Source organism: Exiguobacterium sp. s89, assembly GCF_018617735.1.
Taxonomy (GTDB): domain Bacteria; phylum Bacillota; class Bacilli; order Exiguobacteriales; family Exiguobacteriaceae; genus Exiguobacterium; species Exiguobacterium marinum.
In genome coordinates, this window is the sequence record NZ_JACSKS010000005.1 from 57536 (window position 1) to 113528 (window position 55993).

The 55993-nt window shown below is 46.2% G+C and carries 66 protein-coding genes, 2 tRNA genes and 1 pseudogene (2 of these 69 cut by a window edge); 18 read left to right on the forward strand and 51 right to left on the reverse strand.

Going from position 1 to position 55993, the window contains the following annotated elements; all coding sequences use genetic code 11:
• The 5 genes in view from KNO96_RS12335 to KNO96_RS12355 are tightly spaced (at most 13 nt apart) and all read right to left on the reverse strand, a layout consistent with a single transcriptional unit that may run on beyond the window.
• A protein-coding gene (locus KNO96_RS12335; RefSeq protein ID WP_214704087.1) for a hypothetical protein crosses the window boundary here: on the reverse strand, window positions 1-344 show its 5' portion. 139 nt of this gene lie to the left of the window's left edge; the window shows 344 of its 483 coding nt (coding positions 1-344); its start codon is at window positions 342-344; its stop codon lies off the left edge, out of view.
• A complete protein-coding gene (locus KNO96_RS12340) occupies window positions 319-804 on the reverse strand; it encodes a hypothetical protein (RefSeq protein ID WP_214704089.1) in 486 nt (161 codons plus the stop codon). The genes KNO96_RS12335 and KNO96_RS12340 overlap by 26 nt, the downstream gene beginning before the upstream one ends.
• Window positions 801-1304 carry a hypothetical protein gene (locus tag KNO96_RS12345; RefSeq protein WP_214704090.1) on the reverse strand — a complete coding sequence of 168 codons (504 nt, stop codon included), beginning with the start codon at window positions 1302-1304 and terminating at the stop codon, window positions 801-803. Before KNO96_RS12345 ends, KNO96_RS12340 begins: the two co-directional genes overlap by 4 nt.
• Window positions 1305-1313: 9 nt before the next feature.
• A complete protein-coding gene (locus KNO96_RS12350) occupies window positions 1314-1772 on the reverse strand; it encodes a hypothetical protein (RefSeq protein ID WP_214704092.1) in 459 nt (152 codons plus the stop codon).
• 13 nt (window positions 1773-1785) lie between these two features.
• Window positions 1786-2235, reverse strand: a complete 450-nt coding sequence (locus tag KNO96_RS12355; protein ID WP_214704094.1) for a hypothetical protein — start codon at window positions 2233-2235, stop codon at window positions 1786-1788.
• 162 nt (window positions 2236-2397) lie between these two features.
• Here KNO96_RS12355 and KNO96_RS12360 point away from each other — a divergent pair, with 162 nt between their 5' ends.
• The gene (locus KNO96_RS12360; RefSeq protein ID WP_214704096.1) at window positions 2398-3603 is read left to right on the forward strand and encodes an MFS transporter; all 1206 of its coding nucleotides are present in this window, start codon (window positions 2398-2400) and stop codon (window positions 3601-3603) included.
• Between the two features lie 19 nt (window positions 3604-3622).
• Complete coding sequence (locus tag KNO96_RS12365) at window positions 3623-4054, forward strand: MarR family winged helix-turn-helix transcriptional regulator (protein WP_214704097.1); 432 nt, start codon at window positions 3623-3625, stop codon at window positions 4052-4054.
• A 50-nt stretch (window positions 4055-4104) separates the two neighbouring features.
• Here KNO96_RS12365 and KNO96_RS12370 read toward each other — a convergent pair whose 3' ends face one another.
• The 10 genes and pseudogenes from KNO96_RS12370 to KNO96_RS12410 form a co-directional block, all read right to left on the reverse strand.
• The gene (locus KNO96_RS12370; RefSeq protein ID WP_251125199.1) at window positions 4105-4998 is read right to left on the reverse strand and encodes a carbohydrate ABC transporter permease; all 894 of its coding nucleotides are present in this window, start codon (window positions 4996-4998) and stop codon (window positions 4105-4107) included.
• A gap of 12 nt (window positions 4999-5010) precedes the next feature.
• On the reverse strand, window positions 5011-5898 hold the full coding sequence (locus tag KNO96_RS12375; RefSeq protein ID WP_026824413.1) for a carbohydrate ABC transporter permease: 888 nt from the start codon (window positions 5896-5898) through the stop codon (window positions 5011-5013).
• A gap of 43 nt (window positions 5899-5941) precedes the next feature.
• Window positions 5942-7183, reverse strand: coding sequence for a sugar ABC transporter substrate-binding protein (locus tag KNO96_RS12380; protein WP_214704098.1), 1242 nt, complete (start codon window positions 7181-7183; stop codon window positions 5942-5944).
• A 146-nt stretch (window positions 7184-7329) separates the two neighbouring features.
• Window positions 7330-8304: a LacI family DNA-binding transcriptional regulator gene (locus KNO96_RS12385; protein ID WP_214704099.1), complete on the reverse strand. Its 975-nt coding sequence runs from the start codon at window positions 8302-8304 to the stop codon at window positions 7330-7332.
• A 17-nt stretch (window positions 8305-8321) separates the two neighbouring features.
• Window positions 8322-9854 carry an alpha-glucosidase gene (locus KNO96_RS12390; RefSeq protein ID WP_214704100.1) on the reverse strand — a complete coding sequence of 511 codons (1533 nt, stop codon included), beginning with the start codon at window positions 9852-9854 and terminating at the stop codon, window positions 8322-8324.
• 35 nt (window positions 9855-9889) lie between these two features.
• The gene (locus KNO96_RS14485; protein WP_214704101.1) at window positions 9890-13108 is read right to left on the reverse strand and encodes a GH36-type glycosyl hydrolase domain-containing protein; all 3219 of its coding nucleotides are present in this window, start codon (window positions 13106-13108) and stop codon (window positions 9890-9892) included.
• The gene (locus tag KNO96_RS12400) at window positions 13105-15258 is read right to left on the reverse strand and encodes a glycoside hydrolase family 3 N-terminal domain-containing protein (RefSeq protein WP_251125198.1); all 2154 of its coding nucleotides are present in this window, start codon (window positions 15256-15258) and stop codon (window positions 13105-13107) included. The genes KNO96_RS14485 and KNO96_RS12400 overlap by 4 nt, the downstream gene beginning before the upstream one ends.
• A gap of 193 nt (window positions 15259-15451) precedes the next feature.
• Window positions 15452-15562, reverse strand: a complete 111-nt coding sequence (locus KNO96_RS14490) for a hypothetical protein (protein WP_483297751.1) — start codon at window positions 15560-15562, stop codon at window positions 15452-15454.
• 67 nt (window positions 15563-15629) lie between these two features.
• Window positions 15630-15896, reverse strand: a pseudogene (locus KNO96_RS12405) (heme-binding protein); the annotation flags it as partial.
• 49 nt (window positions 15897-15945) lie between these two features.
• On the reverse strand, window positions 15946-16986 hold the full coding sequence (locus KNO96_RS12410) for a flavin monoamine oxidase family protein (RefSeq protein WP_214704106.1): 1041 nt from the start codon (window positions 16984-16986) through the stop codon (window positions 15946-15948).
• An 82-nt stretch (window positions 16987-17068) separates the two neighbouring features.
• Between KNO96_RS12410 and KNO96_RS12415 the strand changes: the two genes are divergently transcribed.
• Window positions 17069-17353 (forward strand): hypothetical protein, encoded by a 285-nt coding sequence (locus KNO96_RS12415; protein WP_026824420.1) that lies wholly within the window; start codon window positions 17069-17071, stop codon window positions 17351-17353.
• Here KNO96_RS12415 and KNO96_RS12420 read toward each other — a convergent pair.
• Together KNO96_RS12420 and KNO96_RS12425 are read right to left on the reverse strand one after the other, a co-directional pair.
• The gene (locus tag KNO96_RS12420) at window positions 17350-18093 is read right to left on the reverse strand and encodes a nucleotidyltransferase domain-containing protein (protein WP_214704109.1); all 744 of its coding nucleotides are present in this window, start codon (window positions 18091-18093) and stop codon (window positions 17350-17352) included. The genes KNO96_RS12415 and KNO96_RS12420 overlap by 4 nt on opposite strands.
• Window positions 18090-18626, reverse strand: coding sequence for a DUF3841 domain-containing protein (locus KNO96_RS12425; RefSeq protein ID WP_214704110.1), 537 nt, complete (start codon window positions 18624-18626; stop codon window positions 18090-18092). The genes KNO96_RS12420 and KNO96_RS12425 overlap by 4 nt, the downstream gene beginning before the upstream one ends.
• Before the next feature lie 127 nt (window positions 18627-18753).
• Between KNO96_RS12425 and KNO96_RS12430 the strand changes: the two genes are divergently transcribed.
• Window positions 18754-18978: a hypothetical protein gene (locus KNO96_RS12430; RefSeq protein ID WP_214704111.1), complete on the forward strand. Its 225-nt coding sequence runs from the start codon at window positions 18754-18756 to the stop codon at window positions 18976-18978.
• Window positions 18979-19003: 25 nt separating this feature from the next.
• Here KNO96_RS12430 and KNO96_RS12435 read toward each other — a convergent pair whose 3' ends face one another.
• A complete protein-coding gene (locus tag KNO96_RS12435) occupies window positions 19004-19639 on the reverse strand; it encodes a DUF3841 domain-containing protein (protein WP_051545914.1) in 636 nt (211 codons plus the stop codon).
• Window positions 19640-19725: 86 nt separating this feature from the next.
• Window positions 19726-20091 (reverse strand): Lrp/AsnC family transcriptional regulator, encoded by a 366-nt coding sequence (locus KNO96_RS12440; RefSeq protein WP_251125197.1) that lies wholly within the window; start codon window positions 20089-20091, stop codon window positions 19726-19728.
• 202 nt (window positions 20092-20293) lie between these two features.
• Between KNO96_RS12440 and KNO96_RS12445 the strand changes: the two genes are divergently transcribed.
• A complete protein-coding gene (locus KNO96_RS12445; protein WP_214704112.1) occupies window positions 20294-20875 on the forward strand; it encodes a cysteine hydrolase family protein in 582 nt (193 codons plus the stop codon).
• Window positions 20876-21041: 166 nt separating this feature from the next.
• Here the strand turns inward: KNO96_RS12445 and KNO96_RS12450 are convergent, their stop codons facing one another.
• The 4 genes from KNO96_RS12450 to KNO96_RS12465 are packed head-to-tail and all read right to left on the reverse strand — an operon-like array spanning window position 21042 to window position 22427.
• Entirely contained in the window at window positions 21042-21509 is a 468-nt protein-coding gene (locus KNO96_RS12450; protein ID WP_214704113.1) for a hypothetical protein, read from the reverse strand.
• 13 nt (window positions 21510-21522) lie between these two features.
• Window positions 21523-21720 carry a hypothetical protein gene (locus tag KNO96_RS12455; protein WP_214704114.1) on the reverse strand — a complete coding sequence of 66 codons (198 nt, stop codon included), beginning with the start codon at window positions 21718-21720 and terminating at the stop codon, window positions 21523-21525.
• On the reverse strand, window positions 21717-22037 hold the full coding sequence (locus KNO96_RS12460) for a nucleotide pyrophosphohydrolase (protein ID WP_214704116.1): 321 nt from the start codon (window positions 22035-22037) through the stop codon (window positions 21717-21719). Before KNO96_RS12460 ends, KNO96_RS12455 begins: the two co-directional genes overlap by 4 nt.
• A gap of 15 nt (window positions 22038-22052) precedes the next feature.
• A complete protein-coding gene (locus tag KNO96_RS12465; protein ID WP_214704117.1) occupies window positions 22053-22427 on the reverse strand; it encodes a hypothetical protein in 375 nt (124 codons plus the stop codon).
• Between the two features lie 136 nt (window positions 22428-22563).
• Here KNO96_RS12465 and KNO96_RS14495 point away from each other — a divergent pair, with 136 nt between their 5' ends.
• The 3 genes from KNO96_RS14495 to KNO96_RS12480 all read left to right on the forward strand — a co-directional run bounded on the left by KNO96_RS14495 (window position 22564) and on the right by KNO96_RS12480 (window position 25227).
• A complete protein-coding gene (locus tag KNO96_RS14495) occupies window positions 22564-23544 on the forward strand; it encodes a LytTR family transcriptional regulator DNA-binding domain-containing protein (RefSeq protein ID WP_214704119.1) in 981 nt (326 codons plus the stop codon).
• A gap of 130 nt (window positions 23545-23674) precedes the next feature.
• Window positions 23675-24523 (forward strand): ABC transporter ATP-binding protein, encoded by an 849-nt coding sequence (locus KNO96_RS12475; RefSeq protein ID WP_214704122.1) that lies wholly within the window; start codon window positions 23675-23677, stop codon window positions 24521-24523.
• A complete protein-coding gene (locus tag KNO96_RS12480) occupies window positions 24520-25227 on the forward strand; it encodes an ABC transporter permease (RefSeq protein WP_211781819.1) in 708 nt (235 codons plus the stop codon). The genes KNO96_RS12475 and KNO96_RS12480 overlap by 4 nt, the downstream gene beginning before the upstream one ends.
• A gap of 78 nt (window positions 25228-25305) precedes the next feature.
• Here the strand turns inward: KNO96_RS12480 and KNO96_RS12485 are convergent, their stop codons facing one another.
• The 3 genes from KNO96_RS12485 to KNO96_RS12495 form a co-directional block, all read right to left on the reverse strand.
• Window positions 25306-25728: a hypothetical protein gene (locus tag KNO96_RS12485; protein WP_214704123.1), complete on the reverse strand. Its 423-nt coding sequence runs from the start codon at window positions 25726-25728 to the stop codon at window positions 25306-25308.
• A 111-nt stretch (window positions 25729-25839) separates the two neighbouring features.
• Window positions 25840-26739, reverse strand: coding sequence for a Piwi domain-containing protein (locus KNO96_RS12490; protein WP_214704124.1), 900 nt, complete (start codon window positions 26737-26739; stop codon window positions 25840-25842).
• Window positions 26699-27949, reverse strand: coding sequence for a hypothetical protein (locus KNO96_RS12495; protein WP_214704126.1), 1251 nt, complete (start codon window positions 27947-27949; stop codon window positions 26699-26701). Before KNO96_RS12495 ends, KNO96_RS12490 begins: the two co-directional genes overlap by 41 nt.
• 287 nt (window positions 27950-28236) lie before the next feature.
• Here KNO96_RS12495 and KNO96_RS14360 point away from each other — a divergent pair, with 287 nt between their 5' ends.
• A complete protein-coding gene (locus tag KNO96_RS14360) occupies window positions 28237-28425 on the forward strand; it encodes a hypothetical protein (RefSeq protein ID WP_251125196.1) in 189 nt (62 codons plus the stop codon).
• 7 nt (window positions 28426-28432) lie between these two features.
• Entirely contained in the window at window positions 28433-28879 is a 447-nt protein-coding gene (locus KNO96_RS14365; RefSeq protein WP_251126712.1) for a hypothetical protein, read from the forward strand.
• Window positions 28880-29728: 849 nt separating this feature from the next.
• Here KNO96_RS14365 and KNO96_RS12505 read toward each other — a convergent pair.
• The 6 genes from KNO96_RS12505 to groES form a co-directional block, all read right to left on the reverse strand.
• A complete protein-coding gene (locus tag KNO96_RS12505) occupies window positions 29729-32875 on the reverse strand; it encodes an AAA family ATPase (RefSeq protein WP_214704128.1) in 3147 nt (1048 codons plus the stop codon).
• Window positions 32868-33452 carry an ABC-three component system middle component 1 gene (locus KNO96_RS12510; RefSeq protein WP_214704129.1) on the reverse strand — a complete coding sequence of 195 codons (585 nt, stop codon included), beginning with the start codon at window positions 33450-33452 and terminating at the stop codon, window positions 32868-32870. The genes KNO96_RS12505 and KNO96_RS12510 overlap by 8 nt, the downstream gene beginning before the upstream one ends.
• Before the next feature lie 14 nt (window positions 33453-33466).
• Entirely contained in the window at window positions 33467-34801 is a 1335-nt protein-coding gene (locus tag KNO96_RS12515; protein WP_214704130.1) for an ABC-three component system protein, read from the reverse strand.
• Complete coding sequence (locus KNO96_RS12520) at window positions 34780-35871, reverse strand: ComEC/Rec2 family competence protein (protein ID WP_214704131.1); 1092 nt, start codon at window positions 35869-35871, stop codon at window positions 34780-34782. Before KNO96_RS12520 ends, KNO96_RS12515 begins: the two co-directional genes overlap by 22 nt.
• A 271-nt stretch (window positions 35872-36142) precedes the next feature.
• Window positions 36143-37783, reverse strand: coding sequence for a chaperonin GroEL (gene groL / locus KNO96_RS12525; protein ID WP_214704132.1), 1641 nt, complete (start codon window positions 37781-37783; stop codon window positions 36143-36145).
• Between the two features lie 39 nt (window positions 37784-37822).
• Window positions 37823-38107, reverse strand: a complete 285-nt coding sequence (gene groES / locus KNO96_RS12530; RefSeq protein WP_015880602.1) for a co-chaperone GroES — start codon at window positions 38105-38107, stop codon at window positions 37823-37825.
• A gap of 213 nt (window positions 38108-38320) precedes the next feature.
• Between groES and KNO96_RS12535 the strand changes: the two genes are divergently transcribed.
• Window positions 38321-39016 carry a CPBP family intramembrane glutamic endopeptidase gene (locus KNO96_RS12535; protein WP_026824438.1) on the forward strand — a complete coding sequence of 232 codons (696 nt, stop codon included), beginning with the start codon at window positions 38321-38323 and terminating at the stop codon, window positions 39014-39016.
• 16 nt (window positions 39017-39032) lie between these two features.
• Window positions 39033-39242, forward strand: a complete 210-nt coding sequence (locus KNO96_RS12540; RefSeq protein ID WP_015880600.1) for a YdiK family protein — start codon at window positions 39033-39035, stop codon at window positions 39240-39242.
• Window positions 39243-39256: 14 nt separating this feature from the next.
• On the opposite strand, the gene KNO96_RS12545 is transcribed toward KNO96_RS12540, so the two are convergent.
• Both KNO96_RS12545 and KNO96_RS12550 read right to left on the reverse strand, forming a co-directional pair.
• Window positions 39257-39658 carry a hypothetical protein gene (locus KNO96_RS12545; RefSeq protein ID WP_078146180.1) on the reverse strand — a complete coding sequence of 134 codons (402 nt, stop codon included), beginning with the start codon at window positions 39656-39658 and terminating at the stop codon, window positions 39257-39259.
• 11 nt (window positions 39659-39669) lie between these two features.
• Window positions 39670-41295, reverse strand: coding sequence for an ABC transporter substrate-binding protein (locus KNO96_RS12550; RefSeq protein WP_214704135.1), 1626 nt, complete (start codon window positions 41293-41295; stop codon window positions 39670-39672).
• Window positions 41296-41396: 101 nt separating this feature from the next.
• Here KNO96_RS12550 and KNO96_RS12555 point away from each other — a divergent pair, with 101 nt between their 5' ends.
• A complete protein-coding gene (locus KNO96_RS12555) occupies window positions 41397-42632 on the forward strand; it encodes an MDR family MFS transporter (RefSeq protein ID WP_214704136.1) in 1236 nt (411 codons plus the stop codon).
• 36 nt (window positions 42633-42668) lie between these two features.
• Here the strand turns inward: KNO96_RS12555 and KNO96_RS12560 are convergent, their stop codons facing one another.
• Both KNO96_RS12560 and KNO96_RS12565 read right to left on the reverse strand, forming a co-directional pair.
• Entirely contained in the window at window positions 42669-43067 is a 399-nt protein-coding gene (locus KNO96_RS12560) for a hypothetical protein (RefSeq protein WP_214704138.1), read from the reverse strand.
• Complete coding sequence (locus KNO96_RS12565) at window positions 43064-43222, reverse strand: hypothetical protein (protein WP_015880595.1); 159 nt, start codon at window positions 43220-43222, stop codon at window positions 43064-43066. Before KNO96_RS12565 ends, KNO96_RS12560 begins: the two co-directional genes overlap by 4 nt.
• A 104-nt stretch (window positions 43223-43326) precedes the next feature.
• Here KNO96_RS12565 and KNO96_RS12570 point away from each other — a divergent pair, with 104 nt between their 5' ends.
• Window positions 43327-43662, forward strand: coding sequence for a TM2 domain-containing protein (locus tag KNO96_RS12570; protein ID WP_214704140.1), 336 nt, complete (start codon window positions 43327-43329; stop codon window positions 43660-43662).
• A 39-nt stretch (window positions 43663-43701) separates the two neighbouring features.
• On the opposite strand, the gene KNO96_RS12575 is transcribed toward KNO96_RS12570, so the two are convergent.
• Both KNO96_RS12575 and KNO96_RS12580 read right to left on the reverse strand, forming a co-directional pair.
• Entirely contained in the window at window positions 43702-44280 is a 579-nt protein-coding gene (locus KNO96_RS12575) for an NADPH-dependent F420 reductase (protein ID WP_214704143.1), read from the reverse strand.
• A gap of 3 nt (window positions 44281-44283) precedes the next feature.
• Entirely contained in the window at window positions 44284-44757 is a 474-nt protein-coding gene (locus KNO96_RS12580) for a hypothetical protein (RefSeq protein ID WP_214701212.1), read from the reverse strand.
• Between the two features lie 158 nt (window positions 44758-44915).
• Between KNO96_RS12580 and KNO96_RS12585 the strand changes: the two genes are divergently transcribed.
• Window positions 44916-45098: a PspC domain-containing protein gene (locus tag KNO96_RS12585; protein WP_074032578.1), complete on the forward strand. Its 183-nt coding sequence runs from the start codon at window positions 44916-44918 to the stop codon at window positions 45096-45098.
• Window positions 45099-45132: 34 nt separating this feature from the next.
• Here the strand turns inward: KNO96_RS12585 and KNO96_RS12590 are convergent, their stop codons facing one another.
• The 5 genes from KNO96_RS12590 to KNO96_RS12610 all read right to left on the reverse strand — a co-directional run bounded on the left by KNO96_RS12590 (window position 45133) and on the right by KNO96_RS12610 (window position 48764).
• A complete protein-coding gene (locus KNO96_RS12590) occupies window positions 45133-46479 on the reverse strand; it encodes an FAD-dependent oxidoreductase (protein ID WP_214704145.1) in 1347 nt (448 codons plus the stop codon).
• Between the two features lie 189 nt (window positions 46480-46668).
• On the reverse strand, window positions 46669-46962 hold the full coding sequence (locus tag KNO96_RS12595; RefSeq protein WP_026824452.1) for a YesK family protein: 294 nt from the start codon (window positions 46960-46962) through the stop codon (window positions 46669-46671).
• 126 nt (window positions 46963-47088) lie between these two features.
• Complete coding sequence (gene tatC, locus KNO96_RS12600) at window positions 47089-47877, reverse strand: twin-arginine translocase subunit TatC (protein WP_214704146.1); 789 nt, start codon at window positions 47875-47877, stop codon at window positions 47089-47091.
• Between the two features lie 3 nt (window positions 47878-47880).
• Window positions 47881-48075 (reverse strand): twin-arginine translocase TatA/TatE family subunit, encoded by a 195-nt coding sequence (locus KNO96_RS12605; protein ID WP_214701348.1) that lies wholly within the window; start codon window positions 48073-48075, stop codon window positions 47881-47883.
• 32 nt (window positions 48076-48107) lie between these two features.
• Window positions 48108-48764, reverse strand: a complete 657-nt coding sequence (locus KNO96_RS12610; protein WP_026824455.1) for a redox-sensing transcriptional repressor Rex — start codon at window positions 48762-48764, stop codon at window positions 48108-48110.
• A gap of 150 nt (window positions 48765-48914) precedes the next feature.
• On the opposite strand from KNO96_RS12610, the gene KNO96_RS12615 reads away from it, so the two are divergent.
• Window positions 48915-50816 carry an ABC-F family ATP-binding cassette domain-containing protein gene (locus tag KNO96_RS12615; RefSeq protein ID WP_026824456.1) on the forward strand — a complete coding sequence of 634 codons (1902 nt, stop codon included), beginning with the start codon at window positions 48915-48917 and terminating at the stop codon, window positions 50814-50816.
• Window positions 50813-51220, forward strand: a complete 408-nt coding sequence (locus tag KNO96_RS12620; RefSeq protein WP_026824457.1) for a hypothetical protein — start codon at window positions 50813-50815, stop codon at window positions 51218-51220. The genes KNO96_RS12615 and KNO96_RS12620 overlap by 4 nt, the downstream gene beginning before the upstream one ends.
• Before the next feature lie 48 nt (window positions 51221-51268).
• On the opposite strand, the gene KNO96_RS12625 is transcribed toward KNO96_RS12620, so the two are convergent.
• The 7 genes from KNO96_RS12625 to KNO96_RS12655 form a co-directional block, all read right to left on the reverse strand.
• Entirely contained in the window at window positions 51269-51835 is a 567-nt protein-coding gene (locus KNO96_RS12625) for a hypothetical protein (protein WP_214704149.1), read from the reverse strand.
• Window positions 51836-51849: 14 nt separating this feature from the next.
• Window positions 51850-52872 carry a tRNA (adenosine(37)-N6)-threonylcarbamoyltransferase complex transferase subunit TsaD gene (gene tsaD, locus KNO96_RS12630; RefSeq protein WP_214704150.1) on the reverse strand — a complete coding sequence of 341 codons (1023 nt, stop codon included), beginning with the start codon at window positions 52870-52872 and terminating at the stop codon, window positions 51850-51852.
• Entirely contained in the window at window positions 52869-53330 is a 462-nt protein-coding gene (rimI, locus tag KNO96_RS12635) for a ribosomal protein S18-alanine N-acetyltransferase (protein ID WP_214704153.1), read from the reverse strand. Before rimI ends, tsaD begins: the two co-directional genes overlap by 4 nt.
• On the reverse strand, window positions 53323-53979 hold the full coding sequence (gene tsaB, locus KNO96_RS12640; protein ID WP_214704155.1) for a tRNA (adenosine(37)-N6)-threonylcarbamoyltransferase complex dimerization subunit type 1 TsaB: 657 nt from the start codon (window positions 53977-53979) through the stop codon (window positions 53323-53325). Before tsaB ends, rimI begins: the two co-directional genes overlap by 8 nt.
• A complete protein-coding gene (gene tsaE / locus KNO96_RS12645; RefSeq protein WP_214704162.1) occupies window positions 53976-54425 on the reverse strand; it encodes a tRNA (adenosine(37)-N6)-threonylcarbamoyltransferase complex ATPase subunit type 1 TsaE in 450 nt (149 codons plus the stop codon). The genes tsaB and tsaE overlap by 4 nt, the downstream gene beginning before the upstream one ends.
• Window positions 54426-54529: 104 nt before the next feature.
• Window positions 54530-54606, reverse strand: a tRNA-Met gene (locus KNO96_RS12650).
• Between the two features lie 25 nt (window positions 54607-54631).
• A tRNA-Met gene (locus tag KNO96_RS12655) sits at window positions 54632-54708 on the reverse strand.
• 138 nt (window positions 54709-54846) lie between these two features.
• Here KNO96_RS12655 and KNO96_RS12660 point away from each other — a divergent pair.
• The gene (locus tag KNO96_RS12660) at window positions 54847-55629 is read left to right on the forward strand and encodes a sporulation protein (RefSeq protein ID WP_214704163.1); all 783 of its coding nucleotides are present in this window, start codon (window positions 54847-54849) and stop codon (window positions 55627-55629) included.
• On the opposite strand, the gene KNO96_RS12665 is transcribed toward KNO96_RS12660, so the two are convergent.
• Window positions 55614-55993, reverse strand: the 3' portion of a protein-coding gene (locus KNO96_RS12665; protein ID WP_214704164.1) for a uridine kinase family protein. Its footprint extends 262 nt past the window's final position; the window shows 380 of its 642 coding nt (coding positions 263-642); its start codon lies off the right edge, out of view; its stop codon occupies window positions 55614-55616. The two genes, KNO96_RS12660 and KNO96_RS12665, sit on opposite strands and share 16 nt — an antisense overlap.

Genomic DNA, 55993 nt, shown 5'->3' on the forward strand with positions numbered 1-55993 from the left:
AACAACCCAGCAATCGCGACGACGGGCGACAACGAGTCGGCATAATAGGCAGCCAACAAGCAGATGGTTAACACGAAGCAGAGCCACTGGATCCCAAAGTCTGTATACACTAGACGTTGATAACGCGCATCCTCGTTAAAGGTGAGGAGAAGCTTTGTCTTCCGCCACTCGAAACAGAGATATGGGAAAAAGCTGATGAAGATGAGGAGCGGAGGATAGAGTTTAGACTGCGTGGCAATCACGAGCGTCATCACGACGGTTGCGATGGCGACGCCCCACCCCCAACGCCAATGACTGTCATCCTGCTCCAGCAACTGCTCAATTCGCTTTTCTTTCGTCAGCATATGAACTCCTTTCATACGAGCGGTAGTGCTTCGTCACCTCATCTCGTGTCGGTTGCTCCGGGTCGGCTTGTCGCAATTGTTGGACGGTCTGATAGTGCGTCCATGCTAACATGACGATGCTTAGACCGAAAATGATCCATGCGACGGGTGCAATTTGCAGACGACTGAAGAGAACTGCTGCTGTGACCGCTCCAATCCAGTAAGAATAGAGGCGATATAAGCGTTTTGTCAGTAGGATGCCTCGACCCGCCGCGAAAATCTGTAAGACACGTCCTTCCTTGATTGTCAGTCCTATGAGTAGGAGTGCCGTGAGGACCGAACCGATTCCCCATATCCACCACGTGTCAAAACCGAGCACAAAACTGTTACAAAAAATAAAGGCTCCCGTGAGCCAAAGGTGGAGGGTTTGTCGTGACTGCCGATATCCTCCGATTACTTGAATCCGTTCTTTCTTTGTCATGACTGCTTACGACCTTTCCTTGAAATATCATCTAACGTATGTTTCAAACGTTCCCGGTTTGCCCGGGTCCATTCGCCCGATGTGACATGGTGTTCATCAAGCGCGGACTGTTTTCGGTCAATCCAAAGCGGAATCAATATGAGACACGGACCGCCAATAAGGAGCGTCCAACTTAGCCACGGTAAGATATTGACTCCACTGAAATACAACCCAATCAAAATCACAAACCAGATCAAACTGCTCAACATGACAGCAAAATCGATTCGTAATAGACGATGATAGCTTGTGGATTCGTTGAAGGATTGCTGCAGTTTCATCTTGTGCCATTCAAGCCATGTCGTATAGAGAAGTGCGACACCAGGTAAAAGAATACTATACGGACTCCATGTCGAAAGAAAATAGATGGATACTCCTAGCATGACTACGCTCACGATGATGTTGAGACGAGTATATCGTTTCTCAAACTGTTCAATTCTTTCAAATCGCTCTGCTTTGTCCACGGCATCACCTCAGTCTTTTACAAAGTCGAGTTTGATTTCACGACGCATCGGCTGTTCTTCGTCATACTGCGGCATCTGTCGGTCGAGCATTTTCTGTGCGACTTGCAATAAGATGACCCCGCCTAAGAAGACAACGAAAAGCGACCATGCCGGCCAATTGATTAGGACGATTAATGGGAAGAGAATCGCCAACAAGACGAGGAGTCCCATTTCCGATACATATTGCCAATCGATGATGCGCTTGGCTTGTTCCACATTCGTCAACTTTCTGACGAAGCGACGCTCTCGTCCGATTGCGAACAGCATGCCCACTAATGTGACCCCTAATGGAATAATATACTTTGACGCACCGTCAGACTGAAGTGCAAGAAAGACAAACATCCCAGTCAGAGCTGCCACTCCCATTCTCCAAAAGAGCCAACGCTGTTGATAACGATAAATCGTATTGATTCGTTCTTGTTTGTTCATCTCATTCATCCTTTCAGAATCGTCGAATCTCGCGACGTGTCGGTTGTTCCGGGTCGAGCCAGCGGATTTGTTGATCGAGCTTCTCTTGAGCCCATAAGATATAAAGCAATGCCCCACCGATGAGAACCGCAGGAATCCAAGACCATTCCATGATTCGAATGGCTAGCGGATTGACGAGTCCGAGCAACGCGATGAAGAGGAAGTCCAGGTGATACTGCAGTGTCACAACACGTTTCACCTGTTCCTGGTCCGACAATTGACTGATCGCGTCTGCTTCATTCGAAAAGAAGTAACGTGTCGCAAGCAACACCCCGCCGATGATAGCGAATCCGATCCAGATGTTCCCGTCCGTCCGCATTAAGAAGTAGACCGCGAGACCTGCCGGAAGCGCTAAGAGTAGGCGTTGCAAGAGTCGCTTTCGATTTGATTGTTTGATTGTATGTAGTCGTTCTTGCTTGTTCATTTTGTTTCACCTCTTATTCCACTATACGGGATGAACATGAGAAAAGTTCCGTTATTTTACATTTTCGTACCAAAGTCATGTTTCTTGACGATACGAACTTCTTGCCTTATAGTTTAGTTAACTTAACTATATGTTGAAGAATGAAAGTAAGAGGTTATAAAAATGAGTTTATTGAAGAATTCTCGGTTTGTGTTCACTTGGTTATCCGGGATGACGCTCACGCTCGGGTTTTCGATTTTCTTCTTGAGCGTCTCATGGTTGACGATCGATGTGTTGAAGCAACCGGCACTTCTCGGGATTATCTTGACGGCGGTCTCGTTGCCGCGTGTCGTCATGATGGTATTTGGCGGTGTGTTCGCCGACCGATTCCAAAAGAGTCGCTTGTTATGCTTAACGAATATCGGACAAGGCGTGTTGATGTTAATTGTCGTTTCGCTCCATTTCGCTGACGCGTATTCGGTGACAGCCCTCTTGATTATCTCCGTATTGTTTGGTCTTTTAGACGGTATGTCATACCCGGCACTGTCATCACTTATGCCTTCAATCGTATCAGGTCAACAGTTGCAACGGGCGAACTCCCTTTTCCAAGGGTCACTCGAGCTGATGTTCGTCATCGGTCCGTTCCTTGCAGGGATCCTACTGACGTGGGGAAGTTTTGGTCTCAGTTTCGGGATGTCGGCTGTGTTGATTTTTCTCTCCGCGATTTTGATTATGCCGCGGTTGATTCAAGACAACATTCCCGAGGTCGCTCCGCTCTCACCGAAAGATGTACTCGTTGATTTGAAAGAGGGCATTCGTTACGTATCTCAAACACCTGTTTTACGAAGTGGGACGTTCGCCATCGCTATCGTTAACTTGTTCGTCATGGGACCGCTCATCATGAGTATCCCGATTCTCGTCGGTGCGGTCGGAGGGACGGCATTTGATTTGAGTATGATTGAAGGCGGTCTCGCCGTCGGGACGTTCGTCGCAAGCTTCCTGATTCTATTCCTGCGGTCCGTTCATCGTGGACGCTTCGTCTTCCGCGCACTGTTTCTGACACTCGGTGCATTCTTTCTCTATACGCAAGTTCAATCGATTCCGCTTCTCGCGGTCGCGGCCTCTATGAGCGGATTTATGATCATGCTCGTCTACTTGCCGACCGTCACCATCATGCAGGAACAAAGCGACTCTGACAAAATTGGACGCGTCATGAGTATCATGTCACTCGCCGCCTCGGGCCTGGAACCGATCGCGTTCGCCATCTTATCGGTTCTCGTTGCCTTGGCTGTCCCGATTCAAACGCTCTTGCTAGCGTTTGGTATAATCGGATTAGTGTGTGGTGTCCTCTTATATCTCCGGAGCGAAACGTTCCGACGGACACCGTAAAGAAAGGATGAATGACACGTTGAATGAAACACGAAAACAACAAGTCCTCACGATGTATCGTCAAATCGATGAGCTCGACTTGCTGTTCACGAAATATTTCACGGAATTGAACGAGTTCGAGTTGAGTTATCAACAAGAACAAATGCTACTTCTCTTTAAACGCCAAGAGACGTGGACGACGACAGAGATTGCGACGAAGATGTCCATCTCAAAAAGTGCCGTCAGTCAGGTGATCAAAGTGCTCGAGCAACGTGACTTCGTCGCGCGGGAAAAAAATCCTGAGAACCTTCGAGAAAGCTTCATCCGGCTTGGTCCGAACGGCCTGGCGTACTCGAAACAAATCGATGCGATTGAAAAACGTCTCGCTGAAGAGATGTTCTCCGTCCTCGAAGATGACGAGATGAAGATGATCAACCGATCGCTCGCGTTGATGATTCAGAAATTCAAATAAAGAAAGGGATTTCCAAATCGGAAATCCCTTTCTTTTAGTTCACCATTATTTTATTTCATTCCAGATATATTGTATCCTTCGATGATATGTTTTTGGAAAATCATAAAGATAATGATAATCGGCACAACCATGAATGTGGCCCCAGCCATCTGTAAGGCGTAGTTTCCACCATGCTGCCCCTGTAGAAGCGCTAATCCAACCGACAATGTGTAAAGAGCTTCATCATTAGCGATAATAAGTGGCCACAAGAAACTGTTCCAAGCACCGATGAAAGTTAAAATTCCTTGTACCGCCAAAATCGGTTTTGACATCGGCAATATGATTGAGAAGAAAATTCGAAACTCACTCGCTCCATCCAATCGGGCCGCTTCTAACATTTCCTCAGGAATCGTCGTCATGAACTGACGGAACAAGAATACCCCGAACGCACCAACGAGACCGGGGAGGACAATCCCCATCATGGTGTTCGTCAGACCCATTTGATTGAGCATCAAATAAACGGGAATCATCGTAACCTGACCTGGAATCATCATTGTCGCCAAGACACCGATGAACAAGATGTTACTCCCCTTAAACTTATGCTTCGCAAACGCATAACCAGCCATCGCCGTGAGCAATAGACCGAAAAATGATGCGAGCACGATTAACAACGTATTCTTCAAATACGTTAAAAAGTTTAAATTCACGAATAAATCGATGTAATGCTCGAACGTCACGTTCTCAGGTAAGACTGTCAGCGGTAGCGACAAGATTTCCGCATCCGTTTTAAAGGACGATATTACCATCCAGAAGAACGGCAACATGAAAGCGATACCGAGGACGGTCAAAACAAGCGCGACGAGCAACTGCGAGAGTTTGGCTTTTCGTTTATGGTTTAAGTCGGGAAGTGGCGAGAATTTCTCCCGCTTCACATTCACGGCTACCGGTTTTTCATTTGGAATCATGAATGCCCCTCCTTAATAGTTGTTTTCGTTCTTTTGAAGACGGAACTGAATGAGTGTCACTGTAATGATCAGAATGAACAGCACGACCGACCCGGCAGCCGCATAACCGAAGTTACTGAGCTGGAAGCCGTTGTTGTAGATAAACAACGCGAGCGACGTCGTCGAATTGAGCGGACCGCCCTCGGTCATGATGAGCGGTTCTTCGAAGAACTGAATCCATCCGATTAAAGTTGTCACCGTTACGAAGAAAATCGCGTATCGGAGCAACGGAATTGTAATCTTAAACATTTGCTGGAACGTACTTGCCCCATCTAACGCTGCCGCTTCATAGTACGTGCGTGGAATCCCTTGCAGTGCTGCCAAGAAAATAATCATATTGATTCCGACCGCACGCCATACGGCAAGCATGATCAACGATAACTTAGCGATAAACGGATCTTGTAGCCATGGGACGTCTGGAAGACCGACTGTATTTAATAGAAAATTGAAGAGACCATACTGTGGATTAAACAAGAAGCCCCAGACAACTGCGACTGCTACGACGTTCGTGATTGACGGCATATAAAAGACGACACGGAACCATTCGAAAACTTTACCAGTCCCGAAATTGATTGCCATCGCAATCGCGAGCGAAAGACCTATCACAATCGGTACTCCAATAACGACATAAACAATCGTGTTCAATAACGCTTGGATGAACACTTCATCTTTGAAAATTTCAATGTAATTGGTGAGTCCGATCCATTCAATGTTTGCCCAGTTCGCAATTCCCGCCAAATCCATGTCTGTAAAACTCATGAAAAAAGCAATAAATAAAGGCATGATTGAGAACATGAGTAACAAAAGAACCGTCGGCGCGACGAGCACATACGGCGCTCGATCATTAAGAAATTGTTTCATAAGGTTCTCCTTTAATTAAACGAGAGGGGGGGTACCCCTCTGTTTATTTTAAAATCGACTTCGCTTTTTCTTGGAACACCTTAACTTCATCCTCTACAGTAGCCGCACCGCGATACATTTTCTCAAAGCTCTGCAAATATGTTTGTGCTACTTTTTCCCACGTTATCATCATCGGCATCGGCTCTGCCGCTTCCATCTGCTCACCGAATGTTCTGAGTTTCTCATCGTTTTTGAGCGTCTCGTTCTCTGCCCATGTCGCTTTTGTTGATGGAAGTGACTTCGTCATCTCCATCCACTCAGTCTGTGTTTCTGGTTTACTCATATATGCGATAAACTTTGCGGCTTCGTCTTTCTTTTCACTGCTTTCAAAAATACTTAAGTTCGATCCACCAAGGAACGAGATATTATTTTCTTTCGCTGGAAGAACGGCTGTACCCCACTTCTCTTCAATTTCAGGCATTTGATCATTGATAATGTTAATCATCCATGGCCCACTGATGAACATCGGCACGTTCGGTTCTTCTGCCCCGAACGCCTGCACAACATCAAGCCCTAAATCGATTGGTGCATATCCTTCTGTGAAGTAGTTTGTTAAATATTCTGCGCTTTCGATGAATTCTGGTTGATCAAAGAGCGGCTCTTGATTTTCTGTTAACAGCTCTGAACCGTTTTGACGAGCGAACATAAACGATAGCATTTGGTCGTTCGTGTCCAACGTAATCCCGTACATGTCTTCCCCGTCACGAGCTGCAAGTTTTTTCGAAGCGTCTTCTAATTCATCCCACGTTTTTGGCGCTTCCGGGTAACCTACTTTTTCAAGTGCGTCTTTCCGATAATAAAGAACACGTGTATCGACATACCAAGGTGCCCCGTAAAGACCGTCCTCGAATTGAACCGTTTCAACCGATCCTTCATAAAAGTTTGATGGATCAAGTTCCGGGTAATCTTTTACGAAATCTTTCATATTCGCGAGTGCTCCCGCCTCTACGAATTCAGGCATCCAAGATGTTCCCATTTGGACGACATCTGGACCATTTTTCGAAGCGACCGCAGTCAACAGTTTATCGTGCGCTGTATCCCAAGGGATTGCTTGTACTTTGACGTTGACGCCTTCGTTTTCTTTTTCATACTGTTCTGCTAGTTTCGGTAAAGCTTTTCCTTCTTCACCCATTGCCCAGACCGTGATAGTATTTGCGTCATCGCCGCTCGATCCAGAAGAACATCCCGCCAATAGACCTGAAATGATTACCGTGCCCGCTACCGCTGCTAACCCTAATTTCTTCATCTGAATTCCTCCGTTTCTCGATAATCGAAACGTTTCGATTATCGTGTAAAAAAATAATGTTTATACAAAGGTTTTACTGCAAATCAACAGGTTAAACGTTTCTATAAACATTATAGTTCACAATGTATCCGCTTACAATACGTATTTTATCTTTTATTATTTTTTTTTCGAATCGAGGCGTCTTTCATGAACTTTGAAGGGATTGTCTCTTTCGAATTTTCTTTCTCTTCAATCAGATGGAGTAATGCGCGAGCCGCCTTTTTGCCCCAGTCAGGCTTCGAATAACTGACGCTCGCGATTCGGGGCTGCGTATAGTTGGTAATCTCGAGTTTATCAAAGCCAACGAGCGAAATGTCTTCCCCGATTCTGAAAGAAGAGTTTTGCAAGACGTCATAAACCCCGAGCGCCATGTCATCATTTAAACAGATAATAGCATCCCCTTCTTCGAGAACTTCAAGTAAGTCACTCGCTGCACGAATGCCTGACCGTTTCGTGAATTCACCGGTCCATTCCCGGACGGTTACCCTAGCCGCGTTCGCGCGATCAACGACAACTTTCCGTCGTTCGACAGCGTCATGATTGCCGACCGGTCCGTTCACAAGTTGGATTTGTCCAGGATTGGTCTCTAGGATGGCGTCCATCTCTTGATTCATCCCAATCTGATTATCGAGCAGCACACAACTGATGTTCGGATGCTCAATCTCACGGTCGAGCATCGTCAGCGGGTGGCCTCGGTCTGCGAACTCTAAAATCTGTTCTTGGGTGAAGCGATGCCCTAAGATGAGCGCCCCATCCACCATGCGTTCGGTCATCAGACGATGTGATTCGGGACCGTTGCAAACAATCAACTCATAGCCAGTATCAGACAGCTCTTGGTTGATGCCTTTTAATAACTCTCCATAGAACGATCCGGAATAATCGCCTAAAAAGGCTCCAATAATATGCGTCTTTCTCGTTTTTAGCGTCCTCGCCGCAGCGTTCGGCACGTAGTTCAACTCTTCAGCGATTTTAATGATGCGTTGCCTCGTCTTTTCTGTCACTTTCGGACTGCCGTTCAGCGCATATGAGACGGTCGATATCGAAACGCCAGCCTCTTTTGCGATGTCTTTAATTCCTGCCATTTCCTCACTTCCTTCTGTCAAAAATTATAACATATGAACGCTTCATATGGCCGTAGCATTGGCGCCTCAACCTTCTCTGTCGAAACTAAACGTTCCCCGCAACCACTGGGTAGCGGTAGCGTATCTTGAGACAAATTTGCGACGACAAGGAGTGGGGGCTCTCCATCGATTATGCGGCGATACACATATAGCCGCTCCTCCGTCGGGACGAGTTCATAAGCTCCGTCTCGAAGCAGTCTATTTGTCCGGCGTAACGCAATCAATTCTCGGTACAGATGAAGCAGACTCGTTTCATCTGAACGCATCGTCGCGACGTCCCTGCCTGCTTCGTCGTGAGCTGATCGAAGCCACGGTATTCCCGTGCTGAACGAGTTCGTTCCTTCGTTCCATGCCATCGGAATTCGGGCATGGTCACGTCCTTTCATGCGAACAGCATCAAGCGTTCCACCCGTCCGCAAATAATTTAGCGTCTCGATATCTTGGTACTCCTCTGTCGCAATCGTACCGTTCGTCATCCCGATCTCTTCTCCTTGATACAAAAACGGGATTCCTTTCAACCCGTACAGGAGGACTGCGAGCATCTTCGCAGCCCGCTCGTCACCATCATACCACCGTGAAATGACACGCGGTTGATCATGATTGTTCCAGAACAGGCTATTGCGTCCTTCCACCGCAAACGCTCGTTGCCACGTATCGAGAGTGGTTTTCAGTCTCGACGGCTCGAACGGAGCAAGCTCCCATTTGCCTTGCCCTGCCTGCTCATCGAGAGCACACACTTCAAAATTGAAGACGACGTCGAGCGAACCGTCCCGTTGCAAAGTTAGAATTTCGTTCGGAGTCAACCCGCCCGCTTCCCCAACAAGCAACAAGGAAGAGGTGTCAACTTGCGCGACTAAATCTTTCAAGTAACGGCGCATCAACGGAAAGACAAGCCATTGCTTTCGATTGACGTCTTTACCAATTAAATCAATGACATCAAACCGAAAACCAGTCACCCCGCGCTCGACCCAAAATGCTAAGACTGCTGACATTTCCTTGCGTACTTGCTCATTCCCCCAATTCAAATCTGGTTGTTCCGGAGCGAATGCGTGGAAATAGTACTGACCCCGAATCGGTGAGTACGTCCACGTCCCACCCCCGAAGAACGATCTCCATTCATTCGGCGTATCACGCCAAATGTAGAAATCACTAAATTCTCCTTCCGGGTCACGTTCGGATTGAAGGAACCACTCATGCTGATGCGACGTGTGATTGGCGACGATGTCCATCATGATGCCGATTCCTCTGCCACGTGCTTCACGAATCAACTCGTTCATATCATCCATCGACCCGAACAGAGAATCGATTCGTGTATAGTCTGCGACGTCATAGCCGTTATCGTAACCGGGTGAGACGTAAACCGGATTCAACCAAATCATCTCTACCCCGAGCCAGCTTAAATAGTCGAGGCGACTGATCACTCCTTGTAAATCACCGACCCCGTCACCGTCGCTGTCTTGAAAACTCTTTGGATATACTTGATAGACTGTGCTCACTTTTTTTGCGTTCATATGGTCCTCCTATTAAGAAAAGGGTGACGAATTCGTCACCCCTTCACCGTAATCACTAACTCATTCTTTTCCTTGGCGTAGCGCAAAAATTCATCTTTTTCGACACGCTGTCCTGCTTCGCGGTATGGATTCGTTAGAGTGTGACCGTTCAACTTCTGACCATTCAGCGTTATACTCGGCTCACCCGTACGGAACTGGACCATCGTCTCCGCACCGAACAGGCGGATTTTCACATATGTGTCCGCATCGACAATCGGATCGAATTCGACATGATTTGTCCCGAGACGAATCCCCAGGTAATTCGAGACGAGCTGGTTGAACCAGATTCCCGGTCCACTCGAATAAATGCGCCATCCTGCTTTCACGGGTACCGCTCCATCTTTCAAACGGTTGAACTGCGCCTCCGCCGTATAGCGGTCAGCGAAATCTCCATCCGAACTACTGAAGTAGGCATTTCGTTGTCTCGGTGCGGCATTTTTCACTTCATCCATCCGGACCGGGTTAATCATATTGAAGGCCGGGCGAATTTTCTCTCGAAGCCCCGCCTTCGCGAGCGCCTCGATGTAGCGAATATGAGCATGAACGTACTGCAGCCCAATCTCACGACCAAAGTTCGCGGCCTGTTCGGCCCGCATAAAGTGACGACTGACTCCGCCTTGGTACTCGGCAGGTCGGTTCATGAGACGGACTCCGTCCGGGAACGTCAAATGCGTGGCGATCAAATCAAAGTTACGTGTCATCTGGTCTTGGTCGACAAGTTCAGCGATGACACTGCGCGTCATTGGCAACAAGCGGTAGCGCATTGGCAGCGTTTCGTCGGACGGATGAAGCATCGCCTCAAAGCGTCCATCAACTTCTTTTAAGAATCCTGCGATAACCCCGTCTCGAATCATCTCGTCTGTGAACTGCTTCCGAATTGCTTGGCTCAACTCACCTAAACGATCTGCCAAATGTGACGCCGGCAACTGTTCGTGCAACTGACGGAACGTTTGGTACGTCAATGTGACCGTCCATGAACTGATGAGGTGACGTTTCAAATCCTCATCGGCTGGTTGGAGCGTGTCGTCCCAGTCTCCTCCACCGTAAGCCGAAAAGACAGAACCTTCGACAAAGTGATCTTCAATGAATCCAAGTGCTCGTTCCACGTGCGAATACAGTGAAGCTTCCGCTTCTGTCTTTCCATCACGATAGCGGAATGGAATTATTTCGTCTAGACACGTCACGTCCTCAGTTCGGGCTAAGTAATCCGACAATGCCTTGAGCGGCCAAACGATGACATCGCCATGACTATCCTCTTGTTGGATACCCTCATATTCATCGAACATGAACCATTGTGGCCAATCTCCGTCCTTAAATTGATGACTGAAAATCACGAGCAAGAGTTTTCGCGCCTCTTCAAAATGACCGGTCGCAAGCAAGAACTCCATCGGCCCTTGTGAAACGTCCCGCGTCCCCCAAGCGGCTCCACCATACTGCTCTAGACCGTGCGGTGATTGATAGTGCACCCGCATGTTTTGAACGTACCAAAACGCTTGAATATTCAACGCTTCGATGTCAGGTGTCTCACCTTCAATCGTGAGTCCGTTCATATAGCTATCCATCCACCTCCGGTAAGCGTGTCGCTCCTGATTTTCATCAAGTCCGAACGGGACGTGAGTGGCCAGTCCAAGGTGCATCGTCACACGCTCACTCGGCTCAAAAGACATCCAGACGAGATCGTCCTCAAACAGTCGGTCGAACCAATCTGACGTTTTGAGGAGCTCAAACGGCTGATTGCTTTCGATCGCGTACGCCAAATCAGGTCGTGTTCCGGCGCTGTCTGCCGTATTGTCCGCTTTGAATAGGAGCCGGTTGTCCATCTGCTCCATACGGAACGGAACGACGTACTCTTGCGTGTTCATCGCGACCTGGTGGCTCATGACGATCCGTCGCGATTGCGACGATTCGACGGTCGTCTTGATAACAGGAGCATCTGAGGCGATAACTGTACGGACGATAATCGTCTCCCCGTCTAACTCGTAGCGCCATACGGCCTCGTTCAGACGCATCTCGAACAGACTCGGCATCGTCAGCAAACGGTATGCCCCGTTCATCTCGACATAGATGCGTTGCCCTGACGTTTTCGGGACATTGAGTGGATTACGGACGTTGGTCGTCCATTTGTTGAAGTTTGTGTTGCCGTAAACGATATGCGAGTTAAAGACACCGTTCATGAATACGGTCGTCGCGAGCTTCGACTCGTCCGGCATCAGACTCCCAGCGTTCAATAAGATGTTCCCGTGACTTCGCTCAACGAGATGCTCTTTCGCCGCTAAGACGACGTGCGAACCCTCTTCGGTGAAGAAGGACATGAGCTGTCCACCCTCTATCTCTTCGAGTCGTCGCACCGGGTAGAGGCGCTCGATTTCGCTCATCGCGAGCCCGCCACCGCTGATTGGTTGGAACGATTGGTGAAGCCGCGGGCGCGGACGTACTGTTTGATCGACAGGCGTGCCCGCTTCGATTGTTGTGAAATGCTTGATTGAATTCTCTGTCAGCTCTTCAGGATGATCTTGAACGAATGATAATTCGAATGTGATTTCTCGTTCCGTCCCCATGTCTAACGTCTCTGTACGAAGTGTCGGTAAAGCGAACTCATATTGATAGACACGGGAAGGCAACGCATTGTCTAGTCCTGCGGCCCGCCCGGTCAATTTATACGATGTACCATATACATCAAAACCATCCGTCGCATATTCTGCGATAGTTCGGGACGACGTCATTCGAATCGCCGGGAACCCGGTCGACTGCTTTTGATTTTGGCGCGCCATCAGCGCCGTATCCGTCTTCATATAGTCGATATACTGGGCCATGTAAGCCTCATTCGTGCGAACACCACCTTCATCAGCAAGCCCGAGATCTTGGACGTACGTGACGTCGAATTGACCTGTCCCTTCGAATGTAGCGTCAAAGCGAACGCCGTGGTCACTGATTGTCCCTCGTACTTCATATGCGAACTCCGGATAGTGTCCTGACCAAACGATTTCCTGACCAGAGGCCGCGAAATCACTAGGTGAATGCAATCCCAGCAACGGTCGGGCAACTCCGCCCTCATGTCGGACATAAAGGTTTGCCATCGAGCCGTCAAATGGATGATGGATTAACTGATTGACCATGATCGGTCCGGTTTTAAATTGGCGGATGTCTCCCATCGGAGTGAGCGAAAGGCTCACGTCTCCGCATGTTAGTGTTGTCTGTTCGGTTAATACATTCACGTCGTACACCTCGTTTTTGTTTTTAGTTCAAAAGATTTTGCCAATACGTCACGGCTGTTCGGGCCCACAAAAAGCGTAAACGTTCCCTGATCAGCGTCAAACGAACCGTTCGGCTGAAGATAGCGGAGCATATCTCCTTCAACGGTGAACGTTACCGTCACGGATTCGCCGGCTTTGAGGGTCACTTTCTCGTACCCTTTCAATTGTTTGACCGGCCGTGAGACTTTGGCTATGTTGTCTTGGATATACCATTGGATAATTTCTTCTGCCGTCGTCGCCCCATCATTTCGAATGACGACAGTCGCCTCGACGATGCCGCCTGTTTTGTCTTTGACGATGAAATCGTTGTAGCTAAACGTTGTGTATGTCATACCATATCCGAAAGGGAAAAGCGGCTCGTTCGGTGCGTCGAGATATTTGCTCGTGTAGCGTGGGTCAGCGTGTTCGATGTCTGACGGACGCCCTGTCCGCAACGCGTCGTAGCGGATCGGTACTTGTCCGATGTTATAAGGAAACGACATCGTCAGTTTCCCCGACGGACTGACTTGCCCGTACAATAAGTTCACAAGCGCCGAACCAGCTTCAGTTCCCGGATACCAGGCCTCAAGCACCGCATCCGAATGTTCAACGACGTCGCGCAAATCGAGCGGACGGCCATTGAACAAAATCGTCACGACTGGTTTCCCGAGTGACTTTAGACGCTTAAGCCCTTCGCGCTGTGTCTTCGGAAGACGAATGTCCGTACGGCTGCCGGCTTCACCGCTCATCCACGAGGCTTCGCCAAGCGCCAGGATGACGACATCCGACTGTTCTGCGATGCGGCAAGCCTCCGTCCAATCAATTTCTTTTTCGACGGTCGATCCTTCCGCAAACACATAAGGAATTTCAGCCCGGTCAAATGCCTGCCGCAACGTCACGGCTTCTTCTCTTTTCCCATATCCGTCCCACGGACCAAGCACGTCGTTTGAGTCGGCGAACGGTCCGATGAGCGCGATGCGTTGCTTTTGTAACGGAAGGACACCATCATTTTTCAAAAGGACCGCACTCTTTTCTGCCAGACGACGCGCCTGGTCTCGATGCCCATCTGAAAGGTGGAGCGTTGTCTCTTTCGCTTGATCAATCCCTCGGTAAGGGTTGTCGAATAAACCTAATTCTTCTTTTAGCTTCAAGATCCGCAAGACCGCCTCATCCAGTAAAGCCTCATCGACCCCATCTGCAAGCACCGCTTCCAGATGATTCGTGTATGCGCCCGACATCATATCAATATCAACGCCAGCTCGGAGTGCGAGTTCACCCGCATCCTTCAGCGTCTCGGCGACGCCATGATGGATGAGTTCTTTGATTGCAGTCCAGTCCGAGATCAATACACCTTCAAAGCCCCAGTCACTGCGGAGGATATCCCGCATTAGATATTCACTAGCCGTGGCCGGAACACCATGGACGACATTGAAACTCGTCATTACCATCTTCGCCCCCTCTTCAAGGGCTCGTTTATAGGCCGGCAAATGGAACTCACGCAGCTCGCGGTCAGATACATCGACCGTATTGTAGTCGCGTCCTCCTTCCGGCGCGCCATACGCCGCGAAGTGCTTGACGCAGGCAGCCAGCGTATCGTCTCTCGTCAAATCGTCCGACTGATAACCACGGACGAATGCCGCCGCCATCTCACCGTTCAACCACACGTCTTCTCCGCTCGATTCCATGACACGCCCCCATCGTGGGTCGCGTGACAAGTCAGCCATAGGAGAGAACGTGACGTGTAGACCGGAAACGGTCGCTTCAACGGAAGAAGTGCGTGCCATTTGTTCAATTTCGTTGAGATCCCACGAACAGGCCATCGCGAGCGGGACCGGGAAAATCGTACGGTGTCCGTGAATGATGTCCGCCATGAACAAGAGCGGGATGCCGAGTCGATTATGTCGCAAGTAACTTTCCTGCAACTTTTGCGCTTGTTTAGCGTTGCTGATCCCGATGACCGATCCGATGTTCCACCTATTCTCGTCGGTGATGCCGTCTTCTTTCAACAACTCCGCAATCGGTCCGGTGATCACATCTTGCTCATCATCCGAAAAAATGGATGGCAGTGTCTGAACAAGCTGTCCCACCTTTTCAGCTACTGTCATCTCCTGCACTAATTGTGTCGCTCTCATTCCATCCCGCCTTTAACTTTTATTTGTTAATCGAAACGTTTCACCTGTGTATACCAAAATTATAAGCGCTTACAAAAAGAGATGCAATGGTTTATCGAAACGTTTCTATAAAAATGTACTTATATTTTCCATCCAATAAGAAAAAACGACTTAAAATCAAATTGTTCTTGATTTTAAGTCGTTTTTTCTTCATTTAATTTTGACACTGTCGATAACGTTCCATGCCTCTAACCGCATACTTATGATCAGTCTCCAGTGCTAAGCCTGCGACTGACACCGTACCAATCATCCCGACACCGTTCACGCGGATCGGAAGCGTTCCTCGCTGGTAACAGTGAATCTGTATCGTGTGAGAGACCCGACTCTTCAAAACGCTTTGCGATGAAGTGCGAGCTAAGTTGATAGTGGTCCGTCACCCGTTTCTTCCGAAACAACCACATGTAGTTCTCTTCTGGCGTTCCTTCCATCAAATACGTGAAGACCGGGATACGGTTCTTTTCGATATGAACAGCGACGTTCACCCCGTCCTCTTTCTCCAAGTCGATGATCGTTTGACCGAGTTGAAGTGCCTCTTCGTGACCGAGCGTCAAAAGTGTTAATTGTTCCTCTTGTGCTTGAAGTTGTGTTGTATTCATCATAATCTTTCCTTATACGAAACAAACCCGTCACACAGGGTGACAGGCTCGATTAATCTTCTATGTTGAATTGCTTTACAACCCGCTCCGCTGACCGTAACGCCCCTTCAATATGTCCCCCAAACTGCGCATCCGTCTCCGAACCGATCAAATGGAGACGGTCCCCGAGCTCGATTGGACGGTAAGCCGGGAATGCCGTGAGCGGCATGAGGTCATCAGATGTCGCTGTCTCTGATTCTGTCGACCAATCCATATAATGAAAAGCCAGAAAATCATTCGCTTTCGGACCATATAACTTCTCCAGTTGCTCGATGACACGCGTCTTCACTTGTCCTCCCCCCAGCGCTTCTCGTTCTCCCGGTGACAGACGGAAGAATCCGAACAGCGCACCTTGACCGTCAACCGGTGAAGCGTCATGAATCTCTTGAAGCGGACCGACCCAACTCATCCCAAAGCCAGACAAGCCCTCTTCTCGCCAGAACGGTGTCTCGTATACAATGAGTGCCTTCGCCTGGGATGCCATCCAAGTCGGTGTCGTTTTGATCGCTTTTCGCGTTTGCGCTGACAGTGCCGGTTCAATCGCTACATCTGCAACGAGACGAGGTGGAACCGCGAGGATCACGTCGTCCGTGTGATGCACCGAACCATTTCGGAACGTCAATTGAACTCGGTCGGACTGTCGATCAATGGACGTGAGGCGATGCCCTAGCCGAACGATGTCATCGGGCAACTTCGCATAAAGTGCTTCCACTAAACTCATCATCCCGCCAACTAAACGTTTCGATTGAACGATGCTTTCCTCTGGCAACACATGTCGTTCCGGTGCGGTCGTCGTTTGACGTTCGAGTACCATTTGTCCTGTCGTGTGTTGAACGAATGACTTGAGTCCGAGTGTATCCACGAGTTCAGAGATCGTCTTCTCCGTATCCGGCCAATACCACGTTGGACCGAGGTCGTAGCCGTCCTTCGTGAAGATACGTCCACCAACTCGGTCACGTGCCTCAAAGATTGCGACGTCATATCCGTTTTGATGAAGCTGGCTCGCGGCATAAAGCCCACTGACACCAGCTCCGATGATGGCAATTGATTTCATTGTAACTTCTCCTTTGTCGTACGTCTCTCCTCGATTATACTGAGTTAGATGGCTTTACATATGCAAGAAAGGACGACATCAATTGAAAAATATGTTCTATTATCTATTCTTCCCTTATATCGTATTGATGCGCATTTTGTACCGTTTTATTCAAACTAAGGGTCGGATGACTGTGGCGATGTGTCTCGTTTCATATCCCGTATGGTCTCTATTTTTATTCGACCTCATTCAATGGCCGACCGCAGTCGAATTTGTCATCATTATGTACGTATCAAGCGCTCTATATGTCCCTCATTTTTTCTTTGACACAGATGTGAAGCGAAGACGACCGAACGGGTACATCCCAATTGCAGAACGGCATCGTTAAGTCCAATCTATTTCATTCAGATAATCTAGAAGCTGTTGATTCGTGATGTCATCTTGTCTCAACAGTGTTTCCCCTTCCTCTACTCGCTGATCTTCCGGGAAATAGAGTTTTAGAATCGCCAAGCACGCTTCTACAGTCGTCGCAAAACTCTCGTCTTTTACGTTGATTATCAAATACCAACCTCGGATGACGCGCTTCACGATGGAGCGCTTCTCTAGATGAGACATCTGTCCACGAAGCAATTTCGACTTGGCTGCTTCAATCGAGGAAACCAAGTCCTGGTTCAACGCCTCACTCACACGAGCATCCGGCTTCATGCGCGGGAATTGAGTCGAGACATCTTCCGCGTAAACACACGTACAGAGATGTCTTAGCCAAAAGCCCCATTCAAAACGGTTCGCTGAATCCAGTGCCACATTCAGACGACCGATATCGTAGTCGATTTTGATGACTTCCGGATGTTCCGTTAGTAATTGCTCCGTCTGCTCCACCAATTCTGTGGCATCGATGTCCTCATGCACGAGCACAGTCAAATCGAGATCGGATTGCCCAGCAACGGCCGTCCCGCGCCCGATACTTCCGTAAAGGTATATGCTATGTAGCTGTTCACCGAATGCTTCTTTCACCAATTCGATTGCTTTATAGAGGACGGTTTCAAACTCAGGCTGTATATGACGGATGGACGTCTGGTTGATGACGTAACCAGCATCGTCCGTTCCAAGTCGAGTCGGCTTGTTCATGACACACCTTGTTCGACGAACGATTGGACACCGAGCACCTGGTGAAGATGAATCTGGTCGACAATATAGTAATATTTCGTATTCGTTTCGGGATATTCCTCAACGATTGCTTCGCACCATTCACGGTCGAACATCTTCTCCCACGATGTACGCAGTTCTTCCTCGTTCTCTGCCTCACGGTCTTCAAAAGAAAGGAACCATCGATTTAAGGCGAACACCCAATATCCTGCTTCCAGTTCTAACACGTCCTCATCGGGTAGCTCGACGGTCAAGACGACACCCGGTTCCCCAACCTCTAGAAAACCACCACGCGCGACGTTTGGTGGGGTATCACTAAGCCAAACGGGATCATTCCCATTCAGTAATCGTTTCGTGCGTTGCTCGTATTGGTCAGCCAGCCAATCATAGGCAGGTCGATGATTGGCATCATCCTGATCTTTAAGCATGCCGTAGTTCGGGTTACCAAATAAAAAGCCATTTCGCTTAGCGGCTTCCCATGCATCTGCGTGCTGATATGTATAATAGATTGCCATTCCATCGACTCCTTTCAACTCTCTCTATTCAGTGTACCGAGAATAAAGGGTACAATGCCAGTGCCACTCTTTCGCTTTGGATGGATTTGGAAGTATAATGAAGGCGTAGAAAGGGAGGCATGTCTATATGAACGTCATCATGGTTTCATTATTCGGACTCATCTTCACGATTTTGCCAATCGCCGTACTAATCATCGGTATGTTGTGGATTCGTAATGTCGTCATACGCTCTGAGAAACGGGCTGACGAGCAACTCTTTATGGAACGTGAACGCTCGAAGCAGATGCAAGTATTGATCGAACGTCTCGACCACATCGAACAACAATTAGATTCGAACGCAAAACGCAGCTGACTTAAGTTAGCTGCGTTTCGTCTAATCACACTTTCCATTCAAACGACTTTGAACGAATGAGGCCTAGCTTATATCCGATACGCCACCCCATCCCTCTTACTCGGTCCAATAAACTGTCTCCCCGACCGACGAATGGCATGACAGCACGAACTTGGGTCAAATCAATTCGGTGAACGACGTGTTGATACACCAATTCAACATTTGGTTGGTCCGCGACGGACGCTTCGCACCATACTTTGTCAAATATACGTTCCCACGATTGTCGCACGAACAGTTCATCCGGTTCGTCTTCTCGATCATACTCTTCTAACGTCTCATATAATGGAAAGTTACTTAGCACATGGTGCCAATACGTAAACTCGGAAGCCAACACCTCTTCGTCTGGTAGTTCAACGGTCAACACCACACCTTGATTCCCTTTGCCAATATGTCCATCTCGTCCCAAGTCGGGGAACTCGTCCCAACACCAAATCGGATAGTTTCCGTTCAATGAGATTCCAATTCGTTTCTCATACTGTTCGACCATCCAATCATAGGGTGCTTTAAAATCTTCAACCCCTTCTTCCATGAATAGTGCGTGTTCGCCGTTTGCTTCAAGATACCCTTTCTTCAAAGCTTGTTGCCAAGCCCCTTCTCGTTGATGTGTATAGTAGATACCCATAACTTTTCAACCCTTTCACCATTCTTCTTCTGCTAGTTTATAAAATTTACGCAGAAACACTACGGCAAAAAAATAACCAGGTCATATTATACGATAGGTCGGAATGACACAGGCGAAGAAAGGTTGATGAGCGATGAGGGACGGCCGTATTCCATCGATTCGTCGATGAACGTCTCTAGCGTGCGTACATTCTCCGTTACCACTTTGACGAGGTAACTATACTGGCCGGCTAAGCGATGACACTCGATGACAGTCGGCTGTTGACGACAAAATTCACGGAACGCCTCACACCGATGTGTGTCATAAAGAATAAAGGCAGTCATATGCTTGTCCATCTTTTCGGGATTTACGATGGCCCGGTATCCTGTAATGACTTTACGGTCTTCAAGTCGCTTTACCCGTTCGGTCGTAGCGGGCGTAGATAATCCAATCTGTCGTCCTAATTCGGTCATCGAAATCCGGGCTTGTTATTGCATCAATTCAAGAATATGGCGGTCTATTTCATCCATTTGGCATTCACCTTTCAAAAATAAAGTGAAACGGTACATTATCCGTTCTTTCTTAAGTCATTCGCTGAAACTTCCGTCAAACCTCTATGTATCTGTATTCCTCCGTTGCATACACTTGAAGTAACTAATTCAAGGGGGAATCAACATGCAAACAACAGTCGTTCCATTACTCATCATCGATGTCCAAAAAGCCTTTCATGATCCAAGCTGGGGAAACCGCAATAATCCACAATGTGAAGAGAATATCGCGCGGTTGATTGAAGCGTGGGAAACTCAAAATCAACCAATCATCTACGTCCAACATGTCACGAACGTTCCAACCTCACTCTTCTATTTCAAAAAAGACGGTCATTTGTTCCAAGACTTCATCCAACCTCGTGAACAAGATGTCATCCTGACGAAACAGGTGAATAGCGCCTTCATCGGAACGGACCTACAGGAACGACTTGAAGCACTTGGTGCGACACAGATGGTCATCACCGGATTGATTACGAACCATTGTGTCGAGACGACCGCACGGATGGCGGGAAACTTAGGATTCAATCCAATCGTCGTCTCCGATGCGACGGCAACATTCGACCGTCAATCGATCAGCGGGACATGGATCCCCGCAGCGGTCATCCATGATGTGTCGCTCGCTAGTTTGAATGAAGAATTTGCATCGATTCAAACGACGGAAGCTACGCTCCAGCTCATTCACCAAAAAGAAGTACAGCCCTTCTCATGAAGGATGTACTTCTTTGATGTCATCTGAAGCGCATAAAGCGAACGCCTTAGGTATTCTTATCGATGTCGTGTAAAACAAATCAGAGGGCGGTCTACGTATAGAAGGTTATATGTCGTTCAAGTAATGACGCATGACCTTCTTCTATTCCAATATGTTTCGAGTGCTTTCAATCAAAATGACCGACTTTCCCCCGACTGTATAATCGGTGGGTCACATGAGACGCATCGACTTGCTTCAATTTGCGGTCAAGATTCGAGGATGCAACGATTCCAAATAAAACGAGACTACAAGCCAACAGCAATCCCGAAGCATACCCTTCTCTAGACAAAATCATCATACTCAATAATGTAAATAGTACAATCATTCCAAGACCTATAGCACACTCATACCAGACGAGCCGTCGATATCGTACACTTTTGTTAAATGTCAAAAGAACATTCATCCGAAACACAAGCTTGATACACGCCGTGACCGGAAATAAGATGATGAACCAAGTGATTTCGGCTAACCATTGATGATCATTCCAGTAAAACAAGGCACCGCTCAAAGTAATCAAGAGTCCTACGTGAATCGCAAGACGGGTCGAACGTTTTCCAGATGCGTACATGTGATTGAAGCGTTCATTTAATTTCACCGATGCATTCACCTCACGACATGACTTTTCGTTTCATCTGTCTCCAGTGCACAAACGCATTCGCAAACCAAATGATCGCCAACAGCGGGAACATGACGTTCATCCAGTTCGCACGTTCTATGTGGAACAAGGGGATCGCAAGAAAGAGAGCCAAACTCAATATACCTGCTCCAAGATACATGAAAAATAGTAATCGGTGATTCGATTTCATCGTGAATCCTCTATATTCAAAACCGGATACTTCACTGCGTTTTTCACGAGCTTGTCTTCAATTGCTTTCGAGACATCGATTCCAGCAGCGTGAGCGAACGTTAACGCGTAAATCAACACATCAGCAAGTTCCTCTTCCATCTCCGTCTTTTTCGTCTCAAGCGCTTCTTCACTCGAGATCCACTGGAATACTTCAAGTAACTCACTCGCCTCGAGGGACAGGGAAAGTGCCAAGTCCTTCGGGTTATGATGAAACGCCCAATCACGCTCATTTCTGAATCTAATGACCTCATCCATTAATCGTTGTACTTCATTCATACATGCACGTCCTCACTATTTATATTTAATCATGTTACCCACAGTAAAAACTCCACGTCTTACATACTCTTGAATCAATCGAACGGAAACCTCTTCTGATAACTCCTCTAATTCAAGCACTTGTTTCAATTCTTCATGAAATGAAGCGAACGTCGGTATTTTGTTTTCAAACTTATACGCCTTCTCGAGTCGAATCAGAAAAAATGAAACATCATGTCTCTTTCCGACTGGTAGGTCATGTTTTAATAAGACGTACTCTAATTCAGTTTTTAACTGATTATGTAGTGTTGAATCTTGCTCAATCACTCGAAGTAGAAGGGATTGAAGCATTTCAACTTGAGATTCTAACTCGAACATGCGTGTCTGCATCTCTTCGAATTGCTTATCCATTGATTAGAGTCCCTCCCCTTCACTAATTCGTTACGCATCCTATTTTACCAAAAGATGTAACTTCCATGTGTAATCATCTTCCTCTTAAGCCCTTCTCTGTAAAATGTTATACTCCATCTAAAAAGGGAGGGATTCGGTGCTTACTTTCCATAACGTCTCGGTGCGCCAACAAGACACACTCATTCTCGAAAACATTTCATTTACAATCCAACCAGGTGAGTTGGCGGCTATCCACTGTGGCGTCATTTCCCGAGAAATCATCTTCGGTCTCATCAGTCAGGAAATCATGACATTTACCGGGAACATCAACCACGCTTCAACGCTGTCTCTCTTCTCCATCCGGGACGGTTTATACGATCGACTCACCATCGAGGAGTATTTACGCTTCACCAAGCGTCTTTATGATTCAACTGACTCGGTCGACTCGGTGATTCAACAGCTCCAACTCACAACTTACCGCAAGCAACGCCTCCACCGTCTCAATCGTTCCCTTGTCAGACGCACACAGTACGCCGCGCTGCTTCTCCAGGACCGTGACCTGTATGTGTTTGAAGAACCGGATCAAGACGTGGACCAAGAAACACGCCACCTTTTACGCGATACGTTACAGACATTGACGTCGAGACAAAAAGCCGTCCTTGTGTTGACGAGCAACATGGAGAGTGCGCTCTTCATGACATCGACCGTTTATCGGATCGACCATCGTCACTTGCGTCTGTTAGATGTGGAACCAGAAGAAGCGGATGAGACAGACATCTCATCTGAGGTCATCCACGTCCGTTTCGAGAAGATTCCAACGAAAGTGAACGAAAAAATCATCTTACTCGATCCTCCTGAAATCGACTTCATCGAAAGTCAGGACGGACAGTCGATTTTACATAGTCAATCGGATCAGTTCCCGAGTGTCTTCACGATGAACGAGCTCGAGACGCGTTTGACCCCGTACGGTTTCTTCCGTTGCCATCGGTCATATCTCGTGAACTTACAACGTGTCCGCGAAGTCATCACTTATACGAAAAATAGCTTCAGTCTCGTCTTGGATGATTCAGAGAAGACAATGATTCCGTTATCTAAGACAAAAATGGCGGAATTGAAGACGATGATGGGGCTCAAATAGTCTCCATTCATAGTTCCTATCGCTTCGTTCACATCATGATAAGCGCCATTTATCGCCATTTGAATGCAGTCCTCCTTTATTCCTTATACGATAGAGGCAAGCAAGATGACATCGACAAGGAGGAACGGGAATGGAACCAATCATTCAAGTGAACGGGTTGAAGAAATTGTTTGGAAACGAAGAAGCGTTACATGATGTGACGTTTACGGTAGGAAAAGGAGAAGTGTTCGGCTTCTTGGGACCGAGTGGTTCTGGAAAGACGACGACGATTAAAATTCTGACGTCACAGCTCGCACAGACGGCTGGGGATGCTACCGTCTTCGGCGTGCCGGTCGCTGACTTGAAACAAGAACAGTACCGTAAACGCATCGGTGTGTTGACGGACAATAGTGGTCTGTATACACGACTTTCTATAGAAGAGAACCTGAGCTTATATTGCGACCTCTATGATGAACCGAAGACCCGGATTGATGAAGTATTGAACATGGTCAATCTTAGCGGGGAACGGAAAAAGCGCATCGACAAACTCTCTAGAGGGATGTTGCAACGGGTGACGCTCGCACGCGCCCTTCTTCATGAGCCAGAGCTCCTGTTTTTAGATGAACCGACATCGGCTCTCGATCCGGTCAACTCTCGACATATCTATAAAGGGATTGAACGGTTGAAGGCTAATGGGACGACCATCTTTTTAACGACACACGACATGCAAGAAGCCGAAGAGCTGTGTGACCGTGTCGCTTTCTTACATCAAGGATCGATTCAACTGCTCGATGCACCGAACGTATTGCGCAGGAAATATGCGACGGGATCGATGCTTGTCGAATTAAACAACGGTCAGACGCATGAAGTGACGCAAACCGACGAAGGCGCGGACTGGCTCCATAAACAGATGCGTGCTAAAAATATCGCGTCAATCCACTCCAATGAGCCGACACTCGGCGACATCTTTATCGAAGTGACAGGGAGGAAATTATCATGACTTTTTCAATGAAACGCGCACTCGCCATTTTCCAAAAAGACTATAAAGATTTGTCTCGAAACTTGTTCGTCTCGTCGACCTTGATCATGCCGCTCTTCTTCGCTGTCTTCTATTCGCGAATCGGTGACGGTGGCGTCGACATCACGTACTTCGTCATCAACATCACGTTCAGCCTTGTTGCCATCTTCGTGCAGTGTGCATTGATTGCAGAAGAAAAGGAGAAAAACACGCTTCGCGGGCTCATGTTGTCCCCGGCGAGCACGCTCGACATCTTGCTCGGAAAGAGTGCTCTCACATTCGTGACGACGATGATCCTCATCGTAGCCTCGTCATTTTTGATGGATTATGCCCCGCAAAATCTGGCTGTGATCGCCCTCGCGCTCATCGTCTCGACGTTCTTTTATATCGGAATCGGAACGATGTTCGGCTTGATGACGAAGACGGTCATGGAAGCTTCATTGATTGTCATGTTGCCGTTCTTTTTCTTCTCGTTCTCACCGATGTTGTTGCCACTACAAGACCGTTTCGCTATCATCGGAGTACTCGAGTATTTACCGAACGTGCTCTTGATTGATGTGGCCCATCAAGTGGAAGACGGTGCGAACTTCGGTGCCGTCGGGCTAGAGCTCGGTTTGCTCACTGCATGGGCGCTTGCCGCATTCGTCGGTAGCGTCGTGATGTATAACCGGAAGCAGACGGACTAAAAAAAAGACGGAGCGACGAATAGAATCCTCGCTCCGTCCTTTCAAATATACTTCGTACACCAATCAAACTTACGACGCTCAGTCTTTTTTCGTCAGCAAATTAGTAAGTGTTTTTCTCACTTCTGCATTCTTTGCTAATGCTAATGCGGCACCACTGACTCCTGCTACAATCGATGCTCCCATCCATTTCTTGAACTCCGAATCTTTTTGAAATGACTTTTCTACCATGCGTTCAATACGATCATTGAGTTTGTCTCTATTTTCATCCGATAGGTTGTCTTCTTTAAGTTGCTCAGCAAAGACATCAATCGCTTTATCAATTGTACCGTACACTTTATCTTGCGATTTTGAACCGACTCCCCCCATGTTGCTAACGGCATTTATGACGTCTGGGGTATGCTTTAAAATCATTTCGTATTGTTTAAAAGGGATGTCATTCATATCCTGTTCATCTCCCATAAGCTGTTTTGCAGATTGAACAATTTCTCCTTTTTCACTCATCACTCTACCTCCTAGTATGATCTCAATTCAAAGTTACGGTACGCATCGGTCCCAATATTCGACAAGTCGCGATACTGAAAAAAACGGTATGGTACCTTTCAATTTTACATGTTATACAAACGGCAATGCCTCTTCATGTTCTGTAATCGCATTGAGCAAGCCACGGTTATGGAACGTTGAACTTAAATCTGCATAATGCGTCGTGATTGGCAGTCTTGTTTTCAATAGCGAATGGACGTGCATGAACGATAATCGATAGACATCCGTCAAAATGGCTTCAAACGGCAAGGTCGTTGTCTGTTGGACGACTTTGAGTGGTTTCGCCATCCCGACACGCACGTGAGGGTTGGTCGAAAGTAGATAACCCATACGTCCTTTTGTATAGCTGAGCCCCTGTGATGTCTTCCATTCTTTCTCGTAAATCGCCATCCGTCGATTGACGTTTTTTAAAATCTCCACGTAATCGAATTGAATCCCGCGTGGGGAGAGAAGCGAATCGATGAGCGCCAAATCTTCACGACCGAATCCATCCCGGTGGAACGTGATATGTTTCGGTACATGGCCGTATTGTTTTTCGAACGCATGAAGTGTGTCATAGACGATTTCCCGCATCGTCTCACCACTGATTTTTTCCCCTGCTTCACTTGTCGAAAGCGACTTCTGCTTAATCATCGCCCCATCTTTCCCAATGATTTGAATGATGCCTGCTGCGTGTTTACCATTCTCATGGCTTACGTCTAACCCGACAAAACAATCTGAGTGGAGCGGTTCACCAAGAATCCAAGGCTGGAGACCTGCCTTCACGTAAATACCGAGTAGGATGTTGTAAAGTGTATCCTCAGAGCTCAGCACGCGGTCATGCAACTCGACACATTGCGTCACGACATCGTGTTTCCCACCGAATTGTCGTTTGATTGCTTGATACGAATGCTGGAGTGACGCTTCCTCGGCGATAACGATGACGACACCTTCAAAGTGTTGCGGGACATCGTTCAATTGGTACGAAATCATCCTCTGCCTGCAACAAATCGATAGAGAGCTTTTGGCTCAGTCCTCTAGGTTTGTTCGAGACGTTAAGTGTCACGCCGAAGCGTTCAGAGGTAGTCTGAAGTTTTTTGATAAATTCGAGCACTTGTTGCCGCTTTTGATTGTCTCGCAGTTTCGGGTCGACAAAGAAACTGACGGTCGCCTCTCCCGTTTCAAATACACCGCCTTGATTTAGACCAGTTTTTGCATAACTGGTGGTCTTCCCTTTTCCAAATCGAAGTCGTGGCGAAGGTAACGTTTGAATCGAATAGCCGAGACGAGCAGCCCGCACATCTTTCCGTTCAAACTGAAGCATAGGCAGTCGACCAATCAAATCGAGTGCTTCCAGCATCAGTTTCGACATTCGCGCGTCAGGTGACAATTTGATGATGCGATTGACTGCGCCGAGCTGTTTAGCTGGAATCGTCTCAAAAGAACAACTCTGTTTCAGTTGCTCGGGTAAGTATGGAAGAATTTGATTGTTTCGATCTTTGACGTGTACGACGAGTGCGTCGGGTGCGATGACTCGTTTTGCATCTTTCTTTGCGAAATAATCAATGATTGAACACTTTAGAATCGGACTCACTTCACTCGCTCGATAAGGCGCGACCTCTATAAATTCGTACTCATATAACTTGGGGTGAGTCGAATCGATGACGCGCATTCCAGAAGACACGGATTTCGGCTCACGCTTGAGTTGCTGCAATAGGTTTTCGCGATATTCAAATTGATGGGTCAAATCGAATCCAAAGACAATTTCATCCGTCTCCGACACGTTCACGTTGAGGTCAAGTGCGGGATAGACGAGGAGCCCACTTGTCGATTGTGGGTGCGCCTGTTTCGAGCGGAACTTCCCTCGGTTCATCATGTACTGGGGATATCCCAATCGCTCCAACTGCTTTTTCAACAGTCGTTCGAGTAACGTTCGCTCGACGTTACGTGAAAGATTGATCGGACGCGCTTCATATTGAAGAAACGTCTCGTTTCCCCACTGTTTAATTTCCTCAAATGAAGCGATGTACTGATCAAAGAACACAATCGGTTGAAAGTTGTTCAATTTATTCAATTGAAAAATCAACTTTCCACCTTGCGTATGGCGTGACGATGGATCTTGGAGCGGTACGGTATAGAGATGGAGTGTCACGTCCGTTGCTTTCGTTAATGCTCGCCATTCTGTTAAATAATACTGGTTCATCTTTCCCTCATCCTTCCCCGTTGTTCAATCATTGCATCCACTATAACGGAATTCCTAATATTAGGCAGATAAAATAACGGATAGGGTTCAAATGGGAAGTTTACTTATGAGATGGGGAGTTTCGAGGAAGATTTATGTAGAGTGTTATAAGGGGAACGGTTGAATTAAAACGAAGAAAAGATGTGGCCAACACTTTAAAATATCTTTTTTGAAGTGACATGGAGAAAAATACCATGATGTTTTCAATGAAACGGGCACTCGCCATTTAAAAAAAAAACTATAAAGACTTGTCGCGGAACTTATTCGTCTCCTCGACGTTGATCATGCCGCTGTTCTTCGCCGTCTTCTATTCACAGCTCGGCGGAGGAGGCATCGACGTGACTTACTTCGTCATCAACATCACGTTCAGTCTCGTCGCAACGTTCGTCCAGTGTGCTTTGATTGCCGAAGAGAAAGAAAAGAACACAGCTCCGTAGGCTGATGTTGTCGCCGGCAAGCACGCTCGACATCTTGCTCGGGAAGAGTGCGCTCACGTTCGTGACCACGCTCATCCTTATCGCGGCATGTACTTTTATCATGGGATACACCTCTGCGAACCTACTCGCATTGATCGTCTCAACGTTCTTTCATATCGGGATTGGGACGATTCTCGGCTTGATGACGAAGACGGTCATGGAAGCCTCGCTCATCGTCATGCCGGCGTTTTTTTTCGTTTCGTTCTCACCGATGCTGTTAGTGTACGAAGACCGGTTCGCCATCGTCGGTTTGCTCGAGTACTTGCCGAACATCGTCTTGATCAATCTCGCGCATCAAATCGAGGCGGGAGCTGGACTCGGCTCTACATGGGTGGAGCTTGTGATTTTGTCTTCCTGGGCGCTTGTTGTGTTCGTCGGAAGTATTGTGATGTATAACCGGAAACAGACGGATTAAATAAACTAGGTGTCGCTTTGACTTAAAGCGACACCTTTTTCCGTTACTCGATCAAGCGTCCATCATCATTCCATTGCCCGTACATCTCATTGGCTTTCGTTTTTATCGAGTCGTTTCAAATATGTCTCTCGGTCTTCGCGGACGCTTTGAATTGTATCGACACGACTCAGCAAAGTCTATGAATCGCTGGTATAATTTCTCGATTTCCCTCAGCCGTTTCATGATTTCTTCATTAATCACAACCGACTCACCACTGATGCGGCGCAGGAAATATAGTCTATAGACTCCTTCATCATACCAAATCGCTGTGATTGACGGACACGTTCTTTGTTCAATTCAGTCCGGCTATTGTTTTTACGTCTTGGTGAAAAAAGCTGTGCCAATTCCTAGCTGTCGTCCTTTTCGCAGTTCAGTCGATTCATCCGAAACATATGTTTCTCCATACGTCATTAAAGTAGAGTATTCTATCCGTACTATTTTTTCGACTTAAAATCACTCAACAAAGTGTTAAATCTGACGCGTCGTTTACAATTTTCATATAGTATTGTTTTCACGCCACCAGACCTATTTTCATAAAAAAACCACTTCTTCCGTACAGTAAAGAAGTGGTGTAGGTCAAAAGGAATTAAATTGGTATAAACAATCAGTCGTATCTTATTACGTTTTACCTCCGCTAGTATTTACTAGATTAGGTGAATAAGAATCAAGATGAACGTCTCTCTCAGCAAAAACAGGCATACAACGAGTATTATAACAAGCGTATTCATTTTCTTGAGTTTTATCATGACGATTTGTAGTTTACACCTTAATGCGCCAGAAGTCATATAATCTTGGGCTTTTATTATTTGCTTAACTTTCTGAGATAACATTATTTAAATTTGGTGATAAATCAAAGTACTTAGCTGCAAAGTATTTTGCATCTATTTTTCTTTGACACAAATTAAAGAAGTTTTGATCATGCGTTGAAATTATAACTTGCTTATCGAGGGTATAACAAACTATTCGGATTAAATCTATAAACGAAAGAAGGTTCAAACCATCTAAATGTTGAATCGGATCATCCATTAAAATAGTATTAAATACATCGGTATTTTCAATAGCACTCGCCAGAAAAATACTTAAAGAGAGGATGTTGACCTGTGCAGAACTAAGATACAGAGTTGGTGCTTCACCCTCAGATTCATCTAAATTATTTTTACACATTATATTTAGTCCAAGTGCTCCGTCCTTTAATGTTTCATCTAATTTAAAATAAATTTCTTTTATGTCAGGATGGGGATTAAGCATCTCAAATATGTTATTAACACTGTTAAGATTGAACACATTTTCTATTTGGTTTTTTATATATTCATGAGACTTTTCTTTTAAAAAATATATGTTTTTTAATTGCTTATTTAAATTACGTATTTCAGATTTAATCACCGTCAGATCATTTTCTTTGTCAGTTTTCATTGTATTATTTACGTATCCACTTAACGTATTAATAACTGTCGACAATATACTATCTTGTTTTTCTAACATAATCGATTCTTCAGATATTGCTTTTATTTTTTCAAGAAAGTATTCATCTTTAACGTCTTTAATATTTTCGTTTCCTAGTACTCTTATAAATTCTTTTTGAGAAAAGTCTATGAATAATTCAAGTTTTCTAGCCTCTTCTGTCAGCTCTTCATATTTAGATATGATATCGTTTTTATTGTCATCACCCAATTGAGTTTGAATATCCGAGACTTCTCTACTTAATCGTGATACCTTGTGACCTAAATTCTTTTTTTCTTCATTTAGTTTTGAAATTTTTTCTATAATAGAATTATTATTTGAATCTTCTACTTCCATTTTAATGTTGGCATAGGCTTTATAGATTTGATCATTGTTTAACTGATTAATCAAAATATCATTTTGTTTTATTTCCTCCTCTATTTTTTTCTTTCTGTATGTTGAATCATTAATGTCAATTTCTATCTTTTTAATCTCTTCACTTTCTTTTTTTATAGCATCTTTTACTGTTTCACTTTCATTTTCAAATGTATTTTTTTTCTTATTTATTTCATTTAATAAAATTTCTTCATTTCGATTCTCTAAATTAAGTTCTTTTAATTCAGTTTCAATTTTTTTTAGTTCGTAAATTATTTTTTCTTTATCGTTTATAATCTTTTTACAATCTTCATTTAAAATACCCTTATTAATTTTTAACTTATTATTCTCTTCTAAAACCTTTTGAATCGTATTTTTGAGTTCCTCATTCAAATTTTTTTGACTAATTTCTATCGTTTTTTTTATACTTCTAAAAGATTCTTTTAATTTCAAAAGTTCCTCATTGTAACTGTTGAGCTGTTGGAATTCAATATTCCAACTTTCAATATTCTGAATGAGGATGTTAAAATCATCATATTCATGATTACACAAAGGACAATTTTTAGAATCGGATTTATTTAGAATATCCCTCCCTATTTTTTTCAGCTTACTAATATCACTACCGATTTTTTTATGTGCTTCAATTTCCTCTTCTTTAATTTTTATATTTTTCTCCATATCAAATTGAAGATTGTGGTAATAAAGTAGTTCGCTGAAGTAAGATTTTATTTTTTGTGAAAACTCCTTTGTTAGATCGTAACTAGAGACTAATTCCTGAACATTCATTGTTGTCAATCTTAATTCTTTTTCTTTTTGCAGTTCATTCTTTGTGATTAAAGAATTAATCTCTCCCAATTTTTTCAGCATTTTTTTTTCTTGCTCTTCTACAATGCTCAATTCTTTTCTTAACTCTTTAATATTTAGCACGTTATTTAGCTTATGTATTTTCTCGTTATAAGAAAAGAGCTTCTCATTATTTTGTTTTAGTGCATTTTTACTTTTAGTAATTCTATGATGAAGTTCAATCAGGTTTTCACTTTCTCTTTTTCTATTAAGGGATAGTCTGTATTGATTACTCATTAATTTTTCATTTTCTTTCACTTTATCTAAATAATCACCTTCATTTTGAATTAAAAATTCTAATTTATTTAGCTTCAAAGTTAACGTACTTAGCTTACTCACTGTTTTCTCTTTTTCAATTTCATTTTTTGAAATCTTTTCAAAATTATTTATTTTTTTAAGGATAAACGGGATATTAACTTTTATTAAATTATTAAATTCTCTAACTTTTTGAGGGAAAACTTCTTTATACAATTGAAAATTAGTGTTTACTTCTTCCATTTTTTTAGCTTCTGCAAATAATCTTTTTTCCAAATCTGTTTTTTTACTAACAGACTCTTGCAAAATAGTTTCTAAATTAAAATTTGTGAGTTCATTAATTTGAGATTCATCACTATAAGAATTATACATATTTATGTAGCTATTCATTTTGGTCATCGTTTCATTATTTAGCTTGAATCTATTTAAATCTAAAGTGATTTGGTCTTGTGTTTTCTTGAAATCTGTTTTTTGGTTGGAGATTTCTTTTATGATTGATAAAAGTCCTTTATATATTTCAGTTTCCTCGTTTACATCCCAAAAAACTCTTAGGGTTTCATATCTTTCTTTAGATCCTTGGAATCGCAAAAATCGATCTATTTGATCATGCGTAAGAATATTTTTACTTACAAATTCTTTTGTTTTGTCCTTATTAATTCCAGATGTAGCTGATATCAGTTTTCCTTCATCGTAATCTGTTTTTCTAGGTTTCACTATTTTTTTCGTATTTAATACTATATGCTCTTGATCTGTAAATGCTATTTCAACTGTTCCATTTAATAAATCACTCTCTTTATTTTTTAAAATATGGCCTTTCTCTTGCTCAGCAATTTCTTTAACACGCTGATTATTAGAAATTCTTTGTATTTTACCTGACATAACCCACTCAACTGCATCAAAAAAAGAAGTTTTCCCTGACCCATTAGGCGCATAAATAACTATCAAATTAGCAACTTCTTCATTACTTATAGAAAAATCAAAGTTTTGTATTTTTTCGTAAGCACGGAAAGCCTCTAATGTAACTTTAGATATTTTTCTACTCATTTTTTTTCAGCTCCAAATATGATTTTACTATTTTAGATTTTTTTTTCTTGGCTGATGAATCCGTCCCTTTCACTTTTCTTAAATCCTCAATTACTTTTAGCAATGAAGAATCATTTTGCTCAATAAATTGATATATACTTTCATATTCATCATTATTTTTAGGAAGCATTTCTTTAGTGTTTAAATTAAATAATTTATTCACAATTATCTTTTCTTTAGCTTCTATAGAAATATAATTCTTATTATTATCAAAAACCATTTTTCGTGTAGCGTATTTATTTTGCTCTACTACAGCTTTTGCGTCTTCTGAGACTTTCTCATTTACAAAGCAAAATAAATATAAATTCCATTTTTCCATATCCTTCATTAATGTTCTTTGGAAATCATAAGCAATTACATCATTAATTACGCTATACATTTCTATCATTTCAGACTCGGAATTAAAGTCGCATGTAAATATGTATAGTGTATAATTCTTCTTATTAGGGATATATTGGAAACAATGTATGTTTTGTTTAACAATTTCCTCGTCAAAATTAATTAATTTATTTATATTTTTTTCAATTTTTAATTCCAATGTAAAACTCCTTTCTATGGGTTTACTACTTCAAATTCTTTAAATATTTTTTCTAGACATTGTATGCAAGATTTTTCAATTTCTATAAGGCTCTTATTGAGTTCCAAACAAGATAATAGTTCATCTTCTATTTGATCTACTAAATAATCCAAATGAATCACTTTTACTTTTTTTAATTCATTCGGATTCGATATATCTATGCCACTTTCAAATAAATAGGGGTCATCGATATTTTGAATTATTTGATGGATGTCATTAAAAGTAGGAGTTTTACTCCCATAGAATTTTTCACTATTCACAAAAATTAAATCATTATTTCTAATGTCTTTATAAGTTGACCCATATAAATGTTTGACAAAGTTAGCCATCCTTTTCTCTTCAGTAAAGTAAAATCTATTCCTCGAAGAGGTGGGCTCTTCAACAAAAACGTATTCATTGATGTTGTCTAAATTTACAATTTTTTGGTTTCTCAACGAAATGTAAAGCAAAAACCTTAACCAACCCTGCCATATTTTACTATTTATAACATTTCCATTTTCATTATATGGTAAAAAAATTTTCTCTTTTAACTTTTCATGAAAATAGTTTGGACTAAGATCAATAATGTATTGACTAAATCTTTTCCTAAAGATTGCTTGAAGCTTTGAATCTTCATCTTTCAATAAAAGTTGCAGATGTAGCCCAAAGTCTTGTAACTCGTAGGGATATAATTTTTCTAATTTCTTTTCAAGCAAAAATTGATTTATTTCATTAATATTAATACCAACTAGTTTTCCGTGTGCCCCTTTACCTCTTAACTCAATTAATATACCAATTAAACAATATGTGTCATCTTCTTCACAATAAATTCCTGATCCAGAAAACCCTTTTGTATTGTCTATTGCATCATTATCAGCATCAGATAAAGCCCCACTATGGTGTTGTAGAGTTATAGTACTTTTTTTTACTTCACTAATATATCCTTCTAAAAGTTCTCCCGAATCTAAATCATTTTGTAAATATTTTGGGAATCCAAAAAAAGTGTATTCCAAGCCTCTTTTGGGATGTTTAATAGAAATTTTTTTGTAAGTTTTAGAAGATCTCGCCTCAATTATCGCGAAATCCAATTCCGGATTTTCAGGAATGTGAATTTTAAAAATGTTAATTCTTTCTTCATCAAAATCATATATTTCTATATTTTCTAAATCTTCATGATTAAAAACTCTTTTTTGTTTGTCTGAACTTAAGCAATGTTGAGCGGTTAAAATATACTTTTTTCCACTTTCATTTGATAATTCATAAATGCATCCTGAGCCTTTTGCGCTTTCTAATCCATTCACTTTAACTGCTAATTCTCTGAAGATTTCCATAAGTCCACCTCTAGCACTTCATTTTGGATATTATCAGCATCAATACACTTAATATTTAAAAATTCAGTTTCTTTCAAATTAAAAATTTTGTCCTGAATATTTGGATAATTAAAGTAAAAATATGTTTTATCTGAATCATTTTTAGATGACAAAGAAATTTTTACCAACGTTTCTTTATGAGGAAATCCATGAGTCTGACCATTTGTGCTAATCAAATAACGATTACAACTAACTAGATCAAGCAATTGTTGACTAGTATTATGTTTACTACCATGGTGAGATACTTTAATTAAACTAAATGGAATTTTATTAGCATCATTATATATTTTTTTTAAATTCCCTTCTACTACAGACGGAAATGAATCCCCTAACATGAGAAGTTTTTCTCCTTTTATTTCTATGGAAAAAGCAATGCTGCTTCCGTTCGCTGGGGCTTTGTCTTCTATAAATTCCATCTTCGATAATTCATCTATAGTTTTATGATGGTCTTCTTTATCTCTCGATGAAATTGGGATGCCATTTGAAATTTTAGCAGGGAATACTTTATCCCATTTTTTAAACAACTTTTCTAATTCTTCGAGATTAGGCGAAAGAACTTTTAAAGTCGCCTCCCCAATATTTAGTTCTTGGCCACTATGAATTAAATTAGGAGCTGATAAATTTAGATTCTTTATAAGCTTTCCAAATGATATTCCATTGGTAAAGCTAATTTTATTGTCTTCTTTATAATTTATTTGAAGTTGTTCATCTTCTTGTTCTTCTTTCATAAAGTGCATAGATAAGAGCTCTTTAGAATTAAACCAAACTTTTTTGAAAATCGATTTATCTATTTCACTATCTTCGAAAAGTTTTATGAGTCCTTGAATATGATCTTCATCTATGTGAGTTACAACAAGCAAATCTACATATTGATTTGCTTGTTGAATTATACTCAGTTCTTCTTTCAACTTCTTTACAACTTTAGCTCTTCTACCGCCATCTACTATTATATTCTTGGCATTGGTTCCTTTTCCAAATTTTATAATAAAACTATCCCCATCATGAGCTGGAAGAGATTTTATTACATACACATTAGGCCCTCCCTTTAATTTATATTAAATGTTTATTTTTTGTTTTTATTCAATTAGTTTAAATTTATTTACTAACAAACATAAAATACCGTCAGAGTAACATACTCTAGCTAATAGAAAAATAGCTTATGCCATCTAGTCCTTTTTAACAATTTTTTTACCTGAGTCTGAAGTCATCAAACTTTAATATTTAAATACTGCCTTTCTTTTTAAGAACAGAAAAGCGTTAGACCCTATATTATTAAGGTCTAACGCTTTTCAAAAAATGATATTACATCATACCGCCCATTCCACCCATACCGCCCATGTCAGGCATGCCGCCGCCAGCGCCTGCTGGTTCTGGCTTGTCTGCGATGACCGCTTCTGTCGTGAGGAACATCGCTGAGACAGATGCTGCGTTTTGGAGCGCTGAACGCGTCACTTTCGCCGGGTCGACGATCCCGTGTGCGATCATGTCGACGTATTCGCCAGTTGCCGCATTGTATCCGACACCGACTGATTCGTTCTTGAGTTTCTCGACGATGACCGAACCTTCTTCACCCGCGTTTTCCGCGATTTGACGGACCGGTGACTCAAGCGCACGAAGGACAAGTTTCACACCAGTCGCTTCATCCGCTGTCACTTCTGCAAGTAACGCACGAACGGCCGGGATAACGTTGATGAACGCCGTACCACCACCTGCGACGATTCCTTCTTCAACGGCCGCACGTGTCGCGTTGAGTGCGTCTTCGATGCGGAGTTTACGCTCTTTGAGCTCAGTCTCCGTAGCTGCACCGACTTTGACGACGGCTACGCCGCCTGCGAGTTTCGCAAGACGCTCTTGGAGTTTTTCACGGTCGAAGTCAGACGTTGTCTCTTCGATTTGGTTACGGATCGTTTGAACGCGTGCTTTGATTGTTTCTTCGTTCCCTGCACCTTCAACGATAGTCGTTGTGTCTTTTGTGACGACGACTTTCGATGCGCGACCAAGCATGTCGAGTGATGCCGATTTGAGGTCGAGACCGAGGTCTTCTGTGATGACTTGACCACCTGTGAGTGTCGCGAGGTCTTCGAGCATCGCTTTACGACGATCACCGAATCCTGGTGCTTTGACGGCTACCGCATTGAACGTACCACGGAGTTTGTTCAAGACGAGTGTCGCGAGTGCATCTCCTTCGATATCTTCTGCGACGATCAAGATCGGCTTCCCTTGTTGCACGACTTGCTCGAGCACTGGGATGATTTCTTGAATGTTTGAGATTTTCTTGTCTGTGATCAAGATGTACGGGTTGTCGAGTGACGCTTCCATCTTGTCAGAGTCTGAGATCATGTATGGTGACAGGTAGCCACGGTCGAACTGCATCCCTTCGACGACGTCGAGCTCTGTCGTGAAGCCGCGTGATTCTTCGATTGTGATGACACCGTCGTTCCCGACGCGCTCCATCGCTTCTGCGATCAATTCACCGACTTCTTCGTCCGCTGCCGAGATGGCCGCAACTTGTGCGATTGCTTCTTTTGACTCGATTGGTTTTGAAATCAATTTCAATTCTTCGAGTGCACGACGAACCGCTTTGTCGATCCCTTTACGAAGGATCATCGGGTTCGCGCCCGCTGTGACGTTCTTGAGCCCTTCACGAATCATCGCTTGTGCGAGGACTGTCGCTGTTGTCGTACCGTCCCCTGCGACTTCGTTCGTCTTCGACGCGACTTCAGCAACGAGTTTTGCGCCCATGTTTTCGAAGCGGTCTTCGAGTTCGATTTCTTTCGCGATTGTCACACCATCGTTTGTGATGAGTGGTGAACCGAATTTCTTCTCGAGGACGACGTTACGTCCTTTTGGTCCAATCGTTACTTTGACTGCGTCAGCGAGTGCGTCGACGCCGCGAAGCATCGCGTGACGTGCATCTTCTGAGAATTTAATATCTTTTGCCATCGTTCATTTCCCCCTAAAAAAGTTTTTGAATAATGGTGCTTAGCCTACGATTGCGAGAATGTCGCTCTCGCGAACGATTAAGTACTCTTTTCCATCATGCTTCACTTCGGTACCTGCGTACTTCGAGTAGATGACCAAATCATTTTCTTTCACGTCGAGATCGATGCGCTTGCCTTCGTCCGTCACGCGGCCTGTACCGACTGCGACGACTTTCCCTTGTTGCGGCTTTTCTTTCGCCGTATCAGGAAGCACGATGCCCCCGATCGTCTTTTCTTCTTTCTCCACGACTTCGATGATGACACGATCGCCTAGTGGTTTTAACATGGAAAAACCCTCCTCCGAATATGAATGATGTAATGTGTATCGTAAGGTTTTAGCACTCAGTTAAAAGGAGTGCTAACATTGTTAAGTGTAGTATGCGACGATTAAAAAATCAAGTGGGATACATTAAAAAATGCTCTTACTCGCGGTCAAGAGAACTTATTTGTTACAATGAGAAAAAGGTAGGTTTATTCTTATGATTAAGGACGTGTTGAATTGGCTACACTAAACTCAAACCAATCGATAAATACCCGTTTTTCGATGGCGCCTAACATTCGTCTCCGGCACCTCACCCCGATTTTACTCTATGCGTTCGTTCAACTATTCCCGCTCGTCCTCACTGAAGTACGACCGGAATGGTTAACGGAAACGTTCGTCGGGCTCTGGCTCGCCATCGGATTCGGTGTGACGATTGTTCTGTCAATCCTGCTCATCTGGCCGGATTTGAAGCAATACAAAGCGCAAGGCATCCAATCGAACTTGAACGACACGGTCAAATGGATCGGGCTCGGGATTTTGATGCAATACGGGCTCGTCATCGTGGCGAACTTGATTGAGACGGCCATCTCTGGTGACCTCGTCGAATCGATGAACACGCAAAACATTGCCGAGATGGTGGAAGTCATTCCACTCCTGATTTTGCCGGTTATTTTGCTCGGACCAATCATCGAAGAGATTCTCTTCCGTCACATCTTGTTCGGGAACTTGAATGCACGCTTCGGGTTCTGGATCGCCTTTGGGGTCAGTTCGATCCTATTCGCGCTCATCCACCAAGACAATCGGTTCCTCGTCTATATCGCGATGAGTTTCGCGTTCTCCTACGCGTATGCGAAGACAAGACGATTGATCGTTCCAATCGCCATCCACGCGTTCAACAACGCGCTCGTGATGCTCGTACTATTTTTAATGTAGAAATGAGGTGGCAGTTATGCCGCGACAACTAAAAGTGATGATGCTCTTCAGTCTCTCGTTCGGTGTGTTGTTCACCGTCCTCGCGTACTTCTCGGTACAAGAGTACGGCTTCAGCTTCTGGACGTACTTTATCATCGCCGTCGCCGCTTACGACTTTTTCAAAGTGTATCAAATCTTGGCACTCGCTCGAAAAGTCAAAAAAGAAGGCACGGACAAATCCGCATAACGAAACCCCGAGTCTTACGAGCTCGGGGTCTTTCTTATGGCTGTAACTTTCGATTGATCCTGTATTTCTTCTTGATAGACACTCCGAATGAGCAGTCCACGCAGACCGAACACCACGCCTAATAATACATAAATGGCATCAATCAGTAGGATTTGCGGTTCATCCAAGAAGAAATTGATGACCACGCCAATGACCAGCAAACCGTAAATCGTGATGTTCATGAGTGTCGCATCGACTTGTCTCATGATTCTCTTGCTCACCTTTTCCTCAAGCTTTTCAATTTCTTCGTGTCGATAACCATAGATAGTGAATCCTAGACCCACGATTGTCATGCTAAGAAACACACCATCCCATAGCGCGAACAAAAACAGTCCTACAAAAAAGATCATAAATCCAATGAGTAACTTCTTACGCACCATACCCCTCCTTATGATGGAATCCATAGTTTTGCAAAATCAAAATAGCCGAACAAGTCGACACAGACGTCCTTCAGCTCGACCGGGAACGGAATCGTCCGCTCCTCGTTATAGAGCGGAATGAAGTACGACTTCTCTTTCAACTCACGTTCGATCTCTCGGTGCAGCGGCAACCAATCCTCAAACGGCAGGTCATCATATTGCCCGAGCCGTTCCGTCATCCCTTTTATATGAGGAAACACTTTATATGGCGGCGAGTATTCGTTCGTCATGAACTGTTCAAACCCGAGCGTAATGTTCCGCTCGAACACTTCCCCGTGAACGACCAAATCAACATATTCATAATACGCTTTATCGTGGATCGAATCTTTGAAGCTGATGGGTACGAACTCATAAGCAATGCCGTGACGCGTCAACATCTCGGCAATCCAATCGGTCGTATCGTTCGTGAAGTCCGTCTGTTTGATTCGAATCGGACGGTCGAACGTGACCGGTGTTCCTTTTGGAATGCGATACGTCTCGCTCATCGCTCCGAGAAAACCTCGATTGTTCGGCGTTCTTCGCTCATGCAACGTCCCAATCTCCGGTCGAATCTCCGCAATCAACCGATGGATATAATGTCGCGCCTCTTCATTCGCGAACACACTATTCGGATGACTGTTCAAGATGACAAGCCCGAACCCGGACGGTGTCGAGATGTGTCCGGTTTCTTTGGAATCCCTTGATGAGATGCGATACGTCGGATCGTATCCGTCCGGCACTTTGATGAACTCGACCCGGTCGAGGAGCGCCCGCACCCCAAAATAATTCTCGAAGGCGAGGAGGACCGTCTTCTCCCGATCATGCTGGTCCAATTGAAATGGTCCTGTCCCGACACTTCCTTTGGCGATGCTCGTATGAATCATCGACAGTTTCGGGATGTACGAATTCCGGCGTCGGTCGAGCGTGACATCGACGCGATACGTACCGTTCGATGCGATATGCCGGACGTGCCGGTACATATATCGATACGCATCCGACTGGACGAGCATGCGCAGACTCTTCGTCACATCTTTACTCGTCATGAGCGACCCGTCATGGAATCGGACCCCTTTCCGAAGAAACAAGACGAGCGTACTTCCCTGCCATTCATAGTGATGCGCAAGCTCCCCTGTGACCTCACCAGACGCGTCAATCATGAACAGACGATTGAAGACGTTCTGGACGAGGTGGGCACTGTGGATGTCAGCCGCCTCGAGCGGATGTGTCGTCAAAAAGTGACGGCGTCGCGGGATGATGAGCGCATCACTCGATGTCTGGACGTAACCGAACTTCTTCTCGAGTTGACGCATGAACCGACCCGCCTGTGCCGGTGACCAGTCCCACTCCAGCTGATTTGTCACTGCCTCGACCGACTCTTTCTCCATGCGTTCGAGCAGCTGTTTCGCCAAATCACGCTCGACGTGTCGTAGCCATTCGAGACGCGTCAAATTCCCCCGTCCACGTCCGCTCGTATACGTGAGCCACCCTTCTTCTTGCCACCGTGCCAAATGACGCTTCGTCTGTTTCGGGCTTAAATGAATGGCTTCCGCCATATCGGAAATCGTGTACGCTCCGTCCCGACACTCTTTCCACAATCGAAATAAATATGCATCCACGTCACATCCCCCCTTAAAAGTGGACATCATTTCCCCATGTCGTCCATTTTTCAAATCCGTTGTCTTGTTTATCATACAGGTACAGAATGGAAGGTGACAAGATGAAATGGAAAGATATACCTAAACCAATAAAAGTTCGACTCGTAACATCATTTTTTAACCGTTCGGTCTCATTCGCCATCATGCCGTTCATGGCACTTCTCTTTGTCAAAGCGTTCAATGAATGGATCGCGGGCGTCTTCTTGATCTCGCTCGTCTGTCTCGGGTACGTGATCGGGTTGATTGGAGGCTACCTCGCCGATAAATTTTCACGGAAGCGACTTCTTGTGTTAACGGCTAGCCTCACGGCATCGATGTTTCTCGTCATGACGCTCAGTCTTCAGTTCGACCAGATGATTGTCTTTATGATCGCCTATACGATTTTCACGGTCACGAATAACCTCGGGCGGCCTGCGATGAGCGCCATCATCATCGACGCGACAACACCTGAGAACCGAAAAGCCGTGTACGCGCTCGATTACTGGTTGATCAACCTCTCAATCACGATTGGGACGGCACTCGGGGGCTGGCTCTATGTCAGCAACCAACTGTTACTGTTTTGGATTTTGACGTTCACGTCGAGCATGCTGCCGATTGCGTACGCCATCTTCCTCGAAGACACGAAACGGACGTGGACCTCACAAAAGCTCAAGCTCGTCTTCGTCGACGTATTCCAAAGCTATCAAATCGCCTGGCGTGACCGCCCGTTCGTCAAAGTCGTCTTCGGCTCGATGTGTATCCTCGCTGCCGAGTTCTCGATGGGCAGTTACGTCGCGGTAAGGCTCGCCGATTCATTGGAACCGCTTTCGTTCGAAGACTGGACGATTAATGGAGTACGGATGATGAGCTTGATCCAAATCGAGAACACGCTCATCGTCGTCGCGTTGACGTTCTTCATTCAACGTCTCGCTTCCCGCTTCTCGAACAAGCACACGCTACTCGGCGGGCTCGCGCTGTACACGATCGGGTACGCGGTCATCACGAGTGCGAATTCGATGATGCTCCTGCTCGGGTTCATGCTCATCGCCACGTTTGGTGAATTGTTGTACTCACCGGTATTGAATACGGAGAAGGCGAACATGATGCCAGAAGACCGACGTGGTGCGTACTCGGCGTTTGCCGGAACGTCGTTCGCCGGTGCCGACTTCTTATCACGTTCGACGATTTTAATCGGGTCGCTTCTCACACCGTTCATGATGAGCGTCTACATCGGACTGTTGGTCAGCTTCGGCTGCTTCCTCGTCTATAGCGGCATTTATGTAAAAGAAAAGCTCGTCCTACGACGAGCGGCTTCCTAAATCAAAACCATCCTTTCTCACGCGAAGGGATGGTTTTTAGTCGATCTGTTCTTGGTGCATCGCATAGATCAAGGTCAACGCTCGGATACAAAAGATTGTCGAGAAGCCATAAATGCTCAGTTCGAGCAACGAAACAGAAGGATATTGTAGGCCAAGCGAGACGGCATAGCCCACTAAACAAAGCAAGACGACAAGTGTGATCGTCCACTCATCCGACTTCCGCTTCATCTTCTCGGCTAACCCCTTCTCTTCTTTCTCAACACGTTCACGCTGCCAAAAGTAAAAGAGCAACGCATACATCGCAAACGAGATTCTCGGGACATCACCTAAGAGTAAATCAAAGATGATGAGACCTAAAAATAAGTATGTCCCCAGTTGATAACCACTCTGCATTTGTAGACGCGAACGAAGTGGTCTGTTCGCCCCCCACTTCATAATCCGATCACTGCCACGGTCAACCCGCCGTAAACGAACCCGAGTACGATGGCACTGATGGCCATTCGTTTGTATTGCGGATATTGATAAAGGGCAATCGCCCCACCAACGACGTGTACGAACGCGACGATGAACGTCAAAATCGGAAAAAGCATAAAGAACCTCTTTTCTTTTTAGGAAATCATGGAAACAAATCCATTTTCCGATATACTTGAGTGCGAACTCATTATAACAATTATGGATAAGGAGTTGGAGTCCTATGTATGATTCGCGTATGGATTTGACGACAGAAGAAATGTTACTCGTGAACAGCGAAGTCGAAAAACGAAAACGTAGCTTGCTCGTCGCCTACTTGCTTTGGTTTTTCCTCGGTGCATTTGGTGCGCATCGTTTCTATTTCAAAAAAATCGGTTCAGGAATCGCCATGGTCCTACTCGTCGTCTTGACGCTCGGTCTCGGTGCATTCATCACAGGCATTTGGGCACTCGTTGATGCATTTCTCATGCCGGGTTGGCAACAACGTGAAGTTGAGCAGATTGAGCACGAGACGATTAAGCTGCTTCAAACACGTTCTGATCGCTATACAGGATTCTAATCAAAAAAGACGATCGAGGCCTCTCGCCCCGATCGTCTTTCAACGTTCTGTTAAGTAGAAGGCGAAGTCCCGTGATTTTCGCTCTTTCACCGCATTATGAATCCAGAGCCACGCCAACCCTTCCAACTCACGAGCCAGCTTCAGACCATGGAGCGGATGCGTATCGAAGCCGATCTTGTTCGATAGCTCGACGACAAGCCGCACTGCTTCCTCATCTTCACCTGCGACGAACATGACGGACCCATTCGGATCGCCTAAATTCTCGACCCCCGTCTGATTGAACGCCTTCACCACTTTCGTATCAGGAATGAGTCGCTGCAAATACTCCGCACCTGACACTCCGTCTGGGCGCTCGACTTCGTTAAACTCGATGGCAATTGGATTCGTCACATCAATCAATACTTTCCCATCCAGTCCGTCGAGTGTCGGTAACAGGTCGACCGCTGCCGCGAACGGTGTACATAGCAGAAGCACATCGCTCGCTGAGGCGACTTCTTGTAAGGTCAATGTGCCCTCCCGTTCCGTCCGTGTCCCGTACAGCACCTCATAGCCAGCTTGTTCGAACTGCTCCCCGAGCGTGCGTCCGACTTTCCCGGCACCTAAGATTCCGAGTTTCATGTCTCACAGCTCCTCGTCTGTCCGCGTGACCGTCCCTCCGAACTCTTCTGCAAGCCCGTCTAAAATTGATGGATCGAATTCATCCCCGATGGCCATGACGCCTGTCTGACCCGGCTCGATGTTACCGACTGTCCGCTTGAACGTGTCTTGAATGCCTTGCATATGCTTCACGTCTTTCGTGCCGCCGATGAGACCACCTGTGAGTGTCCCGAACAGGATGCCGAACGGACCGCCGAGGATTCCAACGGCCATCCCGATGAGCGCACCTTTCGTCGACTTGTTGACGGGTGCGAGCTGTGCCGCATCCTCAAACGAAAACGCCCCGTTCTCTTCACGCTTGATGACGACAAGCTGTTCAAAACCGACAAGCCCATCCGCATGGTACTTTTTCAGCTTACTGAACGCCTGATACGAAATCGCCTCTTCCGGGAACGTGAACGTGACGATATGATACGGTTGTTTTTCCTTTTTAGCCATGAAAAATTCCTCCTTCAAGGTAGACAACATGACGCGCACTTACCTATCCTATTTCCCCGAGTAACTTGTAAATAATCTACATTAACAAATCAATCGATGAGGATGTTTATGCACTTATTATGGTAAAATTTACATATCAACCCATAAGGAGCTTTGCTATGCAACGTACACTTCGTAAGTCGGCGACCGACCGCTCTCTGTCTGGAGTATGCGGTGGGATTGCTGAATACTTTGGTATTTCATCAATCGGAGTTCGACTCATCTTTTTGATCCTACCTGGGAGTTTCCTGCTTTATATGATTTTGACGAATTCCATGAAAGATGCCCCACGCTATCTATAAAAAACGCAGAAGCTGTTAGCTTCCGCGTTTTTTGTTAGGCATTCACTTTGTCTTTCATCGCTTCAAGCGCTCCGCTGTTCAGGAAGTGCCATGGCTTGTTGTAGTGTGGTTGGAAGAAGAAGTCTACATAGGCGAGCTCTTCGATCGTCATCTCGTTTTGGATGGCTAGCGAGAGCGTGTTGACCGCTTGCGTCAAATCCGCTTTCGATAACACTTGTCCACCGACAATGCGATGTGTCCCTTTTTCATAGACGAGTTTGAATTCGACTTTCTCTGCGGTCGGCATGAACTCCGGACGATACGCGTCCTCAATGACGACACTTTCCACTTCGAGTCCAAAGAGCGCTGCCGCTTCTTCCGTCAAACCAGAAGACGCGATATTCCAGTCATAGAGTCGAAGTCCTGACGTTCCTTGTGTCCCTTGGTAGCGGACGCGTGGTTGCATCATGTTCTCCGCAATGAGCGTTCCCATGCGGACAGCGTTCGTCGCAAGTGGGATATAGGCGTGTGTGCGTGCCGGGTTGTAGTAGACGGCACAGCTGTCCCCCGCCGCAAAGATATCCGGGTTGCTCGTGCGCATGTATTCATCGACGATGATGGCGCCGTTCCCGAGCATGTCGACCTGTCCTTCTAGGAGTCCTGTATTCGGACGGAATCCGACGCACAAGATGACGAGATCCGCTTCGAATTCACCTTTGTCTGTCACGACATGTGTGACGTTCCCATCTGTTCCACGGAACGCTTCAACCGTCTGACCGAGTTCAAGATCGATCCCGCGACTGGTCATGTCCGCTTCTAATGGATCTGTGAACGACTTATCGAGATATTTGTTCAAGATGCGGTCGGCACTATCGATAAATGTGACATGTTTTCCGTATGCTTCGAACGCTTCGACGAGTTCGACCCCGATATAGCCCGCCCCGATGACGGCAATCTTCGTCGCATCCGTCGCACGCTCGATAATGCGTTGGGCATGCGCGTAGTTTTTACAGAGCTCGATTCCATTCATTTCGATTCCTGGGAGCGTTGGGACGATCGGCCATGAACCCGTCGTGACAATCAAACGGTCATACGTGTCATGCACGTCTTCCCCGGTTTCAAGATTTTTGGCGTGGACCGTCTTCGCTTCGGTGTCAATCGACAAGACGTCATGTTTCATGCGCATCGTCGCACCGAGTTCTTCAAGTTCACGTGGAGAGGAGTAGAACAACTCTTCCGCACGTTGGACGACCCCACCGACGTGGAGCGCAATCCCACACGAGAGGAAGCTGACGTTGTCGTTCCGCTCGTAAACGGTGATTTCGAGATTGTCGTGCTTGGCAAGTAATCCTTTAACAGCTGCTGTTCCTGCGTGTGTACATCCGATGACTGCGATTTTCATATGATTGTCTCTCCTTTAGGTGTTAGGCAAGTTAGCGTTTGTGATAAAAATCACATTCACTTTCTGAACTTAGTGTACTATTTCACAAGAAGGTTTGACAATCCTTTTGCTCACTATTTCACGTAAAAGTGTCTAAAATTTGAACTCCATGCGTGACAACAAAACCGTCCCGCAACCGGAACGGTTCACTTACGAATTCGTCGTGCGTCGTGCTTTGATCCAGTGATAGATGACGACGCCGATATAGGTGACAAGACCGATCACGTATAAACTGAAGCCGATCATGCTCCAGCCCAGACCATCCCATCCGCGAACAAAGACGAGACCAATCAAGATCAGCGTGTATCCTACCACGAGCAGCATCAACGAAAAGACGAGTCTTCGCTTAAATTTCGACTTCAAAAAGTTCAGCATGGCAATCAATAAAATCGTCGTCAACACACCGATGATGATGATTGCATCCCCGTAGTACTCCCAAATCATCGCTTCTCCCCCTGGCATCCAACTGAGTAGCTTTATTTTATCATGTCAGTCATGTGTTTTCGTGTTGTTGAAAAACGTTCGTTACCAAAAATCAAAAAAGCACCGTCTCCCTGGAAGGAACGATGCTCATTTCTCATTCATCTGTTTCATTAAATCCATCTGTTCTTGCACCATCGCTTCTTTCTCCCGGCGCAGCACCCCTTTATAGGTGATACGTGAAATCGATAAGCTGATCTCATATAGGAAGAAGAGCGGTAGTGACACCATGAGGTGCGACGTCAAGTCCGGTGGTGTGATGAACGCCGCGACCACGAATAGCGCAAAGTACGCGTACTTTCGAATCTTCGATAAGAAGTACGGGGTCACGACACCGATCCGGGTGAGGAACATCGTCACGACCGGTAATTGGAATAATAGACCGAACGGAATTGTCAGCTGCAACAAGAACGCGAAGTAATTATTGGCCCCGATGAGTTGTTCGAGTCCGAGGTCTTGCCCGAGGTCCGTCGAGATATCGAGGACGAGCGGGAACAACCAATAGTAGGCGAACGCAAGACCAATCAAGAACAATCCGAAGATGATCGGGATATAGGCAAGCGTGCCTTTCCGCTCATTCGGATGCAGACCGGGTGCGACAAACGCCCACACTTGATACAGTAGGAATGGGCTCGCCGCAATCAGGCCGATGACGAGCGCCAAGTTCAAGTAAATCATGAGTGGGTCCGCGACCCCAAAGGCGTTCAGTTCGAGCCCACGTTCGATGAGATCTTCTTGCAAGTACGCGAGTACATATTTGACACTCGGCAAAGCCATCAAAAAGAAGGCAAAGACGACAAATGCAGATAGCATCAGTCGTCTCCGCAGCTCTGTCAAGTGATCGGTGAGTTCCCGCTCTTGATCAGGTTGATGATTCATGGCTTACTGCTCTTTCTTTTCGATAGCTTTCTTGTCGTTCTTGTCGTTCTCGTCGTGCTCGTTCATCATGCCGTTCGTTGCATTTTTGAACTCACGAAGCGTCTGCCCGGCCGCGCGACCAAACTCCGGTAATTTCTTCGGTCCGAAGAGAATGAGTGCGATGATGGCGATGACAAATAGACTCACCCCACCTGGCATCCCGACGACGAGTGATGATGCTAGTAATTCCATTATTGATGGACCCCCTCAGCGGTTGGATAGTGTTGCATAAAGTAAATGAGTGACTGCAGCTCAATCGACAAATCGATGTGATGGACGCGAACGGTGTCCGGTACAGTGAGTCGTGCCGGTGTGAAGTTCAAGATACCCTTGATGCCGAATCGCACCAAGTCGTCTGCGACGGGCTGCGCATAGGCAGAAGGTACCGTCAAAATGGCGACGTCGATCTTGTTTTGCTTCATAATCTGTTCCATCTCATCGACGTGATGAATTGGGACGCCTGACATCGTCGTGCCGACTTTTGTCTCGTCTGCGTCGAACCCGACGACGATATGTGTGTTATTGTTTTTAAGGAAGTTATAGTTGACGAATGCCGTCCCAAGGTGACCGACCCCGACCAAGGCGACATTCGTAATCTCGTCTTGATTCAGTGTCTTTCGGAAAAAGTCTAACAGATACTGCACGTTATAGCCATATCCCTTTTTACCGAGCGCACCGAAGTACGAGAAATCACGGCGAATCGTAGCCGAATCGACCTTGACCGCCTCACTCAGTTCTGCTGAAGAGACACGTTGTTTCCCTGACGCATGCAGGCTTTGAATAAATCGATAGTATAGTGGCAACCGTTTGGCTGTCGCTTGTGGAATCTTTGGTTCGTTTTGACTCAACGGAAAGAGCCTCCTTTTTACGACACGTTACAAACGAATCTGAATTTCATACACCTTGATTGTAAACGAATTCACATGACCACTCAACGAATATACCTAAAATCGCTGAAAAATACAGTATACTAAATAGAGAGAAAGGGGTTTTTTCACTTGATCCTACTGCAAGTCAACAACTTATCCAAATCCTTCGGCGTCGAGCCGATTTTAGAAAACGTAAAACTCGAAATCCAGGAAGGTGAACGTGTCGCCCTCGTCGGTCGGAACGGTGCCGGTAAGTCCACACTTTTGAAAGTCATCGCTGGTGAATACAACTATGATTCCGGGGACATCATGAAGCCAAAAGACGTCACCATCGGCTATCTCGCCCAAGACTCAGGGCTCGAATCCGACGAGACAATCTGGAACGAGATGCTCACCGTCTTCACGGACTTGATCGAGCAGGAGAAGACGCTCCGTCGCATGGAAGCCGACATGGGATCCGAACGAATCCTAAATGACGCCGCTGCGTACGAACGTCTCCTCTCTTCTTACGATGAAGAGCAGCATACGTTCAAAGAGCGTGGCGGTTACCAGTATGAAGCGACCATCCGCTCGGTCCTCCATGGGATGCGCTTCTATCCGGATGACTTCGAACGTCGCATCGACACGCTATCCGGGGGACAACGGACGCGTCTCGCCTTGGCGAAGATGCTCCTTCAAAGTCCTGACCTGCTCATCTTGGATGAGCCGACGAACCATTTGGACATCGAGACGCTCGCCTGGCTCGAGAAGTACTTGGGCGGCTATAAAGGAGCTGTCCTCATCGTCTCCCACGACCGGTACTTCCTCGACCGTGTCGTTTCGGTCGTCTATGAGCTGTCACGTCATCGGAGCCGTCGCTTCGTCGGGAACTACACGAAGTATCTCGAACAGAAGGCCGCCATTTACGAGCAAGAGAAGAAGCAGTTCGAGTCGCAGCAAGAAGAGATTGCCAAGATGCAGGATTTCATTCAGCGAAACATCGCCCGAGCGACGACGACGAAGCGTGCACAAAGCGTGCGGAAGCGTCTCGAGAAAGTCGACCGACTCGATGCCCCGGACGGTGACGAACGCAGCGCCGTCCTCTCGTTCTCCATCAAACGCCAGAGCGGGAACGATGTGTTGAGCGCGAGCGACCTCGCCATCGGGTACGAAGAACCAATCGCCCAGCATCTCCGCTTCCAACTGCAACGCGGTGAATCCGTCGCCCTCGTCGGTCCGAACGGGGTCGGGAAGTCGACATTACTCAAAGTATTGACGAAACAACAAACCGCCCTCACCGGTGAGATCCGTTACGGGACGGGCGTCGAAATCGGTTACTACGACCAGGAGCAACAGAACTTGTCTGACACAAACCGCGTCATCGATGAGATTTGGAACGACTGGCCGCTCATGCGCGAACAGGAAGTGCGGAGTCTTCTCGGTCAGTTTCTCTTCAGCGGCGATGACGTCACGAAACGTGTCCTCGAACTATCGGGTGGTGAACGGGCACGTCTTACGTTGGCCAAGCTGAAGCTCGAGCAACCGAACCTCCTCATCTTAGACGAGCCGACGAACCACTTGGATCTCGACTCGAAGATGATTTTAGAGAATGCCCTCCTCGACTATCCGGGCACGATCCTTTTCGTCTCGCATGACCGCTACTTCATCGACCGTCTCGCGACACGTGTATTAGAGATCACGCCGAACGGCATCGATGAGTATCTCGGGGACTATTCGTACTACGTCGAGAAGAAAGAAGAGCTCGAAGAACTCGCACGACTCGCTCGTGAGGAGACGAAGCAGGTCGTCGTGAAAAAACAACGCGCCGACAAGGAACAGCAACGGGAAGAGCGCCGGATCAAACAGCGCATCGAAGAGATCGAGCTGGCGATCGAGCAACATGAGAAGCGTCTCGACGAGATCGAACAGTTGCTGTGTGAGCCGGACGTCTTCAACGACTTCGCCCGTGCCCAAGAACTATCGACCGAATCGGACGCAGCGAAAGAATCGATCACCGCACTTTATGCGGAATGGGAGGAACTCCATACATGATGCGTACCCGTGCCATGCGAATCGAGTTCATTCAAGCGTTCCTCACGGGACTCGCCTACATCGTGCCGACCGGGACCGAGTTCGTATCTGAACTCATCCGCGGTGAGCCGACGATCGTCCCGTCTATTCTCTTTTACTTTTTGCCTGTCGTCATCGGCTTCATCATTCAGACGTGGCCAGGGATCTTGCTCAGTCTTTTCAGTGGATTGCTCATGAGCACGCTCTTCATTCGCATCGTCGTCTGGCCGGTCGACGTGACCGTTCATACGTTCTATGCGCCAGGCTCGGTATGGGCCCACTTCTACGAAGAGACACTCTTCATGTGGATTCTCGCCCTTCTCGTGTTCATCGTGAGTCGTATCAACACATGGCATCGAGAGAATTATCGACAACCAAAAGCGTAAACAGTAAAAAGAGAGGTCAGCGTTGTCATACGCCGGCCTCTCTTTATATTAGAAATATCGTAACGGCTGGAATCCTACCGTATGGAAGTCGAGCTTCGTCCCGTCCTCAGCGATGAAGAAGACGGCCTCGTTCGTATCGACGTCACGTGTGAACACCTTATAGAACGTCATCGGCTTTTCGCCATTCGTCACATAGCGTGCCTCATGCGTCGAGATGACTTGCGCGAACAGTTGCTGTTCATCGAGTTCCTCGATCAAATCCTCAAACTTCGCCGCCTCTTCTTCCGTCGCCTCGCGACCCCGCTCGATTTCATAATAAGCATCGCTCGCTTTTGGCTGTACCCCGAGATTGCGATCGACGACGATCACACGCTCCGGCTCTTGGTCGACGACACTCGTGTAGCCATATAGTGACTCGATGAGCGTATTCTCTCCGGTCACGCGACCGATGCCTTCTAATGACTCTTCTCCAGTGAGTGACTTCACTCGTGTCTCTTCTGGAACAATCTCCTCTTGGTAGGCGATATTGTAAGCGCGGATGATCTCACGTACTTGTAAGAACGTCGCAACGACGAGTAGTACGATGAGTCCTCCGATGATGATGCGTTTCGTCATGTCTCTATTTCCCCCTAGACTGTCATGCTCTCTTCTAAGGATAACCCAGGAACCGCGTTCATCGCTAGTGTATCGCGCTTACCGCGCACATACGCGTGATGTGCCGCCACCCCGATCATGCCCGCGTTGTCCCCACAGAGGTCAAGCGGTGGAATGACGAGTTGAATCCCTTCAGCTGTAGCAGCCTCTTGAAGCGCTGCGCGGAGGCCACGGTTCGCCGCGACACCACCGGCGACGAGCAATTGCTTCGCCCCTTTTTCCTTCACGGCACGAATCGCTTTCTCGACGAGTACTTCGACGACACTCGCTTGGAAGCTCGCCGCCAAATTTTCTGGGATGACCGTCTCTCCACGTTGCTCCGCATTGTGTACGGCGTTGATGACCGATGACTTCAAGCCACTGAAACTGAAGTCAAAGCTACCTGGTTCGAGACGAACGCGTGGGAAGTTATACGTGTCTTCCCCGAGCGCAGCCAAGCGGTCAATCGCAGGTCCACCCGGATAGGGGAGACTGAGCGTGCGCGCGACCTTATCGTATGCCTCACCCGCCGCGTCATCACGTGTCTCACCGATGACTTCGAAGACACCATGTTCTGGCATATAGACGAGTTCCGTGTGGCCTCCTGAGACGACGAGACAGACGAGCGGGAATTGCATCTCTTCGACGAGTTCATTCGCGTAAATATGTCCCGCGATATGATGGACGCCGATGAGCGGTTTTTGATGGGCGAACGCCAATGCTTTGGCTGCACTGATGCCGACGAGAAGGGCACCGACGAGACCCGGTCCTTGTGTGACTGCGACCGCGTCCACATCTTCCATCTTCACGCCTGCTTCGCTTAACGCGTCGTCAATGACATACGTGATACGCTCGACATGATGACGGGACGCCACTTCAGGGACGACGCCACCAAATCGTTTATGACTCTCGATTTGAGAAGAGACGACGTTTGACAATAACGTCTTTCCGTCTTTGACGAGCGCAACGGACGTCTCGTCACAGCTCGACTCGATTGAGAGGATCAGTGATGTGTTCATTCTGATTCACTTCCTAACTTCGCCCAATAAATATAGGCGTCTTCATTATTATCCTGATAGTAGCGCCTTCTCCGTCCAGCTTGCATAAAACCGAACTGTTCATACAGTTTTTGCGCGCCGACGTTTGACACACGGACTTCTAACGTCAATCCGACAAGTCCTTTCGACTTGGCGAATGTGACGAGTCCCGCTAACAGTTGATTGCCAATCCCTTGCCCCCGAAATTCAGGTAAGACGGCAATGTTCGTGATATGTCCTTCATCGACGATTTGCCATACCCCGACAAAACCGACGACCCGTTTGTCATGGACCGCGACAAAATAAATCGCTTGTTCATTTCGGAGCATTTCATTCATGAACGCTTCTTTTGTCCATGGAATAGAGAACGACGCTTTCTCGACTTTTGTCACTTCTTCGACATCGAGCCACGTCATCCGACGAATTTTCACGTCAGCCATTGTTTTGACCCTCTAACCATTTCGCTTCTGCTTCGGCGAGACGCAAATACTCTGGTTCAAACGCATGGACGTCGCTCGTCTCATCGCTGAATACGACCAAATCACTCGCGCGCCCGTATCGATGGGCAGCCGGTGCTTCGATATAGTCGTATTCGCTTAACACGTCACGGAACGGCTCCACGTCTCCGACGATGAGGAAACGCCCTTGGCTATTCAATCGTAACCAGTCCGCGACCGAGGCGTGCTGATCGTCTGTCAGTGCCTTGTTGTGCTGATAGTATCCGATATACGCGTTGCCACGGCGTGCGTCAATCAACGAGACGACCGGCAAGTCCGTATTTGGGGCCGCTGCCATAAGCTTTAGGGCAGATACCCCGATGAGCGGAAGATTGAGCGTATAAGCGAGTGTTTTCGCCGTCGTCACTCCAATCCGAATTCCCGTGTACGACCCAGGTCCTGTCGTGACAACGATGCGCTCAAGCATGTTCGGTGTCCATTTGACTGCTGCCATAAGCTGTTCGATCATCGGCATGAGGGTGACCGCATGATTTTTTGAGACCATGACCGTCGCTTCGGCTTGAATCTCTCCAGCCTCACTTAACGCGACAGATAAACGTGTCGTCGCGGTATCAATCATCAATTGCTTCATGCGAGCACCTCCTTGGCGATTTGAACGTAACGCTCACCCATCGGAGCGAGTGTCAGTTTCCGTTCTTCGTCGCTGACCCGTTCAATCGTGATGGCCAAGTGTTCTTCCGGAAGCGAGGACTCGATCAAGTTCGACCACTCCACGATGGCGACACCGTCACCGTTGATATATTCCTCAAGCCCGATGTCATCCCCCGTATTCTCGAGACGATAGACATCCATATGATAGAGCGGCAATCGCCCTTTGTATTGTTTCATAATCGTGAAGGTGGGACTGTTGACGTTCCGCGTGACTCCGAGTCCTTTTGCGAACCCTTGTGTGAACGTCGTTTTGCCGGCACCGAGGTCACCGTTTAACGTGATGACCGTTCCTGCATCGACGAGCGTAGCCAAACGTTCTGCCACCGCCTGCGTCTCTGCCGCAGAATGCGTAATCAATGTATACATGAATGGTTCTCCTTTTATCACTTCTCATTACGTACTCATTGTACACTTCATTTTAAGCAAAAAAAAACACGAAACGCTATCGTTTCGCTATCTCATTTAAAAATTGGTTGCGGGGGCTGGATTTGAACCAACGACCTTCGGGTTATGAGCCCGACGAGCTACCAGACTGCTCCACCCCGCGACGACATATGAAATTAAATAAAAATTGGTTGCGGGGGCCGGATTTGAACCGACGACCTTCGGGTTATGAGCCCGACGAGCTACCAGACTGCTCCACCCCGCGATGGTTTGAATTGTTTCGACATCCTCTATAATAAGTGAGACAGTTATAAAAAGCAACCTTTTTCTCCATGTTTTTTGAAAAAAGGAATCGGGAACAGATATAACAGCATATAATTTAGAGAAAAGGGGCGCGACCGCCATGTCCAAATGGGGAAACCGATTCAAAAAATGGTTCTTTTCGGAGATTGAAGCTGATATCACGTTTGACCCTGCGGCACTCATTCCGAAGCAGGTAGTGACCGGAACCTTGCACGTATCTAACCCGACGACCAATGTCGTCCGACTGCAAGAATTGACCCTAAACTTTTTGACGACGTTCAAAGACATCACTATAGAAGGAAACGAGTTCAATCGAGAATCTGACATTCAAGAGATACCAATCCCACTGTCTGTCGTGTTGGGACCCGGAGATAAAGAGGATATTCCTTTTTCGTTCGAGTTGACGATGTATGCTCCCTCGTCTGCCGGGGCTCCCTATAGTGTGGAAGCAACGTTATGGGATAAAGATATGAAACGTGTCTGGTTTGACGTGATGGAACACATCGAAATCGAACCGATGCCTGAGTTAACACGCTTACTCGAAGCGACCGCTCATGCTGGTCTTGAGCCGATGTTCGTCCGAAATGTGATCGACCCGCTCGGGGAAGAACGCCCTTATCCGTTCGTTGAAAAGTATGGATTCAAGCCGGTCGGAGAATGGGCCGATGAGTTCGAGGTCGTCAAATCGTTTTGGCGCCTACATGAAGACGGGATTGACCTTTACTACTGGCTCGACAATATCGAGACCCAACGGACGCTCGAATCGATGGCGACCGACGTCGAATTGCGTCATCGCTCCCTCACTTGGGAGCAACTCGAGCGCGAACAAGAACAGCTCGGTCTCGGAATTCAAGAAACGTTACGCAGTCACCGCTCCTCGTGAGCGGTTTTTTCAATTTGAATTTCATCCTTACTCGTATTGACGATGGTTTGGAAGTGATGGCGATACGGATGCATGAACAATTCATATTGCAGACGTCGCTCTACATGTGAAGCGTGTAAATAGTCCAGCTCCATCCCTCGTTCCTGAATATCACGATGCGAACGTCGCTTGAACTCCGTCTCCCCATCCGTATAAAGATATATCGATTGGTCAAAAGACGAAAGATCCAGGAATGCGACACTCATTCCTTCAATAATCGTGATTGGCTTCTCCGGATCAATCCATGTCCGCTCTAGATAGGGGACATCAATCGTATAAAACCCAATCCCTTCCCGAATCATACGGACATCTTGCTCGAGTGACA

Coding starts and splice junctions, on each gene's coding strand:
- KNO96_RS12355 (WP_214704094.1), bottom strand. CDS start 2,235: ATGAACAAGCAAGAACGACTACATACAATCAAACAATCAAATCGAAAG.
- KNO96_RS12475 (WP_214704122.1), top strand. CDS start 23,675: ATGGAACCAATCATTCAAGTGAACGGGTTGAAGAAATTGTTTGGAAAC.
- KNO96_RS12480 (WP_211781819.1), top strand. CDS start 24,520: ATGACTTTTTCAATGAAACGCGCACTCGCCATTTTCCAAAAAGACTAT.
- rimI (WP_214704153.1), bottom strand. CDS start 53,330: ATGGCTGACGTGAAAATTCGTCGGATGACGTGGCTCGATGTCGAAGAA.
- KNO96_RS12585 (WP_074032578.1), top strand. CDS start 44,916: ATGCAACGTACACTTCGTAAGTCGGCGACCGACCGCTCTCTGTCTGGA.
- KNO96_RS12410 (WP_214704106.1), bottom strand. CDS start 16,986: ATGAAATCAATTGCCATCATCGGAGCTGGTGTCAGTGGGCTTTATGCC.
- KNO96_RS12620 (WP_026824457.1), top strand. CDS start 50,813: ATGATGCGTACCCGTGCCATGCGAATCGAGTTCATTCAAGCGTTCCTC.
- KNO96_RS12445 (WP_214704112.1), top strand. CDS start 20,294: ATGCAAACAACAGTCGTTCCATTACTCATCATCGATGTCCAAAAAGCC.
- KNO96_RS12430 (WP_214704111.1), top strand. CDS start 18,754: ATGAACGTCATCATGGTTTCATTATTCGGACTCATCTTCACGATTTTG.
- KNO96_RS12515 (WP_214704130.1), bottom strand. CDS start 34,801: ATGGAAATCTTCAGAGAATTAGCAGTTAAAGTGAATGGATTAGAAAGC.
- KNO96_RS12565 (WP_015880595.1), bottom strand. CDS start 43,222: ATGCTTTTTCCGATTTTGACGTTCATCGTCGCGTTCGTACACGTCGTT.
- KNO96_RS12595 (WP_026824452.1), bottom strand. CDS start 46,962: ATGATTTGGGAGTACTACGGGGATGCAATCATCATCATCGGTGTGTTG.
- KNO96_RS12485 (WP_214704123.1), bottom strand. CDS start 25,728: ATGAGTGAAAAAGGAGAAATTGTTCAATCTGCAAAACAGCTTATGGGA.
- KNO96_RS12425 (WP_214704110.1), bottom strand. CDS start 18,626: ATGGCAATCTATTATACATATCAGCACGCAGATGCATGGGAAGCCGCT.
- groES (WP_015880602.1), bottom strand. CDS start 38,107: ATGTTAAAACCACTAGGCGATCGTGTCATCATCGAAGTCGTGGAGAAA.
- KNO96_RS12435 (WP_051545914.1), bottom strand. CDS start 19,639: ATGGGTATCTACTATACACATCAACGAGAAGGGGCTTGGCAACAAGCT.
- KNO96_RS12495 (WP_214704126.1), bottom strand. CDS start 27,949: ATGAACCAGTATTATTTAACAGAATGGCGAGCATTAACGAAAGCAACG.
- KNO96_RS12380 (WP_214704098.1), bottom strand. CDS start 7,183: ATGAAGAAATTAGGGTTAGCAGCGGTAGCGGGCACGGTAATCATTTCA.
- KNO96_RS12465 (WP_214704117.1), bottom strand. CDS start 22,427: ATGGATAAGCAATTCGAAGAGATGCAGACACGCATGTTCGAGTTAGAA.
- KNO96_RS12605 (WP_214701348.1), bottom strand. CDS start 48,075: ATGCCAGGTGGGGTGAGTCTATTTGTCATCGCCATCATCGCACTCATT.
- KNO96_RS12400 (WP_251125198.1), bottom strand. CDS start 15,258: ATGAGAGCGACACAATTAGTGCAGGAGATGACAGTAGCTGAAAAGGTG.
- tsaD (WP_214704150.1), bottom strand. CDS start 52,872: ATGAACACATCACTGATCCTCTCAATCGAGTCGAGCTGTGACGAGACG.
- KNO96_RS12570 (WP_214704140.1), top strand. CDS start 43,327: ATGTATGATTCGCGTATGGATTTGACGACAGAAGAAATGTTACTCGTG.
- KNO96_RS12575 (WP_214704143.1), bottom strand. CDS start 44,280: ATGAAACTCGGAATCTTAGGTGCCGGGAAAGTCGGACGCACGCTCGGG.
- tsaB (WP_214704155.1), bottom strand. CDS start 53,979: ATGAAGCAATTGATGATTGATACCGCGACGACACGTTTATCTGTCGCG.
- tsaE (WP_214704162.1), bottom strand. CDS start 54,425: ATGTATACATTGATTACGCATTCTGCGGCAGAGACGCAGGCGGTGGCA.
- KNO96_RS12660 (WP_214704163.1), top strand. CDS start 54,847: ATGTCCAAATGGGGAAACCGATTCAAAAAATGGTTCTTTTCGGAGATT.
- KNO96_RS12385 (WP_214704099.1), bottom strand. CDS start 8,304: ATGGCAGGAATTAAAGACATCGCAAAAGAGGCTGGCGTTTCGATATCG.
- groL (WP_214704132.1), bottom strand. CDS start 37,783: ATGGCAAAAGATATTAAATTCTCAGAAGATGCACGTCACGCGATGCTT.
- KNO96_RS12590 (WP_214704145.1), bottom strand. CDS start 46,479: ATGAAAATCGCAGTCATCGGATGTACACACGCAGGAACAGCAGCTGTT.
- KNO96_RS12360 (WP_214704096.1), top strand. CDS start 2,398: ATGAGTTTATTGAAGAATTCTCGGTTTGTGTTCACTTGGTTATCCGGG.
- KNO96_RS12420 (WP_214704109.1), bottom strand. CDS start 18,093: ATGAACAAGCCGACTCGACTTGGAACGGACGATGCTGGTTACGTCATC.
- KNO96_RS12370 (WP_251125199.1), bottom strand. CDS start 4,998: ATGATTCCAAATGAAAAACCGGTAGCCGTGAATGTGAAGCGGGAGAAA.
- tatC (WP_214704146.1), bottom strand. CDS start 47,877: ATGAATCATCAACCTGATCAAGAGCGGGAACTCACCGATCACTTGACA.
- KNO96_RS12440 (WP_251125197.1), bottom strand. CDS start 20,091: ATGACCGAATTAGGACGACAGATTGGATTATCTACGCCCGCTACGACC.
- KNO96_RS12455 (WP_214704114.1), bottom strand. CDS start 21,720: ATGAAATCGAATCACCGATTACTATTTTTCATGTATCTTGGAGCAGGT.
- KNO96_RS12340 (WP_214704089.1), bottom strand. CDS start 804: ATGACAAAGAAAGAACGGATTCAAGTAATCGGAGGATATCGGCAGTCA.
- KNO96_RS12625 (WP_214704149.1), bottom strand. CDS start 51,835: ATGACGAAACGCATCATCATCGGAGGACTCATCGTACTACTCGTCGTT.
- KNO96_RS12490 (WP_214704124.1), bottom strand. CDS start 26,739: ATGATTTCGTACCAATTGAACGATGTCCCGCAACACTTTGAAGGTGTC.
- KNO96_RS12540 (WP_015880600.1), top strand. CDS start 39,033: ATGCCGCGACAACTAAAAGTGATGATGCTCTTCAGTCTCTCGTTCGGT.
- KNO96_RS12350 (WP_214704092.1), bottom strand. CDS start 1,772: ATGAACAAACAAGAACGAATCAATACGATTTATCGTTATCAACAGCGT.
- KNO96_RS12580 (WP_214701212.1), bottom strand. CDS start 44,757: ATGGCTAAAAAGGAAAAACAACCGTATCATATCGTCACGTTCACGTTC.
- KNO96_RS12460 (WP_214704116.1), bottom strand. CDS start 22,037: ATGAATGAAGTACAACGATTAATGGATGAGGTCATTAGATTCAGAAAT.
- KNO96_RS12505 (WP_214704128.1), bottom strand. CDS start 32,875: ATGAGTAGAAAAATATCTAAAGTTACATTAGAGGCTTTCCGTGCTTAC.
- KNO96_RS12560 (WP_214704138.1), bottom strand. CDS start 43,067: ATGAAGTGGGGGGCGAACAGACCACTTCGTTCGCGTCTACAAATGCAG.
- KNO96_RS12555 (WP_214704136.1), top strand. CDS start 41,397: ATGAAATGGAAAGATATACCTAAACCAATAAAAGTTCGACTCGTAACA.
- KNO96_RS12390 (WP_214704100.1), bottom strand. CDS start 9,854: ATGAACGCAAAAAAAGTGAGCACAGTCTATCAAGTATATCCAAAGAGT.
- KNO96_RS12375 (WP_026824413.1), bottom strand. CDS start 5,898: ATGAAACAATTTCTTAATGATCGAGCGCCGTATGTGCTCGTCGCGCCG.